This is a genomic window from Specibacter sp. RAF43 (genome assembly GCF_052114065.1).
In the GTDB taxonomy this organism is placed as follows: Bacteria; Actinomycetota; Actinomycetes; order Actinomycetales; family Micrococcaceae; genus Specibacter.
This window is the reverse complement of sequence record NZ_JBFREA010000002.1, coordinates 114,348-162,503: the sequence shown is the minus strand read 5'-3', so window position 1 is coordinate 162,503 and position 48,156 is coordinate 114,348. Positions and strand designations below refer to the sequence as shown.

Genomic DNA, 48,156 nt, shown 5'->3' with positions numbered 1-48,156 from the left:
CTCCCTCGACGAAGTCATCATCACCATGCGCGAAACCGGCCGCGACATGTCCACCAAATACAAGGAAACCAGCCTCGGCGGCCTCGCCGTCAACGTCGTCGAATGCTAACCACCCCCACACACCCCACCGGCCGCCGGTCGGTCACCTCCGCTTCGTGACCCTGGCCGTCGCCGGGGCCGTCCACGGGTCCACCGGCCACGGATGCCTGGGGTAGCGGCCGCGCATTTCCGCGCGAACCTGCGCGTACGGCCCGGACCAGAATGACGCCAGGTCGTCCGTGACCGCCAGCGGCCGCCTAGCCGGTGAGAGCAGATGGAACAGCACGGGCACCCGTCCGTCGGCCAGCCTGGGCGTTTCGGCCCAGCCGAAGCATTCCTGCAGCTTGACCGCCACGACGGGACGGCCGCCGTCGTCCGCGTCGGGGTAGTCGATGCGCACGTGCGAGCCGCTGGGCACCAGCAGCCGCTCCGGGGCCAGCTCGCCCAGCCGGGCGGCCGCTGGCCAGGGCAGCAGGCGCCGCAACGGCTCGGTGAGCTCAAGCGTGGCGGCGGCCCGCCCCCCGGCCAGGGCCTCGAGTTCCGGGGCCAGCCAGTCATCGAGCCGGGCGAGCAGCGCCGCATCCGACACGTCCGGCCAGGGCTCCCCGAGTGCGCGGTGAAGCAGGGCCAGGCGGCGCCGCAGGCCGTCGGCGGCCGGCGACCAACCGATCATCCCCAGCCCCGTCTCGCCCAGGGCCGCGGCGACGGCGGCCCGCCCCTGCCCCGGGGTGGCCCGTACGGGTGTGGAGGACAGGATGATCGCGCCCAGCCGGCGCTCCCGCCGCGCCGTGACGCGCCCGCGCGCAAATGTTGCCACCACCGAGTCCGAGCGCAGGGGCCCGGCCGCGGCCGCCGCCGAGTCTTCGGACAGCGGGGCGGCGGCGCGGATGACGGCGCCGGTGCCGGCGGCGTCCCGGCCGTGCGCGCGCTGCACCTCGGCCACGGCCAGCCATTCGTGCCCGGACAGCGGGCTGCCCGCGGGCAGCCCGGCTCGGGTGCCGGAGGTGAGCAGGTAGGTCCCGCCTGCGCCAACGTGCCGTGCCACCCGGTCCGGGAAGGCCAGCGCGACGACGTACCCCACCGCCTCGGCGTCACTAACCCGGGGCGCGGGCGGGGAGACCTGGCTGGGCGCGCCGGCGTCCTTGACGGCCGCCGGGCCCGTTCGACGCGGCCGTTCGGTGCGCACGATCCCCTCCATCCGGCGGACGTCCTCGGCCCAGCGCCCGGTGCCGGGCTCCCGGCCGGAGCGCAGGCCGGAGAGGAGGCGGGTGAGGTCGGCGCCCGGTGCGCGCAGCTCACCCGAGACCAGGGCCACGGCCTCCGCGGCGGTATGCCGGCCCACGACGTCGGACCCGTCCAGGAGTGCGCGGGCCAGGCGCGGGTCGGCGGGGATCCGGGCCAGGGTCCTGCCAAGCGCCGTCGCGTGCCCGCCGGCGTCAATGGCGCCAAGGTCGCCCAACACCGTCACGGCCTCGTCCATGGCGGCGGGCGGCGGCGCATCGGGAAGCGGCAGCCCCGCGCCGGCGGGCGCGCCCCAGCAGGCCAGGATGAGGGCGGCGGACGTCAGGTCGCTGACCATGATTTCGGGTGTTTGGTGGGCCGGCGAGGCGGCGAAGGTCGCCGAATCGTAGCACCGCACCACCCGGCCGGGCCCCTGCCGGGCGGCCCGGCCGGCGCGTTGCTCGGCGGAGGCGCGGGAGCAGGAGACGGTGACAAGCCCGGTCATGCCGCGCGCGGCGTCGCGGCGGGGTTCCCGGGATAGTCCGGAATCAATGACCAGCCGGACCCCGGGCACCGTCAGCGACGATTCGGCGAGGGACGTGGAGACGATGATCCGGCGGCGGCCGCCGGGTTCCCGGCCGGACACGGCCCGGTCCTGCTCCCGGGGCGCCACCTGGCCGTGCAGCTCCAGCACCTCCGTACCCGGGTCCACCCTGGCGCGCAGCCGGGCGGCAACGTGGCCGACCTCCCACGCGCCGGGCAAAAAGACCAGCGAGTCGGCCTCCCCGGGGCCCCCATGCGCTGCCGCGGCGGTGTCCGCGACGTGGTCCAGGAACGCCCGGCTCACCCCGCGACCATCAAGGCGCGGCCCCGGGGCCGGCGCCCACGCCACCGCCAGGGGGTGCAGGGCGGAGGGGCAGTCGACGACGGGAGCCGGCGTCCCGGCGTCGTGCCCGCCAAGGAGCGCGGCAAAGCGCGGGGCATCGAGGGTGGCGGACATGGCAATCAGGGTGAGGTCGCCGCGGAGTTCGCGGACCTCGGCGAGCAGACCCAGCAGGAGGTCGGTCTCCAGGCCGCGCTCGTGCACCTCGTCGAGGATGACGGCGCCGGTGGTTTCCAGGCCGGGGTCCGTGAGCAGGCGGCGCAGCAGGATGCCGGGGGTGACGAACTCAATGACGGTCTCGTGGCCGGCGTGGCGTTCGCCGCGGACCGTGTAGCCGACCCGGCCGCCGGGCCGGCTGCCGTCGAGGGCCGCCAGGCGTCGGGCGGCCGACCGGGCGGCAACGCGGCGCGGCTGGGTCACCACAACGCGGCCCGGGCCGCCCGCCAGGAGGTTGGCGACGGCGGGCGGTACCAGGGTGGTCTTGCCGGTGCCCGGCGGCGCCTGGACCACCGCCGTGCCGCCCGGCTGCCCCGCACGCAACGCCTCCAGCAGGTCTCCGAGCGAGTGTGCGAAGGCCAGCCCGGCGCCGATCACCCCCAGATTGAAGGGGGAGACCTGGGTGGGGGCGGAGCCGGGAGGAGTCACGCCTCCATTGTGCCCGGAAACCGGGGTGCCCGGAATCGGCCGGGAGCACACAGGCCCGGCGCAGCGCTAGTCCCGCGGGGTGGCGCTGCCGTTCTCGACGTGGGTGTGTCCCTCATCGTCCGTGTAGACGGTGACGTCGGGAACCTGCTCGTGCTGCCGGGCCGCGACGGCCCGCCCGCTTGGGGGCGCGTCGATCGCGGACCGCTCCGCATCGCCAAAGACGGCGCCGAGTCCTTTCGAGTCCTCGGTCACTTCACCAACAGGGATGGCTTCCCCGTCGCCGCGCGCGTTTGCGGACTCCGCGGGAACATCCTGGTTCAGGCTGGCGTAGGTGTGGACGCCGGCGTGCTTCCAACTCACCCGCACGCTCACCGATCCGTCATCCGGCTGCACCACCTCGGTGTCAATCTCGGCCTCCGGAGCCCCCATGTCGCGCAGCTTGCCTTGGTAGGAACCAACCAGTTCGCTCAGGGATTGTGGCGTCCACTCCCCCGGACGCATCCGCGTTGAAATTTCCACGGGTTGGGTATTTGAGTCCGTCATCACATCACTCCCGTTCCTCGAAGAACACTCCGCTTCATCCCCCACCCACGGCCCGACAACCGTGCGGGGAATATCCCCAACGCTAGAGGCGCACGCTGCAGGAGGCAAGGGCGAAACCGGGCGAACGCGCATCCACCGGCAGTCGGGTCGTGTCCGGGCGCGGGTCCTGCCGTGCCGGCGGTGCCACGGACACACCACGATATTTCCTTACTGGACCTCGGGCGCGAATGTGGTTACCGTGGAATCAGGCTCGCCAATGGTTGGCTGCCGGATCGAAAGGAGTTGTTAATGGCTGTGAAGACCACTTCACGTGTTGCTTGCACGGTTCCTGGAATGTCGTGGTCAGCGTTTTCATGGCGCCCATGAAATGCTCGATCCCCGCAGCGGGCTGAGCGAAATCCCGAGCAAGGAGCGGGCAACCTTCCTTGTCACCCGCGCATTCTGGCCGCGTCAAGCCAGCCACTCAAACAATCACCACAAAGATAATCCGTAATGCCTCTTCACATGCAATATTCTTACAAGTTGTTCAATTGAAGGAGGAGCAATGGGAATCATCGGATGGATCATTCTGGGCCTCATCGTTGGGGCCATCGTCAAGGCCGTCATGCCCGGTCGGGTCGGGGGTGGCTGGGTCACCAGCCTGATCCTCGGCGTCGTCGGCGCCATCGTCGGCGGCTGGATCGGGGACGCCCTGCTGAATAAGGGCCAGATGTCATTCTGGAGCCTGTGGTCCTGGCTGTTCGCCATCATCGGCGGCCTCGTCGTCGCCGGCGTCTACGGCGCCATCACCGGCCGCAACAGGACGACGGCCTAGACGGGAAGAAACACCCAACGGGTGTGGGCCGGCACCGAGGGTGCCGGCCCACACCGGTCCCGGACCGGGAAACCCGGCACGGCAGCGACGGGACCCATCAGCCGCAGCACCCCACCTCAGGAGGCCGGCACCATGGCACGCCTGCACCGCAGTGACGTTGAGGAGCCGGGCATCCGGCGGGGGCGCGCCGGCACCGGCTTCACGTATTCGGGGCCGGACGGCCACCGCCTGGGCGAGGACGAACGGGGGCGCATCGCCGATCTCGTCATTCCCCCCGCGTGGCGGGAGGTGTGGATCAACCCGGACCCGCGCGGACATATCCAGGCCGTGGGCCGGGACGACGCCGGCCGACGCCAATACATCTATCATCCGTCGTGGACCGATGCCCAGGACCGGGAGAAATTCCGCCGGGCCGCCCGGCTCGGTGCCCTGATGCCGGTGATCCGCCGCAGGACGGCCCGGCAGTTCCGCGAATCCGCGCGACCGAGGACGCGAGCGTTGGCCGCGGCCCTGCGACTGCTCGATGCGGGAGCGCTGCGCATCGGCTCGGAAAACTATGCCAGAACGAATCACTCCTACGGCCTGTCCACCCTGCAATGCCGCCACGTGCGGCTCAAGCAGGATTCGATCGCGCTTGCCTTTCCGGGCAAGAGCGGCCGGCGGTGGGAACGCAGCATCGAGGATTCGGCCCTGGCCCGGTTCCTCGAGCCCTTGCTCGCACGCCCGTCCCGTGCGCCCCTGCTGGCCTACCGGGACGGCGCGGACTGGGTTGAGCTGGATGCCGCCGCCATCAACGCCCATATCCGCGCGCTTGCCGGCGACGGCTTCACGGCCAAGGATTTCCGGACCTGGCAGGGAACCATGACCGCCGCAGGGGTCCTGGTCCGGGCCAAGCCCGACGACGGCGAAACCGCCATCCGCAACGCCGTCCGGGCCGTGGCCCGGCAGTTGGGCAACACCGAAGCCGTGGCGCGCAGGGCCTACATCGATCCGCGCCTGCTGTCGGCGTTTGCGGAGGGCGCACTCGAGGGCCGGAAGGCCTCGGACGCCGTCATTGCCGAAATCCTCCAATCCTCCAGATTCCCCGTTACCAGCCAGAGAAAGGAACCCGACCATGGGCAGCGACCCCGATGATGCCCGCGAGAAGAGCGGGTCCCCGGCCCCGGATGACCCCCGCAAGGTCCGTCAGGTCACGGACCTGAAGGCCACCTCCTGGAAGTACGTCGCCAAGCGGACCATCAGTGAGTTCAACCGCGACGGCGGCACGGACAAGGCGGCGGCCCTGACGTATTTCGGCGTGCTGTCCTTGTTTCCGGCCATATTGGCCCTGGTGTCCATCCTCGGGTTGATCGGCCAGGCACAACAGACCACCAAGGTCCTGCTGGACCTGGTCAGTAAATTGACCGACGGTGCCATTGTGGAAACCATTCGGGGTCCGGTGCAGCAATTGACGACGTCGCCGGCGGCCGGATGGACGTTTGCCATTGGTTTGGTCACCGCCCTCTGGTCGGCCTCGGGCTATGTCGGAGCGTTTAGCCGGGCCATGAACCGAATCTACGGCACCGAGGAGGGACGTCCGGCCTGGAAGCTGCGCCCCGCCCTGCTGCTGGTGACGCTGGTTGCCGTTCTCATGGCCGCCGTCATTGCCTTGTTCCTGGTGGTCTCGGGAACCATTACCGCCGCCGTGGGCGCGGCCCTTGGGATGGGCGACGCCGCCATCTCCATCTGGGAGGTCGGCAAGTGGCCGGTCGTGGCCGCCTTGGTCATCTTCCTCATCGCGATTTTGTACTACTTCACTCCCAACGTTCGGCAGCCGAAATTTCGGTGGATCACCGTTGGGGCGTCCGTCGCCGTTGTGGTGATGGTTCTCGCGTCGGCCGCGTTTGGCATCTATGTAGCCAATTTCTCCAAGTACGAGGCAACCTACGGCACCATCGCGGGCATGATCATCTTGCTGCTGTGGCTGTGGCTCATCAACATGGCCCTGGTGTTCGGCGCCGAGGTCGACGCCGAACTTGAACGTGGCCGGCAGTTGCAGTCCGGCATGAAGTCCGAGGACATCCTCAAGCTGCCCCCGAAGGACATCACCGCCAGCGACAAGAAACGGGCCAAGGTGGACGTGCTGGTGGCCGAGGGCCGGGAGTTGCGGCTCGAGCAGGGCAACCACGACGCCGGGGCGGCCGGCCCTTCCGCGAATGCCGAGAAACAGGCGTTGTGGTGGTTGGCGGGCGTGGGTGCGGTGGTTGTCACCGGGCTGTCGCTGCGCCGGCGTCGGGCGGAGGCCCTCCAGAGTCGAAAGGGTTGAGTCGGGTGGGAGAGAAGGTCGCGGGCGGAAAGGGGCCGGGAGCCGTTCCCGGGACAACGTTGGCCAATGTCAGCACAGGTGCGCAGACACGCGGCGGACGAATTGGCCGCCGGGTTGTGCTCGGCGCATTGACGGTCTTTATTGCCGCAGCGCTGTTCCACGCCTTTGGTGCCGACACCTCAACGTCGGCAACGACTGGGGACTATGAGGTCACTGTTGACTATCCGGTGATCGGCCGGGCGGGGCTGCCGGCCTCGGTGACCGTCCGAGTGCACGGCGCCGTGCCGTTGGCCGCGCCCGTGCGCATTTCCGTCCAAAAGACCTATCTCGAAAGTTTTAACGTCGACCACGTCTCACCGTCCCCCGGCGCGGAAACGTTCAGCTCGGGATTCCTGCAGCTGGACTACGATGCCCCACAGACGCCGGATTTTGTGGTGAGCCTTGTTGGTTCATGGGAACCTGGCAGCGACTTCGACGCGACCGGCGATCTCCTCGTGACCGTTGGTGGCCGGCGCATCGCCACAATCCACCTCAACACCTGGTTGGTGCTCTAATGGACGTCGTCATACGCGCCGCGGTCACGTTCATCATTCTGTGGCTGATCACCCGGGCCGTTGGCCGCTCAACCCTTGGCGAACTCAGTTCCTTCGAACTGCTGCTGTTCGTCACCATGGGCGATTTGATTCAGCAGGGAGTGACGCAGGAAGACCATTCCGTGGCCGGTGCGGTCATGGCGGTGGGCACCATGGCATTGCTCACCGTGGCACTTTCCTACGCCAATATGCGCTGGCCGAAACTTCAAAAAATAGTCCAGGGATCCCCGATCATCATCCTGCACGACGGAATGCCCGACCTCAAGGCCATGCACGGTGAACGGCTGGGCCTGGACGACCTGATGGCCGAGGCACGCGGCCAGGGCTTTCGAAACTTCTCCGACATTGATCTGGCCGTACTGGAGCCCAACGGCAAGATCTCCTTCTTCGCCAAGGATGACAGTCCGCCGAGCGGTTCACCCGAAGAGCCGGAGCCCGGCTAGCTGTGGCTTCGGGCCCGCCGTGGACTACGTCCCGCAGCGGGCATAGCCTCAACACAAATCCCCGAATGGAGGATGGACATGGAACCCTCACAAGAGTATTGCGACGACGATGAACTTGCGCGCCCACGGCTGGCCGCAATGGCCGTGGTCATTCCAGCCCGCAACGAACAACCCCTCCTGTCGGCAACCTTGGCCGCCCTGGCCGCTTCAATGGCGCATTTCCACCGGCAAAGCGGTCCGGTGCCGGTGCTGGCAGCCATAGTGCTGGATTGCACCACGGACGACTCCCGGCAGGTGCTCACCGACTTTCCGGCAATGCATGTGCTCACCACGGCCGCCGGCCGGGTCGGATCGGCCCGCAACGAGGGCATCCGGCACGCCGTGGGCGCCCTCGCATGCCCGCCCGAGCGGATCTGGATCTTGAATACGGACGCCGACACCATCGTCCCCACGGACTGGCTGCACCAGCATTGGCGGCTCGCCGTCGAAGGCTGGGATGTCGTCGCGGGAACAGTCGAGCCGCACGGCGGCGGGCTGACCGCCCGCCAGCTCTCGCTGTGGCACCTTGCCCACAAGCTGGCCGAGGGCCATGGCCACGTCCACGGAGCCAATCTGGGGTTTCGGGGCGATGTCTATGGCAGCCTCGGCGGTTACCGGGATGCCGCCGTCCACGAAGACCGGGACTTCGTCCAAGCCGCCCGCAACCGCGGCTACCTGGTCCGGTCCACGGACCTGTCCAGGGTGCGGACGTCGGGGCGCCAAATCGGCCGGGTGCGGGGCGGTTTCGCCGATTATCTCTCCCGGCTGTCACCACAGGACGCTCAATTGCCCGTCATTTAGCCGAAAGGATGCACCATGCCAGCCACTATTCCCGACCCCCGCTCCGCCTATTGGTCAGCCAAGTTCCCGCCGCAAAAGCAGGACTACCCCGGGTGGACCGAGGAGATGCGCCCCGTTCCGGACCATGGTGAGGAAAGCTATGCGGGGTCCCACCGGCTGGACGGATTCGTCACCCTCATCACCGGTGCCGACTCCGGCATTGGCCGCGCGGTTGCCGTTGCCTATGCGCGGGAGGGCGCGGATGTGGCCTTCACGTACCTGCCCGAGGAAGAAGGAGATGCGGCGCAAACCGTGCAATTGATCGAAGATGCCGGGCAGCGCGCCCTTGCACTCCCCGGGGACCTGCAGGACGAAGGGTTCTGCACCGAAGTGATCGCCCACGTCGTGGATGAACTGGGCGGCCTGGATGTGTTGGTGAACAACGCCGGATTTCAAATGGCCCAGCCCGGGGGCATGGAGGATATCAGCACCGAACAGCTTGAGCAAACCTACAGGACCAACGTGTACGCAATATTCTGGCTCACCAAGGCCGCCCTGCCCCACCTGCGCCCCGGTGCCTCGATCATCAACACAACCTCCATCCAGGGCTACCATCCGTCCCCGTCGCTGATTGACTATGCGTCCACCAAGTCCGCGATTGTGAGCATCACCTACTCCCTCGCCCAGTCCCTGGGCGATCGCGGGATCAGGGTGAATGCGGTGGCCCCCGGTCCGATCTGGACACCTCTTCAGCCGCCCACGCAGCCGGTGGGCAAGATCGAGGAATTCGGCCAAAATACTCCCCTGGGGCGTGCCGGGCAACCGGCGGAGCTGGCCGGCAGCTATGTTTTCCTTGCCTCCCCGGAGTCCACCTACGTCTCGGGCACCGTGATCGGGGTGACCGGGGGGCGTTATCTTGCTTAACGCCAGACTCATGGGGAAAGCGGGCGGCCCGACTGGTCTCGGATCGCCCGCTTTCAGCGCCCAAGAGCTGGCGTCAGAGTGCGGCGCCCCCTTCGGTGTCGTCGGTGTGCCTCTTGTTGGCGTCCTCGTTCAGGTGCGCCTTGACATCGGCAACCTTGTCCTTCACCGTCCCCTTGACCTGATCGGCCTTGCCTTCGGCAATCTTGGACTTGTCGTGGGTGGCTTTGCCAATGAGTTCCTCGACCTTGCCCTCAACCTTGTCTTTGGCTGCCTCGAATTTGTCACCGATACCCATGACGGGCCTCCTTCGCTGCGTAGCTGGTCCAACATATTTTACGCCTTGCCACTTCGCAGCGGGCTGCGGGATTGGGGCTCATGGATGGAAGGAGAAGGACGATGATCCAGCCGGCCGGAATGGATACGGAACTGAAAGCACTTGCTGCTGCGATCGGGGCCAAGGCCCGGCATCTGGGATGTCAGGTCGCCGTCGCGGAATCGCTGACCTGTGGAAACATAGCCCGTCACCTCGGAGCCGTCGAGGCATCCAGTGAATGGTTCGCCGGAGGTGTCATCGCCTATACCCCTGCAACCAAGTTCAAGGTCCTCGGCGTGGACCCGGGCCCGGTGGTGAGCGCTGACTGTGCCGAACAAATGGTCAGCGGCGTGGCGGAGCTGACCGACGCCCAACTGGCGGTCGCCGTGACCGGGGTGGGTGGGCCCGGGAGCCAGGAAGGGCATCCTGCCGGCACGGTATTCATCGCCGGCCTGTCCCGCCAAGAATCAAAAGTGGCGGAATTTCTGTTTTCCGGCGACACCGCCGCAGTTCTTGCCCAAACGGTCAGGGCGGCACTCGCCCTGCTTGATCAGCTCGCCGCCGAGGAGTTGGCGGTCGTCGCGGAAAGGGCCTCCGACTGCTAATGGTCCCGCCTCTTGCACGGCAGGAAAGGGTTCGACACTATTGAACTGTTCGCCTGGATTGTTCGCCCGCCCGATCTTCTTCTTGATCCACGTGATCTTCTTGATGCCGGGCCAAAACGATGAGGTGCTCCGATGATTTTCTCTCCCACTACTGCCATCGTCACGGGCTCGGATTCCGGCATCGGCAAGGCCGTCGCCGTCGCCTTGGCTAGCGGCGGCCTCGATGTCGCCGTCACGTGGCACTCCGATGAGGCCGGCGCGCAGTCGACCGCGCAGCTGGTGCGCGACCAGGGGCGCCGGGCCGTCATGGCACGGCTGGACACAACCGAGCTGGATCAGGTCCCTGGCGTGATCGACTCCTTGGCCGAGGAACTCGGTGGTGTGGACGTCTTTGTCAACTGTGCCGGCACCGGTGACGGCCTCGGGTTTCTTGACCTTGACCTTGCCTCCTGGCAGCGGACCATGGACACCAACCTCACGGGGGCTTTTCTAGCCATGCAGTGTGCCGCCCGCCGCATGGTCGCACGAGGACGCGGAGGGCGGATCATCGCAATCACCAGTGTGCACGAGACCCAGCCTCGCGTCGGTGCGAGCGCCTACGACGCGTCCAAACACGGCCTCGGAGGCCTGATCAAGACCATGGCGCTGGAGCTCGGAGCGTTGGGGATCACCGCCAACTCGGTGGCGCCCGGCGAGATTGCCACACCCATGACGGGCCAGGAAGACCAGGATCCCATGGGTACCGAACGCTTCGGCATTCCACTCGGGCGGCCCGGCGATGCCCGGGAGGTGGCCGCCGTCGTCGCCTTTCTGGCATCCCCGCAGGCGAGCTACGTCACCGGCGCCTCCTGGGCCGTCGACGGCGGAATGTTGCAGATGGGCCCCCAGGCGGGCTCGCACATCACCAGCCATGACTGGCGGGCACCCTAGCGGAGCGAACCAGCGTCGATCAGCCCGCGTGCGGCAGGCAGACTTCTACCCCGCCGTTCATCACCCTTGCCGTGAACCTGGCCTGCGGCGCGGTCGCCGGTCCCCGCACCACTTCGCCGGTCCCGAGGGAAAATCTGCTGCCATGCCACGGACACTCGACGCACGATTCGCCGCCCCGACCCACGACCCGTCCCTGGTCCAGGGGACCGGACAGGTGGGAGCATTCGTTGGACAGGACGCCGACGACGCCGGCGGGCGCGTGCAACCGGAAAGTCGGCCAAGGGTCCCAGCCGGTGCCAGCCCGGCTCCAAGCGGTGGGGAAGCGCCTCCGCGTGGTTGGCGCCGGAAGCGAGCCGGAAGGCCAGATGGCCGCCCAGGAACCCGCCGAGGGCGACCACCCCCAGACCGGTCACCGAAGCTGCGCTCCCCGCGCGGGGGCGGCCGGTGCAGCGAAGCGCGAGGGACAGTACAAACAAGGCGGTCCCGGTCGTGTTCGCGGCAGCGTGAACCAGGCCCACCGGCTTTGCGCACTCCGGCGCTGAGGGGATCCACGGACTCCCATTCCTGCAGGCGGTCAACCACCTTGAACGGAAACAGGATGCGCATGTTCTTCCTTCCGTCAATCCGGGGCTTGGATYAGCTGCCGGCGGGCACGCCGGACCGGCGGGGGTGACACACCGGCAGGGTCCCGGCTAGTGGCGCAGACGCACCATGGACGTCTTGGCGGCCCGCTGGGTGAGCACGTGAATGATTGCACTGGTGGCGGCCGTGACAAAAGCGAACACGAGAACGCCGGGAAGGGCGTCGTCAAGATTCGTCGCGTCCTTGGGCGGCCGGTGGCCGGTGCTTTTTCGCCATGCCACATCCAGCGCCCTCCGGGCCGCGGCCCCTGCCGCCAGGGCAACCACGGCGCTGAGCAGTCTAACCAGCAGGCTCATCTGACTCCTCCGATCGTCTCGCTACTGTCCATCCTGACCGGCCCGGCCGTCAGAAACAAGGGAGCGGGCCGTCCCCGAACCCGGCCCTGACTCAGTGCCGGTCGCCGTCGTCCACGAGGCGCCGGCGCAGTATTGCCAGAATCCTTTGCACATCCATGGCCACGGCGCCGGGCGGCCCCAACGCCGAGGACTCAGTGACATGGTTCTCCAAGGCGGACATCAACCTGCCCAGGGCCTCCCCGGCGTCGGCAAGGCGTTCCTCGACCCCTGAACCCTCGTCCCAGGCCACCATCACGCGGGCCACGGCCTTCAGGCAGTCGCTGAGCACCGGGCACAACGCGGCGTCGAGCTTCACCTCGAAGGGGGCACCCCACACGGCCCCGGCCAGCACCTCGGATAAGTTCCTGACGTGGAAGGTCATCTGTTCCAGCGCGGCCAGGTCATCAAAGTTTCCCTCCACCCGGTGGCGGCGGGGATGGCGGCGGGCCCGTGGATTTCCCTTGCGGCTTTCGTGGGCTTCGTGCACGGCACGGCGCACTTCGCGGGTGGCGCCGTCGAGCATCGTGGTCCGGGCCGCCCAGTCCTCATGGGCCGGCGGCCAGTGCTCCTGGAGGGCCGCGGCGATGTCATCGAGCTGGCCGGCAAGCAGGTTCCGCAAGCGCGAGAGTCGCAGCAGGGCCCGGTCAAAGGTCAGGGGCGGGAACACCGTAACGTTGACCACGAGTCCCACCACGACGCCAAGGCTCATCTGCACGGCGTATCCGATGGAGAAGGAATCCGCCCGGGGCCCGCCAACGATCAGGACAAACAAGGCCGCCACCGGCACGTAGTCCCGTCCCGCGCCCAGCCACTGCTGCCCGCCCAGCAGGACCCCGACGCCCACGGCCAGGGAAATGCTCACGATGTTGGGCTGGCCGAATGCCAGCACACCGGCCGCCAGCCCGATGCCAAGCAGCAACCCGGCCAGCGTCTGCGTCCCTGCCCGCACCGACCCCATGAAGCTGGGGTACATGCTCACCAGCGCGCCCAACGGCGCGTAGTACGGATAGTCCTCCGCGACCCCCGGAACGTGGGGGGCCAGGAACCAGGCCACCCCGACGGCCAGGGCCGCCTTGGCGGCCAGCAAGAGCCGCTGCCCCGGAATGGTCGATCTGGCCCATGCCGCCAGGATCCCGGCCGCCTTAGCGGGCCTACCGGGCAAGCACAGTCACCCTGGCCGCGACGAACGCGTCCAGATCCCCGGTTCCGCCGGACGGCGCCACCAAAAAGGCGGTCCCGATTGCCTTCACTGTCGCTGCCATAGTGGGGCTCCTTCCCTGTGCGCGACTCCACGGGTCCGCGCGGGTACGGGGTTCGCGGGGCTCGGGTCTTCCTGGTCAATCGCAGCCGGCTCGACTCCTTTTACACTAGCCCGCGGCGTGCCGGGCAACAAGATTGGCCCGCCGAGCGGCCGGGGGTTCACGAACTGTCCGGCGATGGTTACAGTGAAAGCATCCAGACCGTTAGCACACTCGAAAACGCTTCCCAAGGGCCGGGAACTGTCCACCGGGCCACCGAGTGCAAGGAGCAGACATGACCACCCACGATTCTTCACATGCCGGCCGCCCGCCGGAAGGCKGCTACGGCTCCCCCACTCCGGAAGATGAAATGCCCGCCTCCGCGACGGGAATTGCGCAGGATGCGGACCACACCGCAGGTCCCGGGGCCGGAGAGTCTGGCGGTACCCAGGACCAGCCGGACGCCGAAAACGCGGCAGAAAACGGCCCGCCAACGACGGCCGGTCGCGACGACGAAGCACCCGGCGACGAAGAATCGAATGCTGAACCGCCGGTGGAGGCACCCTCGACGGAGGCCGAGCCGGACGCCGGCAACGCCGGCCCGACACGGCACGAACGGGAGTCGTTCTCCTCGGAAAGCGACGCCGACGCCTCCGGGCAATGACGCCCCGCCGCCCGCAAGGAAGGAGCATTCCCATGCCCACGACGGATGCAGCACCGGCGGCCACCCCCGGCACGTACCAGCCGGAAGCGGCCTCCGGCGGCGTACACCTGCGACCGGCGTGGGACGTCACGGATGCCGGAGAGACGCTGGCCGGCCTCCATGCCGCAGTTCTGGCCTGCGGCGGGCAGCCGGCACCGGCGCTGCGCCTGGCACGGGAGCTCGGCGCCACCATGCCCCTGCCCGGGCGGGGACAGACGCTGCGGCTGTGGGAAGCACTGGCGACCATGGGGGCCGCAGACCTGGGCGTGGCCCGCATGGTCGAACCACACCTCGATGCGCTGGCCATCCTGGCGCAGGCGGAAGCGGGCCGGCTGTCCACGGAAGCGGACACGTGGGGCGTCTTCGCCGCCCGGGCCCCGGGCATCCAGCTCACCGCCGCCCGGTCCGGGCGGGGGTGGCGGCTCACCGGAACCAAGCCCTGGTGTTCCCTGGGCCAAACCCTCAACCGTGCGCTGGTCACGGCCGAGGCCGACGACGGGACGCGGCTCTTCGCCGTCGACCTCCACCACGACGGCGTCTCCGCCGTGGAGCGGGCGTGGACCGCACTGGGCCTGCCGTCCGTGCCGAGCCAGGGCCTGTCCTTTCTGCATGTCCCCGCGACCGCCGTGGGCGGGCCCGGCTGGTATGTGCAGCGGCCCGGTTTTTCCTGGGGCGGCGTGGGCGTTGCCGCCATCTGGCACGGCGCCGCGACGACCCTGGCCCGGCGCCTGTACGAACATTGCGGTGCCCGCACACCGGACCAAATCGCCCAGTGGCAGGTGGGCCGCGCCGACCAGGCCCTGTGGGCCGGGCGGACGGCCTTGTACTGTGCGGCCGAGGAGGCTGACCGGCCCAACGGCACGGGGGCCCCGCTGACCGCGGCCCGCGTGCGGACGGCCGTGGTTTGCGCGGCCGAGGAGGTGCTGGCGCTCGCGGCCCACGGCATGGGGCCCGAGCCGCTGGCCTTCGAACCGGCCCACGCCCAGCGCGTTGCCGACCTGGAACTGTACCTGCGCCAGGACCATGCGGAACGTGCGGTGGCCGCCCACGGGGGCCGGCTGCTCGCGACCGGGCGCTCCCCGTGGTAGCTTTCAGCCACCGCCAGGACACCACGCCCGAGGCCCGGTGGCTGCGAGCGCAGCGCATTCAGGCCATGGCACCGCTGGACCTCGACTGGGCGAACCTGGACCGGCTCGTGGTGGTCGCCGCGCACCCTGACGACGAGACCCTCGGAGCGGCCGGCCTCCTTCAGCGGGCCGCCCGCCACGGCACCCCCGTCGACGTCGTGGTGGCCACGCTGGGCGAGGCGTCACATCCCGACTCCCCCACCCACAGCCGCGAGCGCCTGGCCGCCATGAGGGCCGTCGAGTTGCGCCGGGCGCTGACGGAACTCGCCCCGGCCGCACGATGCACGCACGTGGGGATTCCCGACGGGGCGGTGGCGGCGAGCCTGCAGCGGCTCGAGGAGGCGATTGCCGGCGTCGTCCGCCCCGGCCGGGGCAGGACCTTGATTGTGGCACCGTGGGCCGGGGACGGGCACCCCGACCATGAAGCCGCCGGCACTGCGGGCGCCCATGTCGCGGCCGGCACCGGCAATCCCTACCTCGGGTACCCGATCTGGCTGTGGCACTGGGGTTTTCCCGGCCACGGCGACGTTCCCTGGCCCGCCCTGCGGCGCCTGGACCTGGACGCCGCCGAGCAGGCCGGCAAGCGGGCCGCACTGGCCCACCATGCCAGCCAGGTGGCCCCGCTATCCCCGGCGCCCGGCGATGAGGCCCTCCTGTCCGCATCGCTCCTGGAGCACTTCCGGCGCCCCTTTGAGACCTTCATCGACGCGGCGGGGGCTTTCACCCCGTCCGGGGAGAGCGCCAGGGCGTGGCTGCAGGCTCAATTTGATGCCATTCACGCCGGCGCGGTGGAACCGTGGCAGCCGGGTTCCCGGTATGAGCGGCGCAAGAGATCGCTGCTGCTGGGTGCGCTCCCCCGGGCGGAGTTCACCGCCGCCCTGGAGCTGGGCTGCTCCACGGGGGTGCTGACCGCCGAGCTGGCCGCCCGCTGCCATCGGGTGGTTGGCGTGGATGCCAGTGGCGAGGCCGTCCAAACGGCGCGCGGACGGAATGCGACGCACCCCCATGCGACCCTTGTGCAAGCCGTCATCCCGCAGGAGTGGCCCGCCGGGCGTTTTGACCTCTTCGTCCTCTCCGAAACCGGCTACTATCTCTCCGAAGACCAGCTGAGTGCCGCGGTGGGCCGGATGCTGGAGTCGGCGTTGCCCGGCGCGGTGGTCATTGCCTGCCACTGGCGCCACCCCATCAGCGGCTGGCCGTTGTCCGGGGACGACGTCCACGCCGCACTCGGCGCCGATGCCCGCCTGCGGACGGTAGCCTCCTACCGGGAGCCGGCCTTCCTCATCGATGTCTTCGAGTTGCCCGGGGCGTGAGCCCCCGGGTCGGCGTGGGCGGGCTGCCGGCCCGGACCTTAGGCTCCGCGTTTCCCGGCCGCCTTGTGCTCCTTCCCGCGCCCGCGGGCCTTCCCCGTGCCGGCTGCCGCCGCGGGACCCTTCTTTTGCCGCTTGCGCTCAATGCTGCGCTGCAGGGCCTCCATCAGGTCCACGACCTCACCGTCGCCCTCCGGTTGCGCCCGCCCGAAGGTGGCCTCGGTGTCCAGGGCGTCGCCCTGCTCCATCTTTGCGTCCACCAGCTTGCGAAGTTCCGCCTGGTATTCGTCGCGGTACTTTTTGGGCGAAAAATCGTCGGCATACTGGGCCACGAGCGACGCGGACATTTCCCGTTCGCGCTCGGATATGCGCGTCGCCGCGGCCAGGGCGGGGAAGTCTGCCTCCCGCACCTCGTCGGCCCAAAGCAGCGACTGCAACACCATGACCTTGCCGTGGGTGCGCAGGGCGCCCAGCTTGGTCTTTTGCCGCAGCGAGAACTGCACGATCGCCGTCAGCTCGGTGTCCTTGAGCGTGCGCATCAGCAGCGCATACGCCTTGACGGAGCTGGAATCCGGTTCCAGGAAATAGCTGCGGTCAAAGGTGATCGGGTCCAGTTGGCTCCCGGGCACAAATTCCACCACCTCGATCTCCCGGCTCCGGTCGTGGGGCAGAACCGCGAAGTCCTCCCCGGTGAGCACCACGGTCTTGTCCCCGTCCTCGTAGGCCTTGTCAATGTCCTCGTAGGCCACAACCTCCCCACAGACCTCGCACCGGCGCTCGTAACGGATGCGCCCGCCGTCCTCGCCGTGGACCTGGTGCAGGGACAGGTCGTGGTCCTGCGTGGCGCTATAGAGCTTCACGGGCACATTCACCAGGCCGAAGGTGACCGCGCCTTTCCAAATGGGCCTCATGGTGGCAATCAACTCCTTCGACGGGGGCCGGGCGGGCCCCGCGGTTTCGATCCTCCCGGATCACCATCGCCTTCAGTGCATCTTTTACGCTATACCGCCGTTCCGTGTCCGGCCAGACCCACCCGGGAGGGGACAGGGTTGCCAGGGACAGGGCTGCCCGCCAAAAGGGGGTGGCGGAAGCTTGGGCATGGTTCCACACTGGACATATGGCAGGCGCACGCAGCTCCTCTCGCAAGCAGGACGTTGAGATCGACGGCCACCGGCTGACCCTGACCAACCTGGACAAGGTGCTCTATCCGGCCACCGGCACCACCAAGGCCGACGTGCTGGCCTACTACACCGAGGTGGCCCCGCACCTGATCCGGGCCGCGCACGACAGGCCGGCCACGCGCAAGCGCTGGGTCAACGGCGTCGGTACGGCGCAGGAGCCCGGGAAAATGTTCTTCCAAAAGAACCTCGACGACGCCACCCCGGCGTGGGTGCCCCGCGCAACCCAGGTGCACAAGGACCACAGCAACGACTACCCCCTGGTCAATGACCTGGCCACGCTGACCTGGCTGGGCCAGACGGCGACCCTGGAAATCCACGTCCCGCAGTGGCGCTTTGACGGCCGCGGCCGCCCGCAAAATCCCGACCGGCTGGTGCTGGACCTGGATCCGGGCGAGGGCGCCGGCCTCCCCGAGTGTGCCGAGGTGGCACGGCTGGCCCGGGCGCTGCTGGCGGACATGGGACTGGACCCGGTGCCGGTGACCAGCGGCAGCAAGGGAATTCACCTGTATGCCGCCCTCGACGGAAAGCAGACCTCCGACCAGGTCTCGGCCGTCGCCCATGAACTGGCCCTGGCCCTGGAAGCGGACCACCCGGACCTGGTCGTTTCGCGGATGCGCAAGATCCTGCGGCCCGGGAAGGTGCTGGTGGACTGGAGTCAGAACAATGCGAACAAGACGACCGTCGCGCCCTATTCGCTGCGCGGACGGTCCCATCCCTGGGTTGCCGCGCCCCGCACGTGGCGGGAACTGTCCGCACCCTCGCTGGCCCAGCTGGACTACCGGGACGTGCTGCGGCGCGTGGGGCGGCGCGGGGACCCGCTCGCGGCGACCGGACCCCCCGGCGGCGAGCCGCCCGCCGTCGTCCCGGCGCCCGGCCCGGGCGGGACGCCGGCCGCGGCCCGACGGCAGGAGGACGTGCTGGCCACCTACCGCGCCAAGCGGGACCCCGACAAGACGCCGGAGCCGGTCCCCGACGCCTCGCCTCGCCCCGGCACGGCAACCGGGAACAGCTTCGTGATCCAAGAACACCACGCGCGCAACCTGCATTGGGACTTCCGGCTCGAGCGTAACGGGGTGCTGGTGTCCTGGGCGCTCCCGAAGGGCGTGCCCACCGACCCGGGGAAGAACCACCTGGCGGTCCGCACCGAAGACCACCCGCTGGACTACGGCCGCTTCGAGGGCACCATCCCCAAGGGAGAATACGGTGCCGGCCAGGTCACCATCTGGGACAGCGGAAGCCATGAGCTGGAAAAGTGGCGGGACGGGCGGGAAATCATCGCCACCCTGACCGGACGGCCGGACGGCGGGCTGGGCGGCCCGCGCCGCTACGCCCTGATCAACACCGCCGGCGGCGACGCCCCCAAGTCCCAGTGGCTGATCCACCTGATGAAGGACCAGGACCACGGCCGGAAATCGGCCGCCGCGGCGACGGGGCGCCATGATCCCATGTTGGCCACGCCCGGCACCGCCGCGGATCTGCACGCCACCGACGAGTGGTCGCTGGAGATGAAGTGGGACGGCATCCGGGCCATTGCCGTGGTCGCCGGCGGGGACGTGCGCCTGACCAGCCGCAACGGCCAGGACCTGACGGGCACCTACCCGGAACTGGCCGCGGAGCTCGCCGAGCAGGTGCCGGCCGACGCCGTCGTGCTGGACGGGGAGATCGTTGCCCTGAACGCCTCCGGGCGCCCCGACTTCGGCGTCCTGCAGACGCGCATGAAGCTCAACCGGCCCGCCGACGTCCAACGGGCCGCCCGCACGACCCCCGTCCACTATATGGTTTTTGACGTCCTGGAGGTCGACGGCATCGCAACGGTTGGACAGGGGTTCGCCCACCGCCGGGCGCTGCTGGAAAAGCTGCTGGCGGACCTGCCCGGGTCGGGGCCCGGCGGCCGCAGGGGCGCCGGAGTGCTGGACGAGGCCGCCCTCGTGCAGCTCTCCCCCTTGGTCGAGGGAACTGTGCAGGAGGCGATGGAGCGCAGCCGGGCGCTGGGGCTTGAGGGCCTCGTGGCCAAGCGGCGCACGGGCCGGTACCGGGGCGGGCGGCGCAGCCCGGAGTGGATCAAGCTCAAGCACGTGAACACGCAGGAGGTTGTCGTGGGCGGCTGGCGGGACGGGAAGGGGATCCGGGCCGGAACGGTGGGTTCGCTGCTGGTCGGCATTCCCGACCGTGCGGGCAAACTGGTGTATGCCGGCCGGGTCGGCAGCGGCTTCAGTGACCCGGAACTCGCCGAACTCGCCCGCACGGTGCGCCGCCTGGGCCGGAAGTCCCCGCCGTTTGCCGCCGTGCCGGCCGCCGATTCCCGGGACGCACACTGGATCACCCCGACGCTGGTGGGCGAGGTCTCCTACACCGAATGGACTGGCGGCGGCCGGCTGCGCCATCCGGTGTGGCGGGGCTGGCGGCTGGACAAATCAGCCTCCCAGGTGGCCGCCGAACCCGGCCCGGCGCACCCTTCCGGCGGCGCCGAATAAGGCGAGAACCCCGCACCCGCACTTGTCGGTACCGCCCCTGTCGGTGCCCGGCGGCCCGACGTAGGATTCAAGGCAGCGGGCACCGCCCCGGTGCCCGGTTCGAGGAACCACCATGCACGAAAGGTTTCGACAGTGAGCACCTTTTCCTGGCCCGCAGAAGGCACCAAGGACACGCCCTGGGTCTTGCAGACCCCGCCCGGCACGTCCAACTACACCATGTACCGCGACGAGGGCACGGACCCGCCGGAACTCGTCTGCACGGTGGGCAAGACGGTGCTGAAATACCAGCTGGGGATCGTGACGGACCTCCATGCCATGCTCAGGGAGCACGGCGACTGGATGGAGCTGGGCAGCGCCGATGAACAAAAGCCCGCCAAGGACGGCACGGTGGAGGCCTGGGGACGCTCGGAGAGCAACCCGGTGGGCGGCTGGTACGGACTGAAGAAGGGCTACCGGGGACGGGTCGGCATGTACCTGCCGCCGCTGCTGGAGGCCCTGGGCCTGGCCGAGCTCGAGCACAACCCGCGCAACAACCGCATGCGCGCACTGTAAGCATGCACCCTCCCCCACGGGGGGACGGGGTTAGGCGCCCAGGGTGAACAGGCGGCGCACCACGCGGCCCTCGGCCAGGGCGTCGAGGCCCTCGTTGATCTCCGCCAGGGGCCGGGTGTCGGTGTGCAGCAGCTCGATGGGCAGCCGCCCCTCCCGCCACAGCTGGATGTACTTGGGGATGTCGCGGGCCGGGTTCGCGTCCCCCATATAGGAACCCAGCAGCCGCCGGCCCGTGCCGGCAAATTGGAGCGCCTGGACGGACAGGGTCGCGTCCGGGTGCGGCAGGCCCACGGATACCAGCGCCCCGCCGCGGGTCAACAACGCCAGGGCGGCTTCCATCACCCGGGCGCTGCCCACCGCCTCCACGGCGACGTCGACGCCGTCGCCGGCGTGCGCGGCCACCAGGGCGGCGGCCTCCTCGGGGGACCCGGCAAAGTGCGCCCCGCACTTGAGCGCGAGCGCCCGCTTTTCCGCCAGCGGGTCAATGGCGATGACGGTGCTGCCGGCAATCCGGGCGGCGGCCATGACGGCCATCAGCCCCACGGCGCCGAGGCCGAACACGATCATCGACTGGCCCTCGGCCATCTTGGCGGTATTGACCACGGCCCCGATGCCGGTGAGCGCGGCGCACCCAAACATCGCGGCGATCTCGAACGGCACGTCGTCGTCAATGACCACCAGCGACTCCCGGGCCACGACGGCATATTCGGAGAAGGCTGAGACGCCCAGATGGTGGTTGATCCGTTCCCCCGCGGCCGTCCGGAGCAGCGCCTGGCCATGGAGCAGGTCGCCGGTCCCGTTGGCCGCGGCGCCGCGGTGGCACAGGGCCGGCCGGCCGCCGGTGCACGCCCGGCATTCGCCGCAGCTGGGCACGAAGACCAGCACCACGCGGTCCCCGGGGTGCACGTCGGTGACGTCCGGGCCAATCGCGGCCACCGTTCCGCTGGCTTCGTGCCCCAAGGCCATGGGCAACGGGCGGAGCCGGGAGCCGTTGATGACGGACAGGTCCGAGTGGCACAGGCTGGCCCGCTCCACCTTGACCAGGACCTCACCGGACCGGGGCGCCGGGACGGGAATGCTTTCAAGGACCAGCGGGGCGCTGTCCGCGTAGGGCCGCGCGGCGTCAGCCGTGCGAAGCACGGCGCTGGTCATGGTGGACGGTTCAAGAATGGTAGTTTCGCTCATGCGATTCAATGTACTCCTGCGCCCCGGGCGCCCTGTCCGGCGCCGCGGCCCAGGCACGACGGCGGCGGTGCGGGAATAGCGTGCCCCGCACCCTGCGTTGGGGCTAGAGAAGCAGAACGTCCCCGTACTGAAAGTAGAACTACGTGAACTTGTTTTCCCCCGTCACCCTCGGCGACCTCGAACTGCCCAACCGGCTGGTCATGGCCCCGCTCACGCGTTCCCGGAGCGGCCGCGACGGCGTGCCCGGGGATGACGTCGTGGAGTACTACCGGCAGCGCGCCTCCATGGGGCTTCTGGTCAGCGAGGGCACGTACCCGAGCCATGCCGGGCAGGGGTTCGTGCGCCAGCCCGGCCTGGTCACCGCCGAACAGATCGCCGGCTGGCGGCGGGTCACCGACGCCGTCCACGCCGACGGCGGGCGGATCATCGCCCAGGTCATGCACGCCGGCCGCGTCACCCATCCCGGGAACACCGGCGGGCGCGAAGTGGTGGGCCCGAGCGCCATCGCCATCGACGGCATGAGCCGCACCTACGACGGCAAGCATCCCTACCCCGTCCCGCATGCCCTGGCGACGGCCGAGCTGCCCGGCATCATCGAGGAGTTCACCCAGGGCTCCCGCAACGCGATCGCGGCCGGCTTCGACGGCATCGAACTGCACGGCGCCAACGGCTACCTGCTCCACGAGTTCCTCGCCCCCTCCGCCAACCACCGCACCGACGCGTATGGCGGCAGCCCGGCCAACCGGGCCCGATTCGTGATCGAGACCGTCACGGCCGTTGCCGCCGCGATCGGCGCGTCCCGAACCTGGCTGCGCATCTCCCCGGAACACAACGTCCAGGGGGCCCTGGAAACGGACCCCGCCGACACCCTCGCCACCTATCAGGCGCTCGCCGACGGGATCGCGCCGCTGGGCCTGGCCGGGCTGAGCGTCCTGCACAAGGACCCCGCCGGCCACCTGGTCCAGCACCTGCGCGCCCGCTTTGGCGGCCCGATCGTGCTCAATACCGGCTTCGGCACCGTCACCTCGCTCGAGGACGCGCTGGCCGTGGCCGGCAACGGGTGGGCGGACGCCGTGGTGGTGGGCCGGCCGGCGTTGGCGAATCCGGATCTGGTCCGCCGCTGGCGCGAGCGGCTGCCGCTGAACGAGGCCGACCATGCCACCTTCTACACCGATGGCGCCAAGGGCTATACCGACTACCCGTTTTGGGCGAACTAGGCCGGGTTCCGGCCGGCGGCACGGTTTCTCGCACCTGAACCTTTCAGCGTCGCTGCCGGCGGACTCCCTGGAGTACTCCGGCGCAACATGACGCAACATTCCTTCGCCTATTTCGGCGAAAGAGGGGCAGTCTAAGTACATGAGCACAACACGCACCTCGGTTCCCGTCTTGGATCTGTCGACCGCCCGCAACGCGGACGGCACCTTCAATGCCGCCTTCATCGACACCCTGCGCGACGCCGCGCACAACGTCGGCTTCTTCCAGGTCACCAACTATGGGGCGGCCGACGGCCAGGTTCAGGAATTGCTGGAAACCCTTGCCGGGTTTTTCCGCCTGCCCCTGGAGCAGCGCCTGGAGTTGGACAACCGCACCTCGGCGCAATTTCGCGGCTACACGCGGCTGGGCACCGAGATCACGCGCGGCCGGGCGGACTCCCGGGAACAGATTGACTTCGGCCCGGACCGCGAACCGCTGGCGGAGGTGCCCGCGGACCAGCCGTTCCTGCGGCTACAGGGGCGCAACCAGTGGCCGGCCGGGTACCCGGAGCTGGAGCGGGTGGCCCTTCAGTGGGCGGAGCTGATGTCCGGCATCGGCGCAGACCTGCTGGCCGGCATCGCCGTCGCGCTCGGCCAGCCGGAGGACTACTTCGCCGAGCCGTTTGCGCAGACGCCGGCCTGGATGGGCAAACTGGTCCACTACGTCGGCGGCCAGGTGCCCGAGGCCGGCACCCAGGGCGTGGGCTCGCACGCCGACTACGGCTTCGTGACGCTGCTGCTGCAGGATTTGATCGGCGGCCTGGAGGTTCAGCCGCACGGCCAAACCGAGTGGATCCCGGTGGAGCCGATTCCCGGGGCGCTGGTGGTCAACCTTGGGGAGATGCTGGAGGTGGCGACCGACGGCTACCTCATGGCCACCATCCACCGGGTCACCGCTCCCCCGCCCGGCGTGGACCGCTACTCGGTGCCGTTCTTCTGGTCCCCCCGGCTCGACGCCGTGATCGAGACCGTGCCGCTGCCGGCCGAACTGGCCGCCGAGGCGCGCGGGGTGAGCGACGATCCGGAGAACCCCATGCTCTCCTCCTATGGGGCGAACGTACTCAAGGGCTGGGTCCGCGCCCACCCGCAGACGGCGGCGATCCACTACCCGTCCCTGGGCGCCTAGCTGTACTTGGCTCGCCATGAATGGCCGTGCCTCTTCTCGGACCTCATCTGGAGAACAGGCACGGCCATTTCACCGTCGAACCGCGAGGAAAAGCCCGAGGGCACTAGCTGCGCACAGCGCCAGGAGACCGCCCGCCAGGAGCCCGAGCATCACGGCGGGAGTCGCATAACCCATAATGCTCAAGGCAATGAATGCCAGGGCAACGAGTATGGACGGCCCCACGATCGGTTCCACTTGCCGAAATATCCCGGCGACGGCCCGCGCCTGTGTTGGGAGTCCCCAAATCTGCAGGTACACGCAGAAACCCAAGAAAACACTGAGCGCTACGGTCAACGGTGTCGCTATTCCACGTCGCATGACGGCCCCCTGGGTAGCTGATCGAATTCACTTGTCCGGCCGGCCGGCTCAGGACAGCACGTCCTTCGTGGCGAACCGGCCATAGGCCAGGGCGCCAAACACCGCCGCATAGCCCAGCTGCAACAGGGCGTTCTCACCAAATGAGGTCAGCACGATCGGCTCCCGGAGCAGGTCGGCGAACCCGAGCCAGTGGTGGCTGAACAGCCAGGGGTGCAGCCAGTCCAGCTGCGGCAGCACGTCCAGGACCTGGGAGGCCACCGCCAGCACGACCGTGGCGGCCATGGCCCCCACCGGGACATCGGTCAGCGTGGAGATAAACAACCCGATCGCGGTGAAGCCCAGCAACGACACGCACACGTACGCCCCCACCAGCAGGATCCTGCCCTCGGCCGTCCAAACGTCCACCAGCTCCCCGGACAGCAGCGGCACCGGACCCACAGGAAACAGCAGCAGCCCAATCACCGTCCCGGCCAGCACGACGGCGGCCATGGCGGCCACGCAAAACGCGGCGGCTCCGACGTACTTGACCAGCAGGAGGCGGAAGCGGCCCGACGGCGCGGCCAGCAGGTAGCGCAGCGTGCCCAGGCCGGCCTCGCCGGCAATCGTGTCCCCGGCCACGACGCCCACGGTCAACGGCAGGAACAAGGGCACGCACAGGACCAGCGCCGTCAGCACCACAAACAGCCCGTTGTGCGTGATCCGGTCCAGAAATACCGGCCCCCGCCCCTGTGGAGGCCCCGACGTCAGCTTGACGGCGATCGCAATCAGGACGGGAACGGCGGCCAGTGCCGCCAGCATGGCCCACGTCCGGCGGCGGCGGAACAGCACGGACAGCTCCGAACGCAGCAGCGGCCAGGCGGACCGCCGCGGGGCCGTAGCCGGTTCACTGGGCAACGTCAAACCCCTCCCCGGTCAACTCCACGAAGCGGTCCTCGAGGCTGCCGGCGTCGACGGCAAAGCCGCGCACGCGCACCCCCGCCCCCACCAGGGCGGCCACGATGTCCTCACCCGCGGGCACGGCGGCACGCCGATCCGATGCGCCGGGCAGTTCCGAAGTGCCGGGCAGTTCCGCCGTGACCGTGTCACCGGACCGGCCCGGCCCCCGGAAGTCCGGGTCGGGGATCAGCCCGAGGCGCTCCAGCACGCCGCGGGCGGTTCCGGCGTCGGGCGTCAAGACCCTGATGCGCGTCCGGCCCTCGGCCCGCAGCTGCGCCAGCGTCCCCTGGGCCACCAGCGTCCCGGCCCGCATGACGGCCGCATGGGTGCAGATCTGCTCCACCTCGGCCAGCAGGTGGCTGGAAACGAACACGGTGGTGCCCTCCGCGGCCAGGGAACGGACCAGGTTGCGCACCTCGCGGGTGCCCTGCGGGTCCAGGCCGTTCGTGGGCTCGTCCAGGACCATGAGCTCGCGGGGGCGCAACAGCGCGTTGGCGATGCCCAGGCGCTGCTTCATGCCCAACGAATAGGCGTGCACTTTCTTGCCGGCCGCCGGCGCCAGCCCCACCCGGTCCAGGGCGGCGGCCACCCGGGCGGTGCGCGTGGCGGAGGGCGCGTGCCGGTCGGCGCTGTCGAGCCGGTGCAGATTCGCCCGACCGGAGAGGAAGGGGTAAAACGCCGGCCCCTCGACCAGGGCGCCCACGCGCGGCAGCACGGCCTCAAGGTCCCGCGGCATGGGGCGCCCCAGAACCGTGGCGGTGCCGCTGCTGGCCTGGGCCAGGCCTAGCAGCATGCGGATGGTGGTGGTCTTCCCGGACCCGTTCGGACCCAGAAATCCAAAGACCGCCCCCGCCGGAACACTCAGGTCCAGGCCCGTGACGGCGCTCTGGCGGCCGAAGCGCTTCGTGAGGCCGTGTGTTTCGATGGCGGGTGTGGAGGGTTGGGTGTCAGCCGGGCCGGGGCTCACTGGCCGGCCGCCGAGGCCGCCAGTGCCGACAATGCCGACAGCGGAACGGCGCCCACCAGCAGGCGCCCGTCGCTGGTCACCAGCGCCGTGAACAAGGACGTTGACAAGGCCCGGCCGCCGGGCACCGGGCGCAGCAACTGCCCCAGTTCCGGAGAGTCCGCCAGCTCTGCCGGGACGGATCCCGCGGGCGTCGCCAGGATGGTCGCCCATCCGGTGCCGTGCAGGGTCACGGCCGGCACCGGCCGGGTCCCGGCATGGGGTGCGGGCAGCAAGTCCCGCCCATGCGCGGGCATGTGGCCCGGCAGTTTCCCGGCCCAAGGTCCGGCGGACGGCAGCGCCTTGTCGGTGACGGTGGCACCTGGCGGCGGGGTGAAGTTGAAAAGACGCGCCGGCGGCGCCTGCAGCGACAACTCGGTGAAGCCAAGCTCAAACGCCGGTTTGTCCTGTCCGCGGGCCGCCACCCGCACCCGCAGCGCCAACCCGGTCCGGGCATCAACGGCGATGGCAACGTCGCCCACCAGGGTGGCCGGCGTGCGCGGGGTGAGCACGAGTTCATAGGCCGTGCGGCCCGCGACCGTGGTGTTGGGTCCGACGCTCACCTGCGTACTGGAGTCCAGTCCCTTGAGCAGTCCCGCGGCCAGCCGTTCCGGGGTAAGCGCCGCGGCATCCGGCAGTGCAGCATCCGGCAGGGCGGAATTAGGCAGTGCAGCATCCGGCAGGCCAAGTTGCGGCTCCGGGGACTCCGGGGCGCCCGCCGGCGGCAGGCCCTTGGCCGGCAGGGTCAGGCGGGTGGCCGCATTGGTGGCCGAGTCATAGGACCAGAGAATCCCGCCCTGGTGCACGAGGTCGCGTTCGGCCAGCGTATCCAACACCTGGACGCGCTGTTTGTTCGGGCCGTCCAGGTAGATGCGCAGGGTGTGCGGCGCCGTCAGCAGGCCCACCAGGGAGGCAATGCCGGAGGCCGAATCGGGGCCGCCGGCCGGTCCGGTGTCGGGCAGCTGGGGCAGGCCGAGCTCGGACGATTGTTTCAGCGTGCCCGAGAGCGCCCGGACATGGCTGCCGGCCAAGAGGGCCACCAGTTGGGCCGGCGTCTTGGCGGGCAGCGCCACGGGCGCCGTGGCCTGCAGCGGCCCGGCCAGCACGCCCGCGGCAATGACCGCGGGAATGGCCGCCGCGGGCATCCAATGCCGCCAGCGCACGGTCATGACAACCGGACCCACACGGGGAATCGCATGGTTTCAGGGTACGCCCTCCGGGGCCGCCCGCACCCGTACATCACCGCATTTTTGGCACGCCGCCGTGCCGCTCAGCTCCAGAGCGCGACATGGACCTTCGACCCCCGGTGCGCCAGGCCCCGGGACCCTTTCGAGGCAACCATCGCCGCGGTCGCCTCCGCCGTTGTGACGAACCGCTGCAGAGTCCTTGCATCATCGGTGGCCCGGGCATGGTCCAGCGTGCTGGCCCACCACAGCCCGGCGACGGGTGTCCCGGCCGCCGCCACCGGAACGAGGGAGCCGCCGGCGATCTCCGCACGCACGATGTGCTCAAGGGCGAGCATGATCCCCTCCCCGGCCCGGACGGCGGCGAGGGCGTCGGTCTCGCTGGCCAGCGGCACAATGTCCGGGGCCCTGCCCAGAGACTTCAGCCAGCCGCCCTCTTCGGTCAGCCCCTCGATGCCCCGCGGGCCGGCGAACCACTGGTGTTCGCACAGCCGCACGGCCTGGACCGGGCCGCGGGTTTTGGCCAGCGGGTGGGTTGGGGCCGCGACCAGGAACCGCCGGTACCGCAGGAACGGCACGGCCACCAAGGCAGGCCGGGATACCGACGCCGGCCGGGAGCCCAGGGCGATGTCATAGGCGTGGTCCGCCAGCAGTGCCGACACATCCGAGACAGCTTCGACCACCATGTCCACCGAAAACCCCGGGGCCCGCTTGGTGAAGACGTCCAGCAGCCGGCCCGCCGCGTGCTCGGCGAAGGCCGCCGTCGCGAGCACCCGCAAGCCGCCGGCGGACCGCTGCACGTGCGCCACCTCCCACCGGACCTGGTCGGCCAGGCCCACGATCTCCTGGGCGTGGTCGGCGAGTGCCCTGCCACCGGCGGTCAGGGCGATGCCGCCGCCGGCGCGCACGAACAAGGGATCGCCGAGGTCTTGGCGAAGGGCGGCCAGGGCGGAGGAGACGGCGGGTTCGCTGACCTCCAGGGCGGCGGCGGCGGCGCGCAACGACCCGAGCTTGGCCACGAGGGCGAAGGCCCGCAGCTGGCTCAATGTCATCGGCATGCCGTCATAACCTTTCACTTATGACGATATTGACACCCCGTAGCGGCAAGGGCAAGACTGACCCTTAATTGGCGCCCCGTCGGAGTCCCATGACCCGCCGGACGCCTATTCTTCGAGCATGGCGAAGGGGTGGATTGTGCAGATTCCGGCTCCATTTGACTACGCACGGGCCCGCGACGTGGCCCACGCAATTGAACTCCTTGAGCGCCACGGCCCGGAGTCCCGGTTGGTGGCCGGAGGGCACAGCCTGCTCCCCATGATGAAGCTGCGCCTGGCGCGGCCCGAGTGGCTGATCGACATCAACGACCTCGCGGAACTCGATTTCATCCGCCGGGACGGTGACACCGTGCGCGTCGGCGCCCTGACGCGGCACACGGCCCTGCTGGAGTCGGCCGCAATTGCCCGCTATTTTCCGATCATCAACGACGCCGAACAGGTGATTGCCGATCCGGTGGTGCGCAACCGCGGCACCATCGGCGGGTCCCTGTGCCAGGCCGACCCGGCGGAGGATCTTTCCACCGTCGCCGACGTGCTGGCGGCGGAGGCGGTCATCACCGGGCCCGGCGGGCAGCGGGTGGTCCCCATGGCGGACTTCCACCGCGGGCCGTACGAAACCGCCGTGGCCGCGAACGAGCTCTTGTGCGAGCTCCGCTTCCCCGTCCGCGACCGTGCGGGCAGCGCCTACGAGAAGGTGGAGCGCCGGGTGGGCGACTGGGCCGTCGTCGCGGCGGGGGCCACGCTCACACTGGCCGCCGACGGCAGCATCGACTCCGTGGCGATCGGGCTGACGGCGGTGGGGCTGGACGGAACGGTGGCCGGGATCGAGTCCGCGCTTCACGGGCGTCCGCCCGGGGAGGAGCTGTTCGCCGAGGCCGGGCGCATCGCCGCCGCCGCCTGCCACCCGGTGGAGGATTCGCGCGGCCCGGTGGACTACAAACGACACCTCGCGGACGAGCTCACCCGCAGGGTCCTGCGGCGTGCCTGCGCGCGTGCCGCCCAAGCACAGGAAGGCTGAACACCATGCAGATCAGCATGAAAGTCAACGGCGAGGACGTTTCCGTGGACAGTGAGCCGCGCGTGCTGCTCGTCCACTTCATCCGCGAAGTCTTGGGGCTGACCGGCACGCACTGGGGCTGCGACACCTCGAACTGCGGCACGTGCGTGGTGTTGCTGGACGGGCAACCGGTCAAGTCGTGCACCATGCTGGCCGCCATGGCCGACGGCCACGAAATCCGCACCGTCGAGGGACTCGCCGTCGGCGGCACCCTCGATCCGGTGCAGCAGGGCTTCATGGAGGAACACGGCCTGCAATGCGGGTTCTGCACCCCGGGCATGATGCTCACCGCCAGGGCGCTGCTGGACCGCAACCCGCACCCGGATGACACGCAGATCCGCCAGGCGATCTCCGGCCAGATCTGTCGGTGCACCGGCTATGCAACCATTGTCCGCTCCGTGCAGTGGGCCGCCGCCCACCCCGCCGCAGGCGCGTCCGACACCCTCCCCGCGGGCGGGGACGCCGCCGAGGAGGTGACGGCATGACCACCGTGTCTGAGCACGCCCCGAACCCGGCCGCCGGCGATCCGAGCCGCCCGATCGGGTACGGGCGCATCCAACGCAAGGAGGATCCGCGGTTCGTGCGCGGCAAGGGCACCTTCATCGACGACATCGTGCTGCCCGGCATGCTGCACGGCGCCATCCTGCGCGCCCCCGTCGCCCACGCCCGGCTCGTCTCCATCGACACGACCGAGGCCCTGGCCCACCCCAAGGTGCTCGCCGTCATCACCGGCAAGGACCTCGAAGCCCTCCACCTGGCGTGGGCCCCCACACTGTCCGCGGACGTGCAGGCCGTGCTCGTCACCGACAAGGTCCGCTTCCAGGGCCAGGAGGTTGCCTTCGTGGTGGCCCAGGACCGCTACGCCGCCCGGGACGCGCTGGAGCTGATCGACGTCGACTACGAGATCCTGCCCCCAGTCATGGACGCCCGCAAGGCGCTCGACGCGGACGCACCGGTCATCCGCGACGACCTGGAAGGCCGCACGGACAACCACATCTTCGACTGGGAGGCCGGGGACGCGGCGGAGACCGACGCCGTGTTCGCCGCGGCCGACGTCGTCGTGTCCCAGGAGATCGTGTACCCGCGCGTGCACCCCGCCCCCATGGAGACCTGCGGCGCCGTCGCCGACTACGACGCCGTGGACGGCCGGCTGACCCTCTATGAGACAACCCAAGCCCCGCATGCGCACCGAACACTGTTCGCGATGGTGGCCGGCATCCCCGAGCACAAAATTCGGGTCGTCTCCCCCGACATCGGCGGCGGCTTCGGCAACAAGGTGGGGATCTATCCCGGGTACATCCTGGCCGTGGTGGGCTCCATCGTCACGGGCCGGCCGGTCAAGTGGGTGGAGGACCGCTCGGAAAACCTGATGTCGACCTCCTTTGCCCGCGACTACATCATGCAGGGCGAGATCGCGGCCACGAAGGACGGCAAGATCCTGGCGCTGCGCACCAACGTCCTGGCCGATCACGGCGCGTTCAACGCCACCGCCCAGCCGACCAAGAACCCGGCCGGCTTCTTCCACATTTTCACGGGCAGCTACGACCTCGCGGCCGCGCACTGCAAGGTCACGGGCGTGTACACCAACAAGGCCCCGGGCGGGGTCGCCTATGCCTGTTCCTTCCGTGTCACCGAGGCGGTGTACCTGGTGGAGCGGATGGTGGACATCCTGGCCCGGAAGCTGGACATGGACCCGGCCGAGCTGCGGCTGAAGAACTTCATCCGGCCCGAACAGTTCCCCTATCCGAACAAGACCGGCTGGGTGTACGACTCCGGGAACTATGAGCCGGCCATGCGCCTGTCCATGCAGATGGCCGGCTACGACGAACTCCGGCGCGAGCAGAAGGAGAAGCGCGGGCGCGGGGAACTGATGGGCATCGGCATCTCCTTCTTCACCGAGACCGTGGGGGCCGGTCCGCGCAAGCACATGGACATCGTCGGGCTGGGCATGGCCGACGGCGCCGAGCTGCGCATCCACCCCACCGGCAAGGCCGTGGTGCGCATCTCCGTCCAGTCCCAGGGCCAGGGCCACGAGACCACCTTCGCCCAAATCGTGGCCGAGGAGCTGGGCATCCCGCCGGAGGACATCGACGTCGTGCACGGCGACACGGACCAGACCCCGTTCGGCCTGGGCACGTACGGCAGCCGGTCAACGCCCGTCAGCGGCGGTGCCGTGGCCATGGTGGCGCGCAAGGTCCGCGACAAGGCCAGGTTTATCGCCGCCGCCATGCTCGAGACCCGGGCCGAGGACCTGGAATGGGAAAAGGGCCGCTGGTTTGTCAAGGGCGATCCGGGCGCGGGCAAGACGATCGCCGAGATCGCCCTGGGAGCGCACGGCACCCTGACCCTGCCCAAGGGCATCGACGGCAACCTGGACGCCGAGGTGACCTACGACCCGCCCAACCTCACGTTCCCGTTCGGCGCCTACATCGCGGTGGTCGACATCGATCCGGGCACCGGCCACGTCAAGGTGCGCCGCTTCATCGCCGTCGACGACTGCGGGACACGGATCAACCCGATGATCATCGAGGGCCAGGTGCACGGCGGGCTGACCGACGGCGTCGGCATGGCGCTGATGGAAATCATCGCGTTCGACGAGGACGGCAACTGCCTCAGCGGCTCCTTCATGGACTACCTGATCCCGACGGCCATGGAGGTGCCGGACTGGGAAACCGGCTTCACCGTCACCCCCTCGCCCCACCATCCCATTGGCGCCAAGGGCATCGGCGAATCGGCCACCGTCGGCTCCCCGCCGGCCATCGTCAACGCCATCGTCGACGCCCTGGCACCCTACGGGGTCACGCACATGGACATGCCCTGCACACCGGCCCGGGTTTGGGCGGCCATGCAGGGCCGGCCAAGGCCGCCGATCTGACCATGCCCAGAAACGGAGAGTCATTGGCGCAGCGGGCGCAGGAGCTCATCAACCGGCGGGAGCCGTTTGTGCACGCCATCGTGGTGCGCGCCCAGCACCCCACGAGCGCCCATGCCGGCGACACGGCCCTGGTCCTGGCCGACGGGGTGATCGACGGCTTCCTCGGCGGCAGCTGCGTCGAGGCGTCGGTGCGCGAATACGGCCTGCGGGCCCTGTCCATGCAGGAGCCGATCCTGCTGCGCGTGGTCCCCGGCAAGCCGCGCCGCGTCCAGGAGCAGGGCGCCGTGGAGGTCACCAATCCGTGCCTGAGCGGGGGCGCCGTGGAAATCTTCCTCGAACCCAGGGTGCCGGCCGCCCGGGTCGTGGTAGTTGGGGCGAGCCCCGTGGCCGAGGCCCTGGCCGCCCTGGGCGCCGTCCTGGACCTGGACATGGAGCAGGCCACGGGGGCGGACATCACGGCACCGGCCGGCGTCGCGGCCGTGATCGTCGCCTCGCACGGGCGGGAGGAGGAGCCCGCCCTGGAGGCGGCGCTGCGGGCCGGCGTGCCGTATGTTGCCCTCGTGGCGAGCGAAAAACGCGGCACGGCGGTGCTGGCATCCCTCGACGTTCAGGAGAGCCAGCGCTCGCGCGTGCACTGCCCCGCCGGGCTGCGCCTGGGCGGGCATACGCCGGCGGAGATCGCGCTGTCCATCCTGGCCGAGCTGGTGTCCGTCCGCGCGCTCGAACGCGCCGCCGGGCCCCCGGCGGAGAGTGTCTCGGCGGACCCGGCGGATCGGGCCGCGGCGGACCCGGCGAGCGCCGTCGACCCCGTCTGCGGCATGAGCGTGGCCGCCGTCGCGGCCAGCCTGCACACCGACCATGCCGGGACTGTCGTGTATTTTTGTTCGGCCGCCTGCAAGACGGCCTTTCTGGCGGATCCGCAACGATATGCCGTCGCATCCTGAGCCCCGGATCGCCGGACTGGTCCTGGCCGCCGGGGCGTCGCGGCGGTTGGGCAGCCCCAAGCAGCTGCTCCCCTACGGTGACGGCGTGTTGCTGGACGCCGTCCTGGCCACCGCCCGCGCCAGCGGGTTCGCCCAGATTGTCCTCGCCCTGGGCGGGTCCGCGGAGCAGGTGCGCCGGACGGTGGACACCCGCGGCTGCGATGTGGTGGACAACCCGGACTACGAGGCCGGGTGCTCGTCCTCGATCGCGGCGGCGATGCCCGCCCTGGCCCCGGACACCGACGCGGTGGTCCTGCTGCTCGGCGACCAGCCCGGCGTCACGCCGGCAACGGTGCGGCGCCTGCTCGCCGGTCGRGGCGCCGCCGGCCTCGCGGTGTGCCGCTATGACGACGGCGTCGGCCACCCGTTCGTGTTCGGGCGCATCCTGTTCCCGGCCCTGGCCGCCCTGTACGGGGACAAGGCGGTGTGGAAGTTGCTCGAGCAACGGGCCGGGGAGGTCGTCGAGGTGGCCGTCCCGGGGCCCATCCCCCCGGACGTGAACACGGCGGCGGACTACGACCGGGTGCTCGCCCGGCTGGAACCTGCGCCGTGAGTCGCCCGGCGCGGGCGGGCGCGGAGGATGAGGTGCGCCGGCTGGTCCCCGATGTGGCCTCCCTCACGGCCGCCCTGGACGAGGGCGACTATCTCGCCGACCCCGGCCTGGCCACGGCCCTGTTCCTGTCCATCCGGCTCCCGCAACCCATCCTGCTGGAGGGCGAGGCCGGCGTCGGGAAGACGGAGGCGGCCAAGGCGCTGGCCCGGGTGCTGGGCACGCCCTTGTACCGGCTGCAGTGCTACGAGGGCATCGATGCCTCCGAGGCGCTTTACGAATGGAACCACCAGCGCCAGCTGCTGGGCATCAGGTTGGCGGAGGTCCGGGACCTGGACGTTCAGGAGGCCGATCTGTTCGGCGAACAGTACCTGCTGCGCCGGCCGCTGCTCCAGGCGATCGAACACCCCGGCCCCCGCCCCGCGGTCCTGCTGCTCGATGAGATTGACCGTGCCGACGCCGAGTTCGAGGCGTTCACCTTCGAACTCCTGGCGGAGGCGGCCGTGACCATCCCGGAACTGGGCACGGTGCGAGCGACCCACCCGCCCGTCGTCGTGCTCACGTCCAACCGGACCCGGGACCTCCACGATGCCCTGACCCGGCGCTGCCTGTACCACTGGATTGACTACCCCCGCCCGGAGCGCATCGCGGAGATAGTGCGCCGCCGGGTGCCGGAGAGCGCCGAGCCCCTCGCCCTCGCGGCGGCCACCGCCATCACCAGGCTGCGCTCCCTGGACATGGCCAAGCCGCCGGGCATCGCCGAGGCCATCGACTGGGTGTCGGCGCTGGCCGTGCTGGGCGTGGAGCGCCTCGACGCGGCCGCCGTGGAGCAGAGCTGGGGCTCGGTGCTCAAGAACCGCGACGACCTGGAGCTTGCCTGGGCCCGGGGCGCCACCTGGGTGGCCGGCACCGGCCGTGGGTGAGGGCGCACCCACGGCCGCAGGGACCGGCGTCGAGGCTGCCGCCCTGGCCGTCGGGCTCAGCACGGCCCTGCGCCGGGCCGGGCTGCCGAGCTCGCCGGACCGCGCGGCGTGGCTGGCCCAGGCCTTGCGGCTGGTCCCGCCCTCCTCCCGTGAGCCGTTGTATTGGGCGAGCCGGGTGACCCTGGTTTCCTCACGCGAGCAGCTTGAGGTGTTCGACGCCGTCTTCGCGGCCGTGTTTGACGGCCTCCTCGATCCGGCCGAGCGCCGCGGCGACACCGCCCATCCGCCGGCCGTCGCGTCCGCGGCCCGCACCCGAGGGTCGCCGGCCGAGCACCGCCGCGCCGGGACGGCCGGACGAGGTGCCCCGCAGCGGGTGCCCCTCGCCGCCCCCGGCGGGAGTGCCGACGCGCCCGGCACGGGGCGGGAGGCGATCTTGGCCATGGCCTCCTCCGAGGAGCACCTGCATGAGATGTCCTTCGCGGACCTCACCGCGGAGGAGACCGAGCGCATGCGGGAGCTGGTGCGGCGCATCGTGCTGGCCACCCCGCAGCGGCGCAGCCGCCGCACCCGGCGGTCCCGGCACGGCGGCGCCGTGCTGGACATCCGCGGCACCATCCGCACCGCGCGGCGCAGCGGCAGCGACGCCACCCGCCTGGTCTATGCGCGGCGTCGCACCCGGCCCCGCCGGCTGGTGCTGTTGTGCGACGTGTCCGGGTCCATGGAACCGTACACGCACGTCTTCCTGACTCTGCTCCAGGGAGCCGTGGCCGGCGCAAACGCCGAGGCGTTCGTGTTTTCCACCCGGCTGACGCGCCTGACCCGGCAGCTGTCCCTGGGCAATCCGGACCGGGCGCTGGCGCTGGCGGCCGGGAGCGCCCCGGACTGGGCCGGCGGCACACGGCTGGCCGAGAGCCTGCGCGCGTTCGTGGACACCTTTGGCCGCCGCGGGCTGGCCCGGGGCGCCGTCGTCGTCGTGCTCTCCGACGGCTGGGCGCAGGACGAGCCGGCCCAGGTGGCCGCCCAAATGGCGCGCCTGCGCCGCCTGGCCCACCGCATCGTCTGGGTCAACCCGCGCCTGGCCGGGCCCGGCTACCAGCCGCTGGTAGGCGGCATGGCCGCGGCCCTGCCCTACGTCGACGCGTTTGTCAGCGGCCACAGCTATGCCGCGCTGGCGGACGTGGCCGCGGCCATCGAGGGACGCGATTCCGCCCGCCCGGCCGGGCGGGGACCTATGCTGGTGYCATGACGAAGACGTCGATCAACTCCGCCACGTCGTTGGCGGACATGCTGGCCTCCACCGGGTACCTGGCCGACGAGGGCCTGGCCACCATCGTCTACCTTGCCCTGAGCATGGAACGGCCCCTGCTCCTGGAGGGCGAACCGGGCACCGGCAAGACGTCCCTGGCCGAGGCACTGGCGGAATCCTTCGGGCTGCCGCTGATCCGGCTCCAGTGCTACGAGGGCATCGACGCCTCCCAGGCACTCTACGATTGGGACTTCACCGCCCAGATCCTGCACCTGCGCAGCGTGGAGGCCGGCGGCGGGGCCGGGCTCAGCGTCGCCGAGCTGGAGAGTTCGCTCTACGACCAACGCTTCCTGCTGGCCCGGCCCATCCTCAAGGCGCTCCAACAGAGCCCGGCCGTGCTGCTCATTGACGAGATCGACCGGGCCGACGACGAGTTTGAGGCGTTCCTGTTGGAGGTGCTCTCCACCTACCAGGTTTCCATTCCCGAGTTCGGCACCGTCAAGGCGGACATCGCCCCCATTGTGGTGCTGACCTCCAACCGGACCCGCGATCTGCACGACGCCCTGAAACGGCGGTGCCTGTATCACTGGATCGACCACCCGGGGCTGGCCCGCGAGGTGGAGATCGTGCGCACCCGCCTCCCCCAGGTGCCCGCCCTGCTGGCCGAACAGGTGGTGCGTGTGGTCCAGGCGATCCGCGTCGCCGACGACGTGCTCAAGCCGCCCGGCGTCGCCGAAACCCTCGACTGGGCCCGGGCCCTGCACCAGCTGGGCCGGGCCGAACTGGACCTGGCGTCGGCCGCGGCCAGCATCGGGGCGCTGTGCAAGTACCGGGAAGACACCGAACGGGTCCAGGCGGCCCTGGCCCGGATGCTCGGCTGAGCCATGCCCGCCCTGAGGGAAGTCGCGGAGCCCGGCACCCGGCACAGCGCCGAGGAGATCCTGCTCGCCTTTGCAGCCGCCGTGCGCGCGGCCGGCGTGAAGGTGACCGCGGACCGGGCACGCAGCTTCGTCGACGCCGTCGGCCGGCTCGCCCTCGGGCAGCCCCTGTTGCGGCGCAAGGACGTTTTTTGGGCCGGCCGGGCCACCCTGTGCGCCGCCCCCGAGGACCTGCCCACCTACCAGCGGACCTTTGAGGCCTGGTTCGCCCCCGCCCAGGCGGCCGCCGCGGGCCCGGAGGCGTCGGCCGCCTCCGTCAGCCAGGCCGCCCTGGACGGGGACGGCGGCGGCGGGCCCGACGGTGACCAGGACCGGATCCGGGCGCTCGCCAGCCGTCGGGAGCTGCTGCGGCACCGCGACGTGGCCACCTTGGACGAGACGGAACGGGTGCTGCTGCACCGCATGTTCGAGGAGCTCGAGGTGCGCCTGCCCACCCGGGCGGGCCGCCGCAAGCAGCTGGATAGGCACGGCGACCTGGACCGGGTGCGGACCCTGCGCGACCAGCTGCGGCGCGGCGGGGAACCGGGGCCGCTGCGCCGCGCCCGGGCGCCGCGCAAGCCGCGCAGAATGGTCTGGCTGATCGATGTTTCAGGCTCCATGGCACCCTATGCGGACAGTCTGCTGCGCCTGGCCCACCGGGTGGTCGCGGCCGCCCCGCACCACGTGGAGGTCTTCACCCTGGGCACCCGGCTGACCCGGGTGACCGGGGCGCTGCGCGTGCCTGACGCCGACAATGCCCTGGCCCTGGCCGGGCGCACCGTCCCGGACTGGTCCGGCGGAACCCGGCTCGGGGAGGTGCTGCGGGCGTTCAACGACAGGTGGGGCCAGCGCGCGGTGGCCCGCGGCGCCGTCGTCGTCATCGCCAGCGACGGCTGGGAGCGCGGCGATCCGGCGCTGCTGGGACGGCAAGCCGAACGGCTGCACCACCTGGCCCGGCGCATCATTTGGGCCAACCCGCACCGCGGCAAGGCCGGCTACGAACCGGTCCAGTCGGGAATCAGGGCGGTCCTGCCGCACGTTGACTTGTTAATCGGGGGTCACTCAATGCAAAGCTTCAGGGAGTTGTTGGACGTGGTTGCCAATGCGTGAGGTTCTTCAGGATCTGGTGGCCGCCGTGGCGGCCGGGCACACCGTGGGGCTCGGGACGGTGGTGCGCACCTTCCGGTCCGCGCCCCGGCCGGCCGGGGCCGCCATGCTGGTCGACGCCGACGGCCGGGCGGTCGGCTCGGTCTCCGGCGGCTGTGTTGAGGGCGCCCTGTACGAGCTGGCCACCCGGGTGGTCCACGACGGCCGGCCCGTCCTGCAGCGCTACGGCATCAGCGACAACGACGCCTTTGAGGTGGGCCTCACGTGCGGGGGCATCCTGGACGTCTTTGTGGAGCCGGTCTCCGCGGACACCTTCCCGCAGCTGCCGCGGGTGGCCGAGGACGTTGCCGCCGGCCGGCCGGTCGCGATCGTCACCGTGATCGAACACCCCGATCCGGCGTGGCTGGGCCGGCACCTGGTGGTGCACCCGGACGGTTTCAGCGGCTCGCTGGGCAGCGACCGCGCGGACCACGCGGTCGGCGACGACGTCCAGGGCCTGCTGGCCGCGGGCCGCAACGCGACGCTCATGTACGGCCCGGACGGCCAGCGGCGCGGGGACGGCATGCGCGTGTTTGCGATCAGCTTCGCCCCCCAGCCGCGCATGCTGGTGTTTGGCGCGATCGACTTCGCCGCCGCCGTCGCCCGGCAGGGCAGCTTTCTGGGCTACAAGGTCACGGTCTGCGACGCGCGGGCCGTCTTCGCCACGGCCGCCCGCTTCCCGGTGGCCGACGAGGTGGTGGTGGAATGGCCGCACCGCTACCTGCAGGCCCAGCTGGATGCCGGGGCGGTGGATCCGCGCACGGTCATCTGCGTGCTCACGCACGACCCGAAGTTCGACGTGCCGTTGCTGGAGGTGGCGCTGCGCCACGACGTGGCCTACGTCGGGGCCATGGGTTCCCGGCGCACCCACCTGGACCGGCTGGACCGGCTGCGGGAGGCCGGCCTGGGCGACGCCGAACTGGCCAGGCTCTCCAGCCCCATCGGCCTGGACCTGGGCTCCCGCACGCCGGAGGAAACGGCCGTCTCGATCGCCGCCGAGATCATCGCCCTGCGCTGGGGCGGAAAGGGCGGGCGGCTGAGCAGCATGGGCGTGCGGATCCACCACGAACCGATGACCGACGCCGACCATGAGGATGCCGCAAACGAAGTGGGGACACCCTAACGCATCGGCGGGGTTTGATGTAGCGTGTGACACATTAGGGCTGGAGTCGGGCAGTCAGGCTCGTCCACCCGGGCGACAAGGAGATCTCAATGACGAGTTCACAATCCATCACCGTCGAAGTTGACGGCGTCACGTACACGGACACCGTCGAGCCGCGGCTGCTGCTGGTGCAATACCTGCGCGAACAACTCGGCAAGACCGGCACATTGATCGGCTGCGACACCACCAACTGCGGCGCCTGCACCGTCCATCTGGACGGGGTGAGCATCAAGTCCTGCACCATGTTTGCCGTCCAGGCCGACGGCCGCCGGGTCACCACCATCGAAGGCATGGCCCAAGACGGCAAGCTCGCGCCGCTCCAGCGGGCCTTCCACCAGTGCCATGCACTGCAGTGCGGCTTTTGCACCCCGGGGATGATCATGCAATCGGCGTCGCTGCTGGCCGAGAACCCCCACCCCAGCGACCACGAGATCCGGGCCGGCCTGGAAGGGAACCTGTGCCGGTGCACCGGCTACCAAAACATCGTTGCCGCCGTCCGGTCCGTGGCCGACGGAACGGTCGATGCCAACGTCGCCGTGACGGAACCGATGACCAGCGGCGATACCGAAACGGCGGGTGTGTCGGCATGACCATCACAGACGCCAGCGCGGAAATCGGCAAGGCCCGCCTCCGCAAGGAGGACGCGCACTTAATCACCGGACGGTCCCGCTACACCGACAACATGGTGCTGCCGGGCATGCTGCACCTGGCCATGGTGCGCAGCCCCTTCGCCCACGCAAAAATCACCGCGGTCGACGTCACCGCCGCGAAGGCCTCCCCCGGCGTCATGGCCGTGCTCACCGGCGCCGACGTGGCCGGGGAACAGGGCAGCCTGCCCAACGCCTGGCCCATCACGCCCGACCAGGTGGCGCCCGCCCACCCGGCGATCGCCGTCGACGAGGTCGCCTTCGCCGGCGAAGTGGTTGCCGCCATCGTGGCCCGCACCGCGGCGGCCGCCCGCGACGCCGTCGAACTTGTCGACGTCAGCTACGAGGAACTGCCCGTGGTGATGGACCTGGAGGAGGCGTTCACGGACCAGGTGCTGGCCCACACCGCGCTGGCCTCGAACAAGTCGGCCACCTGGGTTTTCGACTCGGGCCAGGCCGGGACCGGCAAGCCCATCAAGGAAGCACTTGCGAACGCCGAGGTGCTGATCGAACGCACCCTGTACCAGCAGCGGCTCATCCCGTCCTTCATGGAGCCGCGCTCGACCGTCGTGGACCCCACCGGCGAACAGATCACCATGTGGTCAGCCACCCAGATCCCGCACATCCTGCGGCTGATGCTGGCGCTGACCCTGGGCATCCCGGAAAGCAAGGTGCGAGTGATCGCCCCCGACGTCGGCGGCGGCTTCGGCGGGAAGCTGCAGGTGACCCCCGAGGAAGTCATCACCGTCCTGGCGGCGCGGCGCACCGGCAAGCCGTGCAAGTACACCGAGACCCGCAGCGAATCCCTGCAGGCCGGCCACCACGGCCGCGCCCAGGTGCAGCGGCTACGGCTCGCGGCGACGCGCGAGGGCATCGTGACCGGGCTGGACGTCAACCTGCTGGCGGACATGGGCGCCTACCTGGGCCTGGTCACCTCCGGCATCCCGATCCTGGGCGCCTTCATGTACAACTCGATCTACAAGTTCCCGGCGTACCGCTTCGAATGCAACAACGTCTTCACCAACAAGACTTGGACCGACGCCTACCGCGGCGCCGGCCGGCCCGAGGCCACGTTCGCGATCGAGCGGATGATGGATGAGCTCGCCACCGAGCTGGACATGGACCCGCTGGAACTGCGCGAGAATAACTGGATCAAGCACACCGAATTCCCGTTCGCCACCGTGGCGGGGCTCGAATACGACACTGGCAACTACGAGGCCGCCACGGCCAAGGCGGTGGAGCTCTTCGACTACGCCGGGCTGCGGGCCGAGCAGAAGCGGCGGCGGGAATCCAACGACACCGTCCAGCTGGGCATCGGCATCTCCACCTTTACCGAAATGTGCGGGCTGGCACCCTCCCGGGTGCTCGGCGCCCTCAGCTACGCGGCCGGCGGCTGGGAGCATGCCCAGGTGCGGGTGCTGCCCACCGGCAACATCGAGGTGGTCACCGGGTCCTCCGCCCACGGGCAGGGCCACGAAACCGCCTGGAGCCAGCTCGTGGCGGACCGGCTGGGTGTGCCATTTGAGAATGTGGAGGTGCTCCACGGCGACACGCAGATTTCCCAACGGGGCCTGGACACGTACGGTTCCCGGTCGCTGACGGTGGGCGGCATGGCAGTGCTGGCCGCAGCGGACAAGGTGATTGAGAAGGCCAAGGTCGTTGCCGCGCACCTAATGGAGGCGAGCGAGGACGACATCGAGTTTGGCAACGGCATCTTCACCGTCAAGGGCACGGACCAGTCGACCGCCTTTGGCGAGATCGCCTTCGCGGCGTTCTCCGCACACAACCTGCCGGACGGGTTCGAGCCCAACCTGGATTCGGATGCCACCTTCGATCCGGTGAACTTCTCCTACCCGCACGGCACCCACCTGGCCGCCATGGAGGTGGACACGGAAACGGGCCGGGTGACCATCCGCAAGTACGTGTGCGTGGACGACGTCGGCGTGGTGGTCAACCCGATGCTGGTGGAGGGCCAGGTGCACGGCGGCCTGGCGCAGGGCATCGCCCAGGCCCTCTTTGAGGAGGCCGTGTACAACGACGCCGGCACCCTGGTCACGGGATCGTTCGTGGACTATCTGGTCCCCAGCGCCCCGGACCTGCCGCACTACATCACGGCGCGCACCGAGACGCCCTCGACCACCAACCAGCTCGGCGCCAAGGGCGTTGGCGAGGCCGGCACCATCGCCTCGACACCGGCCATCGTCAACGGGATCCTCGACGCCGTACGGCACCTCGGCGTGAAGGACATCAAGATGCCGTGCACGCCATCTCGCGTGTGGCACGCCCTGCAGGATGCCAAGACCACCGGAGGAGTGCAATGATTCCCAGCGCATTTGACTACGCGGCCCCCGCCACCGTGGCGGAGGCACTGCAACAGCTCGCGGCGGCCGAGGCGGCCGGGGACGACGTGAAGCTGCTGGCCGGGGGGCAGAGCCTGATTCCGGTGATGAAGCTGCGCCTGGCGGACCCCGCCCGGGTGATCGATCTCGGGCGGATCGGCGAACTCACCGGCATCCGGGACGACGGCGACGCCCTCCTGATCGGTGCCATGACCTCGCACCACGAGGTGGCCACGCACCCGCTCGTGGCGGCGCACCTGCCGCTGCTGGCCAAGGCCACCGCAACGGTCGCGGACCCCCAGGTCCGCCACCGCGGCACCCTTGGCGGTGCCCTGGTGCACGCCGATCCGGCCGGTGACCTGCCCGCCCCCATGCTGGCGGCCGGGGCCACGTTTATTCTGGCCGGCCCGGGAGGGGAACGCCGGGTGGCCGCGGCAGACTTCTTCCAGGGCTACTTCACCACGGCCGTGGCCGAGGGCGAGATCCTCACCCACATCCGGGTGCCGAAATTCACCGGCTGGGGCGCACACTACGAGAAGTTCACCCGGGTGGCCCAGCAATGGTCCATCGTGGGGGTGGCGGCGATGGTCCGGATAGAGGGGTCCACCATCGCGGAGGCGCGCGTGGGCCTGACCAACATGGCCAGCACCCCCGTGCGGGCACTGGAAGTGGAGCGGGCCCTGGCCGGGGCTCCCCTGACCCGGGAGGCCATCGCGGCCGCCTGCGTGCATGCGGCCGAGGGGACCGACCCCGCCAGCGACCTGAACGGGGACGCGGCCTATCGGCGCCACCTGGCCGAGGTGCTCACCAGGCGGGCGCTCATCGCGGCCGCGGGCCTGTAGCGGGGAAAGGCAGTCATGGAACTCAAGCACCACTTCACCGTTCCGGCATCGCTTCAGGAAACCTGGGAGTCCTTCAACCGGCTGGAGGAGATTGCCCCGTGCTTCCCGGGGGCGACCCTCACCTCGGTGACCGGGGACGAATTCACCGGCACCGTCAAGGTCAAGCTCGGGCCCATCGCCATGCTGTATTCGGGTACGGGCGAGTTTCTCTCCCGGGAGGAGGCCACGCACACCGTGGTCATCAGCGCGGCCGGGAAGGACAAGCGCGGCAACGGCACGGCCGGGGCCACGGTGACGGCGGTGATGACGGCCGCCGGCGAGCACACCGACGTGGACGTCACCACCGACATGAACGTCACCGGCAAGCCGGCCCAGTTCGGTCGCGGCGTCATCCAGGACGTCTCGGACAAGCTGCTGGCACAGTTTGTCCAGTGTGTGGTCAAGAACGCCTCGGCCGAACCGGACCCCGGGGTTGCTGCTGCCCCCGGGTCGCCGGGGCCGGCCGGTGACCGGGGCCCGGCCGCGGCGGCCCTCGAGCCGGAGGGCGGGGACGGTGCGGGAGAGTCGAGGGGGGAAACCGCCCCGGCACCCACCTCGGCCATGCGTCCGGAGCCCGCATCCGCGCCCGAGCTGGACCTCGGCTCGGCCGTCTGGCCCGTGTTGGCGCGTCGCTTTGGCCCCGCCCTCCTGGGTGCCCTCGCCCTCCTGGCCCTGTTTGCCTGGCTGGCCCGGCGGCGGCGTTAGGCACGCAAGCCCGGCCGGAACCGGCGGGACTTTGTCCTCTACTGGCCCCGGACCGCGGCTCCTAGACTCGGCCCCATGACGACCCCACCAGCCCCCGCCGGCGCCTCGGACCTGTCCAGGGACGAATGTTGGCACTTGCTCCAGGGACAGGTGATCGGCCGGTTGGCGGTGGTCGTGGAAGACCACCCGGAAATCTTTCCGGTGAACTACGCCGTGGACAACGGCTCGCTGCTTTTCCGCACGGCGGAGGGAACCAAGCTGTATGGTTCCCTCAACAACACCCCGGTCGCCTTCGAGGTGGACGGCTACGACCCGCACACCGAACAGGCCTGGAGCGTTGTTCTGCGGGGGCGGGCCGAACAGCTGAAGCCGGCCACCGGGCTAGCCGACGCCAGGGCCCTGCCGCTGGAGCCGTGGCAGCCCGGCCGCAAGGAGCATCTGGTGCGCATCTACGCGCTGAGCCTGAGCGGGCGTCGTTTTCGGGTCACGAGGCCCGACCTTTGGAGCACCCCGCTGGGGGATGCGCGGCGTGCATCCTTCGAGTAGTGCTACCGGCCGCCGGGGTCGGTGCCGGCGTCTTCGTCGGCCAGGGCGTCTCGGGGCACGACCAGCACGGGGCAGCGGGCATGGGCCACGCAGGCCGAGCTGACGGAGCCAAGCAGCAGTCCGGCAAAGCCGCCGCGGCCCCGCCGCCCCACGACCAGCATCTCGGCGCCGTCGCTTGCCGCTATGAGGGTTGGTCGGGGCAGTCCCTGCACCAGGCGCGTCGAGACGTTCTTGGGAAGGTCGACTCCAAACGCCGCCACCATCGTTTCGTCCAAGAGCTCCCGGGCACCCTCCTCAAGATTCAGGCTGCCCAAGGCGTAAGGCAGGGCCACGGCAGTGGGGACGCTCCAACACGCCACGGCCTCGACCCGGGCCCCCGTTGCCCCGGCCATACGCCTGGCTGCCCGAAGAGCGGCGATGGATTCCACGGAACCGTCAACCCCCACGACGATCCGCGCCGCACCATTGTCCTTGGCCACGATTTCCCCTCCCTGCGTTCGGATGGCATCACGACGTCAATGCCGGCGGGCCCGGTCGCAACAGACCGGGTTCACAACGAACCATACACTGCCCGCATCGGGGATTCTGCCGTCCCTTAGGCTCCCGGCCGTGACTCCGCTCCCGGGCCGCCTGGCTCCGCTCCCGGGCTGCCTGGCTCCCGCGGCGACCACCATCTCCCGGGCGGGCTCGTCACAAAACGCCGCCCGGTTACTGCCGTGGGCAGAATGCGGAAGACATGATCCTTGACCCCGGGCTCCCAGGGCAGGAGCTTGTGGTCCACCAGATCCCGGGACGGGTCGTCGTCCGGGACCGGCTCCGGGCGGCCCTTCACAATGACGCTCCACGCAATGGTGCCGTAGGCATTGAACCCGTCAGCCTCCAGGACGGCGGGTCCCCCTGCCCGGAGGGCATCCAGCTTGGTTCCCGGGCCTGTTCGAATGATGACGGTCCCGTCCTCGGGCAGGTAGTTCACCGGAAAGATCTCCGGTCCCAGAGGACCCACAACCGCCAGCCGGCCGATGGACGACGATCGCAGGGACCTCCAGCACTCATGTATTTCCAGAACTGTTGATTCCGGGGCTGTCTCCGAGGCATCCATGAGGCCGAGCCTACCCACCCGGAGGGCGGTGCAGTAGGGCAGAAGGTCCCCGGGCCCCTTCCCGAAAATGCCCGGTCACGGCGGGATTGGCGGTTTGCGCCTAGACTCGGTAACTACCGCGGCGCGGGTGCGCGCATGGTGTCCCGCCCCCAGTCCACAACCCCAGCAAAAGGAGCACCGGTGCAGGAATCCAAGTACGTTGTCGTTGGCTATGACGGCTCCGCCGAAGCAGCCCAAGCCGTTCGCTGGGCCGCGCACCAGGCGGTCCTGCGGAAGTGCAGCCTGCACGTTGTGCACTGCTCGCTATGGCCGATGTTGACCCAGAACCTCGCTCCTGTCCCGGGCGTGGCGGACAGCGGGCTGGAGCGTGCCGCCGAACTCACCCTCGACGACGGCGTCGCGCACGCCAAGAGCATGGCCCCGGAGTTGGACGTGCGCGCGAGCCTTGTCTATGGGTGGCCCGCCGTGCACCTGCCCAAGATGTCAGCGGGCCAGGAAATGCTGGTGGTGGGCAGCCGCGGCCTTGGCGGGTTTCTGGGGCTCCTCGTCGGGTCCGTGAGCCTGGAAATGGCCGCCACCGCTGATTGCCCGGTGGCCGTCATTCGGGCCGGCAACCATCCGGACGGGCCCGTCGTCGTCGCCGTTGACGCCTCCGGCTCCGCAGCGGCCCTGGCGGATGCCTGCGAAATGGCCTCCCTGACGGGCAGCGATCTGCGGGTCGTCCATGTCCAGCACGGTCGCAAGGGCTCGCGGCGGGCGCCGGCCGACGAGCAGCAGGCGGCGGAAGTTCTCGACGCGGCCCTGAGCTGGGCCAGGGGCAACGTGCACGGGGTGAGCGTCGATGGTGAACTGCTCAGCGACACGTCCGCCGCCCGTGCCATTGTGGCGGCGTCCGAGGATGCCGGCTTGACGGTGGTGGGCACAAGGGGGCACGGACTCATCAAGGGCTCCATCGGTTCCACCGCGCACGCCGTTCTCCACCATGCCAAGGGCCCGGTCCTGGTATCACGGCGCGGCGGAGACGATCCGGGCGAGAACAGCTAAAAGGCACGAGGCCGCCGCTCGGGTGGCCCGGGCCTTTGGGCCCTTGTTCCCCCCAACGGCGTCGCCCTACGATGGGGCACATGAGAGAAAACGCCCCGGCCCCCAAAGCAGCATCCCTGACCGCCGAACAATGCTGGAAGTTGCTATCCGAGACGTCCGTCGGACGCCTCGCGGTGACCGTGGACGGCCACCCCGACGTGTTCCCCGTGAACTACAAGGTGGACGGGGAGTCGCTCATCTTTCGAACCGGAGGCGGCACGAAGCTCAACGCCGTCAACCACGACGCATACGTCGCAGTGGAGGCCGACGCCGTCAGCGCGGAGTTCGGCATAGCGTGGAGCGTGGTGGTCAAGGGCCGTGCCGAAATCACCGCGCCGGCAGGCCAGCTTCTCAATGCCGCCGACCGGAGCCTGTTTCCCTGGCAGGGGGTCGGCAAGGACCACCTCATCCGCATCGTTCCGGAGACGGTGACGGGCAGGCGCTTCACGCTGGATGCCTCCATGACCTGGCGGGTGCCCCTGGACGACGCGATCCGGGCCGGACTGGAATAGAAGCGCCCGGCGGCACTGCGGCCACAGGCCCCTGACGCGACCGGGCGGGGATGCGATGAAACTGGAAAACCTTCCGGCTGCCCGCAGGCGCACTGGCCCGGGCGGAAAGTACGACGCCGTGATCTTCGATTTGGACGGTGTACTTTCCGACTCCGCCAAGATCCACGCGGCGGCCTGGAAGGACGTTTTTGACGCAGTACTCCCGCACCTGCCGAACGCCGACACCGCACCCTTTGATGAGGCCCGAGACTATCCGGGCTATGTTGAGGGCCGGCCCGGAATGGACGGCATCAGGGAATTTCTGGCCTCCCGCGGGGCCGGCGTGCCGGAAGGCACCGACACGGACGATGCCACCGAACTGACGGTCCACGGCCTGGCTGCCTTGCAGCAGCGCCGATTCACCGAGCAACTTACCGGGCGCGGCGTCCACGCCCTGCCGGGTGTGAAGTCCCTGCTCCGGCGCCTGCACGCGGACAACGTGCACACGGCGGTGGTCACCTCCAGCAGGAACGGCCGTCACGTGTTGGAGTCCACGGGGTTGGCGCGCCTGGTCTCCGTGCTCGTCGACGGTACGGATGCCGCCCGGCTGTCCCTGCCGGGCAAGCCGAGCCCCGCCATGTTCCTGCAGGCCGCCCGCCAGTTGCAGACCCATCCAGCGGCCACCATGGTCGTTGACGCCTCCACGTCCGGGGTGCGGGCCGCGGCGGCTGGGCGGTTTGGCCTGGTCGTGGGCGTGTGCACGGTGGA

At 70.0% G+C, this 48,156-nt stretch carries 49 protein-coding genes (1 of these 49 cut by a window edge); 35 read left to right on the top strand and 14 right to left on the bottom strand.

Going from position 1 to position 48,156, the window contains the following annotated elements; all coding sequences use genetic code 11:
• The coding region (locus AB4Y80_RS02365) for an L-serine ammonia-lyase, iron-sulfur-dependent, subunit alpha (protein WP_442211709.1) at positions 1 to 109 on the top strand (109 nt) is incomplete at its 5' end.
• A 33-nt stretch (positions 110 to 142) separates the two neighbouring features.
• Here AB4Y80_RS02365 and hrpB read toward each other — a convergent pair.
• Complete coding sequence (gene hrpB, locus AB4Y80_RS02360; RefSeq protein ID WP_442211700.1) at positions 143 to 2,788, bottom strand: ATP-dependent helicase HrpB; 2,646 nt, start codon at positions 2,786 to 2,788, stop codon at positions 143 to 145.
• Positions 2,789 to 2,854: 66 nt separating this feature from the next.
• The gene (locus AB4Y80_RS02355; RefSeq protein ID WP_442211699.1) at positions 2,855 to 3,307 is read right to left on the bottom strand and encodes a hypothetical protein; all 453 of its coding nucleotides are present in this window, start codon (positions 3,305 to 3,307) and stop codon (positions 2,855 to 2,857) included.
• A gap of 568 nt (positions 3,308 to 3,875) precedes the next feature.
• Between AB4Y80_RS02355 and AB4Y80_RS02350 the strand changes: the two genes are divergently transcribed.
• From AB4Y80_RS02350 to AB4Y80_RS02320, 7 genes are all read left to right on the top strand, one after another.
• Entirely contained in the window at positions 3,876 to 4,145 is a 270-nt protein-coding gene (locus AB4Y80_RS02350; RefSeq protein WP_442211698.1) for a GlsB/YeaQ/YmgE family stress response membrane protein, read from the top strand.
• A gap of 132 nt (positions 4,146 to 4,277) precedes the next feature.
• On the top strand, positions 4,278 to 5,279 hold the full coding sequence (locus AB4Y80_RS02345; RefSeq protein ID WP_442211697.1) for a DNA topoisomerase IB: 1,002 nt from the start codon (positions 4,278 to 4,280) through the stop codon (positions 5,277 to 5,279).
• On the top strand, positions 5,260 to 6,450 hold the full coding sequence (locus tag AB4Y80_RS02340; protein ID WP_442211696.1) for a YihY/virulence factor BrkB family protein: 1,191 nt from the start codon (positions 5,260 to 5,262) through the stop codon (positions 6,448 to 6,450). Before AB4Y80_RS02345 ends, AB4Y80_RS02340 begins: the two co-directional genes overlap by 20 nt.
• A gap of 5 nt (positions 6,451 to 6,455) precedes the next feature.
• Positions 6,456 to 7,004: a hypothetical protein gene (locus tag AB4Y80_RS02335; protein ID WP_442211694.1), complete on the top strand. Its 549-nt coding sequence runs from the start codon at positions 6,456 to 6,458 to the stop codon at positions 7,002 to 7,004.
• A complete protein-coding gene (locus tag AB4Y80_RS02330; RefSeq protein WP_442211693.1) occupies positions 7,004 to 7,486 on the top strand; it encodes a DUF421 domain-containing protein in 483 nt (160 codons plus the stop codon). The genes AB4Y80_RS02335 and AB4Y80_RS02330 overlap by 1 nt, the downstream gene beginning before the upstream one ends.
• 78 nt (positions 7,487 to 7,564) lie before the next feature.
• Positions 7,565 to 8,326: a glycosyltransferase gene (locus tag AB4Y80_RS02325; protein WP_442211692.1), complete on the top strand. Its 762-nt coding sequence runs from the start codon at positions 7,565 to 7,567 to the stop codon at positions 8,324 to 8,326.
• A 15-nt stretch (positions 8,327 to 8,341) separates the two neighbouring features.
• Positions 8,342 to 9,229: an SDR family oxidoreductase gene (locus tag AB4Y80_RS02320; protein WP_442211691.1), complete on the top strand. Its 888-nt coding sequence runs from the start codon at positions 8,342 to 8,344 to the stop codon at positions 9,227 to 9,229.
• Positions 9,230 to 9,302: 73 nt separating this feature from the next.
• On the opposite strand, the gene AB4Y80_RS02315 is transcribed toward AB4Y80_RS02320, so the two are convergent.
• Positions 9,303 to 9,524, bottom strand: coding sequence for a CsbD family protein (locus AB4Y80_RS02315; protein ID WP_442211689.1), 222 nt, complete (start codon positions 9,522 to 9,524; stop codon positions 9,303 to 9,305).
• 101 nt (positions 9,525 to 9,625) lie between these two features.
• On the opposite strand from AB4Y80_RS02315, the gene AB4Y80_RS02310 reads away from it, so the two are divergent.
• Positions 9,626 to 10,147 carry a CinA family protein gene (locus AB4Y80_RS02310; protein ID WP_442211688.1) on the top strand — a complete coding sequence of 174 codons (522 nt, stop codon included), beginning with the start codon at positions 9,626 to 9,628 and terminating at the stop codon, positions 10,145 to 10,147.
• A gap of 132 nt (positions 10,148 to 10,279) precedes the next feature.
• Positions 10,280 to 11,077: an SDR family oxidoreductase gene (locus tag AB4Y80_RS02305; RefSeq protein ID WP_442211687.1), complete on the top strand. Its 798-nt coding sequence runs from the start codon at positions 10,280 to 10,282 to the stop codon at positions 11,075 to 11,077.
• 19 nt (positions 11,078 to 11,096) lie between these two features.
• Here the strand turns inward: AB4Y80_RS02305 and AB4Y80_RS02300 are convergent, their stop codons facing one another.
• The 3 genes from AB4Y80_RS02300 to AB4Y80_RS02290 all read right to left on the bottom strand — a co-directional run bounded on the left by AB4Y80_RS02300 (position 11,097) and on the right by AB4Y80_RS02290 (position 13,216).
• On the bottom strand, positions 11,097 to 11,342 hold the full coding sequence (locus tag AB4Y80_RS02300; protein ID WP_442211686.1) for a Rieske (2Fe-2S) protein: 246 nt from the start codon (positions 11,340 to 11,342) through the stop codon (positions 11,097 to 11,099).
• A 427-nt stretch (positions 11,343 to 11,769) separates the two neighbouring features.
• Complete coding sequence (locus AB4Y80_RS02295) at positions 11,770 to 12,015, bottom strand: DUF4235 domain-containing protein (protein ID WP_442211685.1); 246 nt, start codon at positions 12,013 to 12,015, stop codon at positions 11,770 to 11,772.
• A gap of 91 nt (positions 12,016 to 12,106) precedes the next feature.
• Complete coding sequence (locus AB4Y80_RS02290; RefSeq protein WP_442211684.1) at positions 12,107 to 13,216, bottom strand: FUSC family protein; 1,110 nt, start codon at positions 13,214 to 13,216, stop codon at positions 12,107 to 12,109.
• A 371-nt stretch (positions 13,217 to 13,587) separates the two neighbouring features.
• On the opposite strand from AB4Y80_RS02290, the gene AB4Y80_RS02285 reads away from it, so the two are divergent.
• From AB4Y80_RS02285 to AB4Y80_RS02275, 3 genes are read left to right on the top strand one after another with little or no spacing between them, the layout of a single operon-like run.
• Positions 13,588 to 13,956, top strand: a complete 369-nt coding sequence (locus tag AB4Y80_RS02285; protein WP_442211683.1) for a hypothetical protein — start codon at positions 13,588 to 13,590, stop codon at positions 13,954 to 13,956.
• Between the two features lie 32 nt (positions 13,957 to 13,988).
• The gene (locus AB4Y80_RS02280; RefSeq protein WP_442211682.1) at positions 13,989 to 15,083 is read left to right on the top strand and encodes an acyl-CoA dehydrogenase; all 1,095 of its coding nucleotides are present in this window, start codon (positions 13,989 to 13,991) and stop codon (positions 15,081 to 15,083) included.
• A complete protein-coding gene (locus AB4Y80_RS02275; protein ID WP_442211681.1) occupies positions 15,077 to 16,435 on the top strand; it encodes a PIG-L family deacetylase in 1,359 nt (452 codons plus the stop codon). The genes AB4Y80_RS02280 and AB4Y80_RS02275 overlap by 7 nt, the downstream gene beginning before the upstream one ends.
• Before the next feature lie 38 nt (positions 16,436 to 16,473).
• Here the strand turns inward: AB4Y80_RS02275 and ku are convergent, their stop codons facing one another.
• Entirely contained in the window at positions 16,474 to 17,343 is an 870-nt protein-coding gene (gene ku, locus AB4Y80_RS02270) for a non-homologous end joining protein Ku (protein WP_442211679.1), read from the bottom strand.
• Positions 17,344 to 17,549: 206 nt separating this feature from the next.
• Between ku and AB4Y80_RS02265 the strand changes: the two genes are divergently transcribed.
• Both AB4Y80_RS02265 and AB4Y80_RS02260 read left to right on the top strand, forming a co-directional pair.
• Positions 17,550 to 20,087 (top strand): ATP-dependent DNA ligase, encoded by a 2,538-nt coding sequence (locus AB4Y80_RS02265; RefSeq protein ID WP_442211678.1) that lies wholly within the window; start codon positions 17,550 to 17,552, stop codon positions 20,085 to 20,087.
• A gap of 132 nt (positions 20,088 to 20,219) precedes the next feature.
• Positions 20,220 to 20,639, top strand: a complete 420-nt coding sequence (locus AB4Y80_RS02260; RefSeq protein ID WP_442211677.1) for a DUF6855 family protein — start codon at positions 20,220 to 20,222, stop codon at positions 20,637 to 20,639.
• A 30-nt stretch (positions 20,640 to 20,669) separates the two neighbouring features.
• Here AB4Y80_RS02260 and AB4Y80_RS02255 read toward each other — a convergent pair whose 3' ends face one another.
• Positions 20,670 to 21,791: an alcohol dehydrogenase catalytic domain-containing protein gene (locus AB4Y80_RS02255; protein WP_442211708.1), complete on the bottom strand. Its 1,122-nt coding sequence runs from the start codon at positions 21,789 to 21,791 to the stop codon at positions 20,670 to 20,672.
• Between the two features lie 176 nt (positions 21,792 to 21,967).
• Between AB4Y80_RS02255 and AB4Y80_RS02250 the strand changes: the two genes are divergently transcribed.
• Both AB4Y80_RS02250 and AB4Y80_RS02245 read left to right on the top strand, forming a co-directional pair.
• Positions 21,968 to 23,041, top strand: a complete 1,074-nt coding sequence (locus AB4Y80_RS02250) for an alkene reductase (protein ID WP_442211676.1) — start codon at positions 21,968 to 21,970, stop codon at positions 23,039 to 23,041.
• A 139-nt stretch (positions 23,042 to 23,180) separates the two neighbouring features.
• Positions 23,181 to 24,203 (top strand): isopenicillin N synthase family dioxygenase, encoded by a 1,023-nt coding sequence (locus tag AB4Y80_RS02245; protein ID WP_442211675.1) that lies wholly within the window; start codon positions 23,181 to 23,183, stop codon positions 24,201 to 24,203.
• A 405-nt stretch (positions 24,204 to 24,608) separates the two neighbouring features.
• On the opposite strand, the gene AB4Y80_RS02240 is transcribed toward AB4Y80_RS02245, so the two are convergent.
• The 4 genes from AB4Y80_RS02240 to AB4Y80_RS02225 all read right to left on the bottom strand — a co-directional run bounded on the left by AB4Y80_RS02240 (position 24,609) and on the right by AB4Y80_RS02225 (position 28,741).
• Positions 24,609 to 25,460: an ABC transporter permease gene (locus AB4Y80_RS02240; RefSeq protein WP_442211674.1), complete on the bottom strand. Its 852-nt coding sequence runs from the start codon at positions 25,458 to 25,460 to the stop codon at positions 24,609 to 24,611.
• Positions 25,444 to 26,463: an ABC transporter ATP-binding protein gene (locus AB4Y80_RS02235; RefSeq protein ID WP_442211673.1), complete on the bottom strand. Its 1,020-nt coding sequence runs from the start codon at positions 26,461 to 26,463 to the stop codon at positions 25,444 to 25,446. The genes AB4Y80_RS02240 and AB4Y80_RS02235 overlap by 17 nt, the downstream gene beginning before the upstream one ends.
• Positions 26,460 to 27,668 (bottom strand): LolA family protein, encoded by a 1,209-nt coding sequence (locus AB4Y80_RS02230; protein WP_442211672.1) that lies wholly within the window; start codon positions 27,666 to 27,668, stop codon positions 26,460 to 26,462. Before AB4Y80_RS02230 ends, AB4Y80_RS02235 begins: the two co-directional genes overlap by 4 nt.
• 101 nt (positions 27,669 to 27,769) lie before the next feature.
• Entirely contained in the window at positions 27,770 to 28,741 is a 972-nt protein-coding gene (locus tag AB4Y80_RS02225; RefSeq protein WP_442211671.1) for a LysR family transcriptional regulator, read from the bottom strand.
• A 136-nt stretch (positions 28,742 to 28,877) separates the two neighbouring features.
• Between AB4Y80_RS02225 and AB4Y80_RS02220 the strand changes: the two genes are divergently transcribed.
• The 15 genes from AB4Y80_RS02220 (at position 28,878) to AB4Y80_RS02150 (ending at position 44,715) form a co-directional block, all read left to right on the top strand.
• Entirely contained in the window at positions 28,878 to 29,756 is an 879-nt protein-coding gene (locus tag AB4Y80_RS02220) for an FAD binding domain-containing protein (RefSeq protein WP_442211670.1), read from the top strand.
• A gap of 5 nt (positions 29,757 to 29,761) precedes the next feature.
• Positions 29,762 to 30,280: a (2Fe-2S)-binding protein gene (locus AB4Y80_RS02215; RefSeq protein ID WP_442211668.1), complete on the top strand. Its 519-nt coding sequence runs from the start codon at positions 29,762 to 29,764 to the stop codon at positions 30,278 to 30,280.
• The gene (locus tag AB4Y80_RS02210; protein WP_442211667.1) at positions 30,277 to 32,670 is read left to right on the top strand and encodes an aerobic carbon-monoxide dehydrogenase large subunit; all 2,394 of its coding nucleotides are present in this window, start codon (positions 30,277 to 30,279) and stop codon (positions 32,668 to 32,670) included. The genes AB4Y80_RS02215 and AB4Y80_RS02210 overlap by 4 nt, the downstream gene beginning before the upstream one ends.
• Before the next feature lie 2 nt (positions 32,671 to 32,672).
• Complete coding sequence (locus AB4Y80_RS02205; protein WP_442211666.1) at positions 32,673 to 33,614, top strand: XdhC family protein; 942 nt, start codon at positions 32,673 to 32,675, stop codon at positions 33,612 to 33,614.
• Positions 33,598 to 34,206 carry a nucleotidyltransferase family protein gene (locus AB4Y80_RS02200; protein WP_442211665.1) on the top strand — a complete coding sequence of 203 codons (609 nt, stop codon included), beginning with the start codon at positions 33,598 to 33,600 and terminating at the stop codon, positions 34,204 to 34,206. Before AB4Y80_RS02205 ends, AB4Y80_RS02200 begins: the two co-directional genes overlap by 17 nt.
• Complete coding sequence (locus tag AB4Y80_RS02195; RefSeq protein WP_442211664.1) at positions 34,203 to 35,126, top strand: AAA family ATPase; 924 nt, start codon at positions 34,203 to 34,205, stop codon at positions 35,124 to 35,126. Before AB4Y80_RS02200 ends, AB4Y80_RS02195 begins: the two co-directional genes overlap by 4 nt.
• Entirely contained in the window at positions 35,119 to 36,372 is a 1,254-nt protein-coding gene (locus AB4Y80_RS02190) for a vWA domain-containing protein (RefSeq protein ID WP_442211663.1), read from the top strand. The genes AB4Y80_RS02195 and AB4Y80_RS02190 overlap by 8 nt, the downstream gene beginning before the upstream one ends.
• Positions 36,369 to 37,253, top strand: coding sequence for an AAA family ATPase (locus AB4Y80_RS02185; protein ID WP_442211662.1), 885 nt, complete (start codon positions 36,369 to 36,371; stop codon positions 37,251 to 37,253). The genes AB4Y80_RS02190 and AB4Y80_RS02185 overlap by 4 nt, the downstream gene beginning before the upstream one ends.
• Before the next feature lie 3 nt (positions 37,254 to 37,256).
• A complete protein-coding gene (locus AB4Y80_RS02180; RefSeq protein ID WP_442211661.1) occupies positions 37,257 to 38,399 on the top strand; it encodes a vWA domain-containing protein in 1,143 nt (380 codons plus the stop codon).
• Positions 38,392 to 39,558: an XdhC family protein gene (locus AB4Y80_RS02175; protein ID WP_442211660.1), complete on the top strand. Its 1,167-nt coding sequence runs from the start codon at positions 38,392 to 38,394 to the stop codon at positions 39,556 to 39,558. The genes AB4Y80_RS02180 and AB4Y80_RS02175 overlap by 8 nt, the downstream gene beginning before the upstream one ends.
• A gap of 89 nt (positions 39,559 to 39,647) precedes the next feature.
• Complete coding sequence (locus AB4Y80_RS02170) at positions 39,648 to 40,187, top strand: (2Fe-2S)-binding protein (protein WP_442211659.1); 540 nt, start codon at positions 39,648 to 39,650, stop codon at positions 40,185 to 40,187.
• The gene (locus tag AB4Y80_RS02165; RefSeq protein WP_442211657.1) at positions 40,184 to 42,565 is read left to right on the top strand and encodes a xanthine dehydrogenase family protein molybdopterin-binding subunit; all 2,382 of its coding nucleotides are present in this window, start codon (positions 40,184 to 40,186) and stop codon (positions 42,563 to 42,565) included. Before AB4Y80_RS02170 ends, AB4Y80_RS02165 begins: the two co-directional genes overlap by 4 nt.
• Positions 42,562 to 43,425, top strand: coding sequence for an FAD binding domain-containing protein (locus tag AB4Y80_RS02160; RefSeq protein ID WP_442211656.1), 864 nt, complete (start codon positions 42,562 to 42,564; stop codon positions 43,423 to 43,425). Before AB4Y80_RS02165 ends, AB4Y80_RS02160 begins: the two co-directional genes overlap by 4 nt.
• 15 nt (positions 43,426 to 43,440) lie before the next feature.
• On the top strand, positions 43,441 to 44,169 hold the full coding sequence (locus tag AB4Y80_RS02155; RefSeq protein WP_442211655.1) for an SRPBCC domain-containing protein: 729 nt from the start codon (positions 43,441 to 43,443) through the stop codon (positions 44,167 to 44,169).
• Between the two features lie 75 nt (positions 44,170 to 44,244).
• Positions 44,245 to 44,715, top strand: a complete 471-nt coding sequence (locus tag AB4Y80_RS02150; RefSeq protein WP_442211654.1) for a pyridoxamine 5'-phosphate oxidase family protein — start codon at positions 44,245 to 44,247, stop codon at positions 44,713 to 44,715.
• A gap of 2 nt (positions 44,716 to 44,717) precedes the next feature.
• Here AB4Y80_RS02150 and AB4Y80_RS02145 read toward each other — a convergent pair whose 3' ends face one another.
• Both AB4Y80_RS02145 and AB4Y80_RS02140 read right to left on the bottom strand, forming a co-directional pair.
• The gene (locus tag AB4Y80_RS02145) at positions 44,718 to 45,194 is read right to left on the bottom strand and encodes a universal stress protein (protein WP_442211653.1); all 477 of its coding nucleotides are present in this window, start codon (positions 45,192 to 45,194) and stop codon (positions 44,718 to 44,720) included.
• 116 nt (positions 45,195 to 45,310) lie between these two features.
• A complete protein-coding gene (locus tag AB4Y80_RS02140; RefSeq protein ID WP_442211652.1) occupies positions 45,311 to 45,814 on the bottom strand; it encodes a pyridoxamine 5'-phosphate oxidase family protein in 504 nt (167 codons plus the stop codon).
• A 180-nt stretch (positions 45,815 to 45,994) separates the two neighbouring features.
• Here AB4Y80_RS02140 and AB4Y80_RS02135 point away from each other — a divergent pair, with 180 nt between their 5' ends.
• The 3 genes from AB4Y80_RS02135 to AB4Y80_RS02125 form a co-directional block, all read left to right on the top strand.
• The gene (locus AB4Y80_RS02135) at positions 45,995 to 46,858 is read left to right on the top strand and encodes a universal stress protein (protein WP_442211651.1); all 864 of its coding nucleotides are present in this window, start codon (positions 45,995 to 45,997) and stop codon (positions 46,856 to 46,858) included.
• 80 nt (positions 46,859 to 46,938) lie between these two features.
• Entirely contained in the window at positions 46,939 to 47,409 is a 471-nt protein-coding gene (locus tag AB4Y80_RS02130; RefSeq protein ID WP_442211650.1) for a pyridoxamine 5'-phosphate oxidase family protein, read from the top strand.
• Between the two features lie 118 nt (positions 47,410 to 47,527).
• Positions 47,528 to 48,156: the 5' end (the start) of an HAD-IA family hydrolase gene (locus AB4Y80_RS02125; RefSeq protein ID WP_442211649.1), read on the top strand. The gene runs 2,512 nt beyond the window's last position; only the first 629 of its 3,141 coding nucleotides appear in the window; its start codon is at positions 47,528 to 47,530; the stop codon falls past the right edge of the window.

Excerpts from the sequence above, each read along its gene's own strand:
- AB4Y80_RS02350 (WP_442211698.1), top strand. The coding sequence starts at position 3,876 with ATGGGAATCATCGGATGGATCATTCTGGGCCTCATCGTTGGGGCCATC.
- AB4Y80_RS02345 (WP_442211697.1), top strand. The coding sequence starts at position 4,278 with ATGGCACGCCTGCACCGCAGTGACGTTGAGGAGCCGGGCATCCGGCGG.
- AB4Y80_RS02340 (WP_442211696.1), top strand. The coding sequence starts at position 5,260 with ATGGGCAGCGACCCCGATGATGCCCGCGAGAAGAGCGGGTCCCCGGCC.
- AB4Y80_RS02330 (WP_442211693.1), top strand. The coding sequence starts at position 7,004 with ATGGACGTCGTCATACGCGCCGCGGTCACGTTCATCATTCTGTGGCTG.
- AB4Y80_RS02325 (WP_442211692.1), top strand. The coding sequence starts at position 7,565 with ATGGAACCCTCACAAGAGTATTGCGACGACGATGAACTTGCGCGCCCA.
- AB4Y80_RS02320 (WP_442211691.1), top strand. The coding sequence starts at position 8,342 with ATGCCAGCCACTATTCCCGACCCCCGCTCCGCCTATTGGTCAGCCAAG.
- AB4Y80_RS02315 (WP_442211689.1), bottom strand. The coding sequence starts at position 9,524 with ATGGGTATCGGTGACAAATTCGAGGCAGCCAAAGACAAGGTTGAGGGC.
- AB4Y80_RS02310 (WP_442211688.1), top strand. The coding sequence starts at position 9,626 with ATGATCCAGCCGGCCGGAATGGATACGGAACTGAAAGCACTTGCTGCT.
- AB4Y80_RS02305 (WP_442211687.1), top strand. The coding sequence starts at position 10,280 with ATGATTTTCTCTCCCACTACTGCCATCGTCACGGGCTCGGATTCCGGC.
- AB4Y80_RS02295 (WP_442211685.1), bottom strand. The coding sequence starts at position 12,015 with ATGAGCCTGCTGGTTAGACTGCTCAGCGCCGTGGTTGCCCTGGCGGCA.
- AB4Y80_RS02280 (WP_442211682.1), top strand. The coding sequence starts at position 13,989 with ATGCCCACGACGGATGCAGCACCGGCGGCCACCCCCGGCACGTACCAG.
- ku (WP_442211679.1), bottom strand. The coding sequence starts at position 17,343 with ATGAGGCCCATTTGGAAAGGCGCGGTCACCTTCGGCCTGGTGAATGTG.
- AB4Y80_RS02265 (WP_442211678.1), top strand. The coding sequence starts at position 17,550 with ATGGCAGGCGCACGCAGCTCCTCTCGCAAGCAGGACGTTGAGATCGAC.
- AB4Y80_RS02255 (WP_442211708.1), bottom strand. The coding sequence starts at position 21,791 with ATGACCAGCGCCGTGCTTCGCACGGCTGACGCCGCGCGGCCCTACGCG.
- AB4Y80_RS02245 (WP_442211675.1), top strand. The coding sequence starts at position 23,181 with ATGAGCACAACACGCACCTCGGTTCCCGTCTTGGATCTGTCGACCGCC.
- AB4Y80_RS02230 (WP_442211672.1), bottom strand. The coding sequence starts at position 27,668 with ATGACCGTGCGCTGGCGGCATTGGATGCCCGCGGCGGCCATTCCCGCG.
- AB4Y80_RS02225 (WP_442211671.1), bottom strand. The coding sequence starts at position 28,741 with ATGCCGATGACATTGAGCCAGCTGCGGGCCTTCGCCCTCGTGGCCAAG.
- AB4Y80_RS02215 (WP_442211668.1), top strand. The coding sequence starts at position 29,762 with ATGCAGATCAGCATGAAAGTCAACGGCGAGGACGTTTCCGTGGACAGT.
- AB4Y80_RS02210 (WP_442211667.1), top strand. The coding sequence starts at position 30,277 with ATGACCACCGTGTCTGAGCACGCCCCGAACCCGGCCGCCGGCGATCCG.
- AB4Y80_RS02205 (WP_442211666.1), top strand. The coding sequence starts at position 32,673 with ATGCCCAGAAACGGAGAGTCATTGGCGCAGCGGGCGCAGGAGCTCATC.
- AB4Y80_RS02185 (WP_442211662.1), top strand. The coding sequence starts at position 36,369 with ATGACGAAGACGTCGATCAACTCCGCCACGTCGTTGGCGGACATGCTG.
- AB4Y80_RS02180 (WP_442211661.1), top strand. The coding sequence starts at position 37,257 with ATGCCCGCCCTGAGGGAAGTCGCGGAGCCCGGCACCCGGCACAGCGCC.
- AB4Y80_RS02175 (WP_442211660.1), top strand. The coding sequence starts at position 38,392 with ATGCGTGAGGTTCTTCAGGATCTGGTGGCCGCCGTGGCGGCCGGGCAC.
- AB4Y80_RS02170 (WP_442211659.1), top strand. The coding sequence starts at position 39,648 with ATGACGAGTTCACAATCCATCACCGTCGAAGTTGACGGCGTCACGTAC.
- AB4Y80_RS02165 (WP_442211657.1), top strand. The coding sequence starts at position 40,184 with ATGACCATCACAGACGCCAGCGCGGAAATCGGCAAGGCCCGCCTCCGC.
- AB4Y80_RS02160 (WP_442211656.1), top strand. The coding sequence starts at position 42,562 with ATGATTCCCAGCGCATTTGACTACGCGGCCCCCGCCACCGTGGCGGAG.
- AB4Y80_RS02155 (WP_442211655.1), top strand. The coding sequence starts at position 43,441 with ATGGAACTCAAGCACCACTTCACCGTTCCGGCATCGCTTCAGGAAACC.
- AB4Y80_RS02150 (WP_442211654.1), top strand. The coding sequence starts at position 44,245 with ATGACGACCCCACCAGCCCCCGCCGGCGCCTCGGACCTGTCCAGGGAC.
- AB4Y80_RS02140 (WP_442211652.1), bottom strand. The coding sequence starts at position 45,814 with ATGGATGCCTCGGAGACAGCCCCGGAATCAACAGTTCTGGAAATACAT.
- AB4Y80_RS02130 (WP_442211650.1), top strand. The coding sequence starts at position 46,939 with ATGAGAGAAAACGCCCCGGCCCCCAAAGCAGCATCCCTGACCGCCGAA.